The following is a 57671-nucleotide window of genomic DNA, read 5'->3' as shown; positions in this document are numbered from 1 at the left end:
ACGAGCTCACCGTTGTCGTCGGTGCAGATGTTCTTGGTGACGACGATGTCGGCGCCGAAACGCTCGTTGACCGACTCGATGTCCATCCGGCCCCACAACTTGTCGCCCGCCTGGATCGGCCGGTTGAAGACGAAACGCTGCTCGACCTGCACGATCACCAGGCTCTCCATGCCCAGGTCGACGTGGCGGAAGAAATCCAGCTGCACGTGCTTGGCGAAGATCGTGACGAAGGTCAGCGGCGCGAGGATCGAGTCGTAGCCCAGTTCGGCCGCCGCGGCCTCCTGATAGAACACCGGGTCGTCGTTTTTGATGGACCGGGCGAACTCGCGCACCTGCTCGCGGCCCACCACGAAGTAGTCCGGATACCGCCAGACCATGCCGCGGATATCGGTTTTGAGAGCCATCGGTTACGCCAACTTGGCCGATGCGATCGCCCGTCCGAAAATCTTCTTCCCGCCGGTGGTGGCGCTGATCGCGATGACCACGGACTTGCTCTCCGGATCGACCGACTTGACCCGACCGCTGAAAACCAGCTCGGCGCCCTTGCCGTCGTTGGGCACCGGCACCACCGCCGTGAACCGCACGTTGTACTCGGTGACCGCGCCGGGGTCCCCGACCCACGAGGTGACATAGCCGCCGCCGATGCCCATCGTCAGCATGCCGTGCGCGATCGCGGTGTCCAGCCCGACGACCTTGGCGATCTCGTCGTCCCAGTGGATCGGGTTCAGGTCGCCCGAGACGCCCGCGTAGTTCACCAGGTCCTGGCGGGTGAGCGGGTAGGTCTTCTCCGGCAGCTGGTCACCTACCTTCACCGAACTGAACTCACGCAGTGGCATCAGAAAATCCCTCTTTTCCGTTCTCACCGGCACGACCCGCCAGGGTCGTGTAGGTCTCCTGCACGATGTCACCGGCCTCGTCGGTGATGACGTTCTTGGTCACGACGATCTGGGTGCCGTGCGAAACGCGCATCGAGTCCACCGTCACGTCGCAGTAGAGCCGATCGCCAACCACGAGCGGCTTGAAGTACCTGAGCACCTGGTCGACCTGGACGATCTGCGCGTCGGTGACCGCGATGTTGGCGTGCTTGAAGAACGCCGATTGAGCCTGGTAACCGAAGACGCAGAGGAACGTCAGCGGGGCCACCAGGCCTTTGTAGCCGAGCTCGGCGGCGGCATCCTCCTGGTAGAACCAGGGGTCGTCGTTTCGCACGGCGGCCGCGTACTCGCGGATCTTCTCCCGCTCCACCTCGTAATAGTCGGGATAGCGGTAGTGCATCCCGACGATGTCTGTGGTCAACGGCACGGCTTCAAAACCTACCTAGTCAGTCTCGATAAATCACGCGTAGGTGCAGGTTAGCGTGTCTCGCGGTGGGCCTGGTGCTTGCCGCAATTCGGGCAGAACTTCTTCAGCTCCAACCGGTCCGGGTCGTTACGCCGGTTTTTCTTGGTGATGTAGTTGCGGTGTTTGCACACCTCGCAGGCCAAAGTGATCTTCGGCCGCACATCGGTACTGGAAGCCATTTCCGTTCTCTTTCACACGTCACATTGTTGTGTTGTAGCGATGGCCGGACTCGAACCGGCGACCTAACGATTATGAGTCGTTCGCTCTAACCGACTGAGCTACATCGCCTCTGGTACGCGCCGTCCGCCTGTTCGGCGTCCACCGAGCCCCCTAACGGAATCGAACCGTTGACCTTTTCCTTACCATGGAAACGCTCTACCGACTGAGCTAAGGGGGCCTGGAACCCGTCGCGACAGTCTTGCCTCGGGCCTAAAAGAGGGTACAGCGCGACGCGCGGCGGCACCAAACCACACCGCGGACGTTCAGCCCCCCTCGCTGGTGCGATTCGGATTCCATGCGCTGAGGTCGCTGAACTCGTCGTAGATATCGTCGTGGTCGCCATGTGCGTCGGTGTCGAGCAGGTTGCGCAGCGCCAGGTGGATGGCCTCGCGCGCGTCGGCCACGTGATAGCGACGTATTGCCTCTTGGACGAGATCGTCGTCAATCTCGATCTCGATCTTCCTGAGCATGGCCCAACAATACCCACGCCGCACCGGCCGGACCGTCCGCAGAAAAGCGCCCGCAATGCCAGATCGGTCGGCCGGGTCATAGTCTGATGCGGTGACAGATTCGTCAGCCGACCGACTGTATTTCCGCCAACTGCTCTCCGGTCGCGATTTTGCCGCCGGCGACATGATGGCAACACAAATGCGCAATTTCGCGTATCTGATCGGCGACCGTCAGACCGGTGACTGCGTCGTGGTCGATCCGGCGTATGCCGCCGGCGAACTGGTCAACGCGGCCGAAGCCGACGGTATGCGCCTGTCCGGGGTGCTGGTCACCCACCACCACCCCGACCATGTGGGTGGTTCGATGATGGGCTTCGAGCTCAACGGGCTGGCCGAGCTACTGGAGCGCACCAGTGTGCCGGTGCACGTGAATGCCCATGAGGCGCTTTGGGTTTCGCGGGTCACCGGGATCGGCGTCGACGACCTGACCGCCCATCAGCACGGCGACAAGATCAGCGTCGGCGCCGCCGAGATCGAGTTACTGCACACCCCGGGCCACACACCGGGCAGCCAGTGCTTTCTGCTCGACGGCCGTCTGGTTGCGGGTGACACGCTGTTCCTGGACGGCTGCGGGCGCACCGACTTTCCCGGCGGAGATTCCGACGAGATGTATCGCAGCCTGCAGCAACTGGCCGCGCTGCCGGGCGACCCGACCGTCTTTCCGGGGCATTGGTATTCCACCGAACCGAGCGCGCCGCTGGCCGAGGTCAAGCGTTCCAACTATGTGTATCGGGTCACCAACCTTGATCAGTGGCGAATGTTGATGGGCGGCTAAAGAATTCAGCGGGCGGTTGTCTCGCTCGATATTTGCGTGAGCGTGAGCAAGCACCGAATGATTGCGATTCGGCAGCCGGGCCAGCAGAATTTCGGGTGCACATCGCTGTGATATAGCGGAGGGATGGGTTCAATGGGGTGGATCCAGGGCGGCTGGCACGGGTTCACCGACGTTGATTCGGCCACCTGGTTGGCATGGGCGGCGTGGGCCGCGATTGCGCTCGGCGTGGTCGCGCTACTCTTCACCAACCACCAGCTCACCCGCAACCGCCGACTGGCCGCCGAACAGACGCGGCCCCACGTGAGCATGCTGATGGAACCGCATGCCGCCGATTGGCACGTGATCGAGTTGGTCGTCCGGAATTCGGCCGGATCGCCGCCTACGACATCCGGTTTTCATTTGCTAGTCCACCGACGGTCGCCGAATACGAAAATTCCACCGACGGCTACGCCGAAGTCGTGGAACTGCGCCTCCCCAGCGAACTGCCGGTACTCGCGCCCGGCCAGGAGTGGCGGATGGTCTGGGATTCGGCGCTCGACCGCGGCGAAATCGGCGGTGGTATCGAATCTCGGTTCACCGGCAAGGTGATCTACTACGACCGGCCCCAGATGCCGCGCGGCTGGCGGTTCTGGGAGCGTGAGCGCCGGCCGCTGGAAACCAATGTGGTGCTGGACTGGGACGCCTTGCCGCCCGTTCAGCGCATCGAGTTGATGACAACGCACGACCTGGCCAAGCGGGAAAAGCAGAAGCTGGAACTGATGCGCAGCCTGCTGACCTACTTCCATTACGCGAGCAAGGAAACGCGCGACGACGTGTTCCGCGCCGAGATCGACCGAATCAACAAGGCGGTGGCCGAAACTCAGGACCGCTGGCGCGCACGCCAACTCGACGCGCCAACCGATGTCGGCCTGCGCTGGGGCAGCTCCCAAAACGATCTCGGTAAACACCGGGGCGAGCACGTCTGAGCAGTCGCATCCCGCGCGGGGTGACGCAACGCCAATCTGGTTCAATCGATCTGCCTGTAGCGAAGGAGTTCCGATGAGCGGTCCGGTCACCTACAGCCGCAACGACAACGTCGCGGTGATCAGGATGGACGACGGCAAGGTCAACGCCCTGGGCCCGACCATGCAGGCCGCGATCAACGAGGCGATCGACCAGGCCGACAGCGACAACGTCGGCGCCCTGGTGCTCACCGGCAACGAGCGGGTGTTCAGCGGCGGATTCGACCTGAAGATCCTGACCTCCGGCGAGGTGCAGCCCGCGATCGACATGCTCAGGGGCGGCTTCGAACTGACGTATCGACTGTTGTCCTACCCGAAGCCGGTGGTGATCGCCTGCACCGGGCACGCGATCGCGATGGGGTCGTTCCTGTTGGCCTCCGGCGATCATCGGATCGCGGCCCACGCCTACAACATCCAGGCCAACGAGGTGGCGATCGGCATGACGATCCCGTACGCGGCCCTGGAGATCATGAAGCTGCGGCTGACGCGTTCGGCGTATCAGCAAGCCACCGGTCTGGCCAAGACCTTCTTCGGCGAAACCGCCCTTGCCGCGGGCTTTGTCGACGAGATCGTGTTGCCCGAGATGGTGGTCAGCCGGGCCGAGGAGGCCGCAACGGAATTCGCCGGCCTGCACCAGCACGCCCACGCCGCAACGAAATTGCGCGCCCGCGCCGACACACTCAAGGCGCTGCGCGCCGGAATCGACGGCATCGAGGCCGAATTCGGTCTGTAGGGAGGAGGCGATGCGGCTGCCCGGGCAACCGCCTCCCCTCCTGTCGCCTCCTCCACGCAGCAGTGTGGCACTTCGGCGGCCGAGCGTCACTTCACCCTGGACCCACTCAAACGGCCCAGCGGAACCGCTTCAGGTACGCCTCCCAGTCCCAGGTCAACAGGAATTCCTGCGCCGCCGCGTAGCCCCGCTGATACAGCGCCTCGAGCCGGTCCGTGGCGACGTCGAAGTCGAGGACACCGACATCGGTGGATTCGACGGCGATGGCGCGGGCCGCGACCCACGGCTGGTTGAGGTGGGTTTGGTCGTGACCCGCCAGCATCGTGGTGAGCAGGCTTTCCAGCAGCGCCGTCTGTTCGAATAAGCGCAGCGGTTTCAGCGCGGGCATCACCGCGCTGAAACCCTCGTTGAATCGCGGCAGCACCGTGACCCCAAAGGTGGGCCAGCGCGGCACTTTTCCGTCGAACCGGTCGAAGGTGTCGATCGGAAAGTTCGACAGCACACCACCGTCGACGAGGACGGACGTCGCCCCGCTGAGGCTGCGCAGCTTGACCGGTGGGTAGAAGAACGGGATCGCCATCGACGCCCGCACCGCGTCGGCGACCAACTGCTCGTCGGGGTCCAGCCCGTACAGCCGCCGGTAATCCCAGGGCAGTCTCACCAACTGCGCCGCGCTCAGGTCGGCGACGGTGACCACCAGCTTGTGTCGCCGTCCCTCGGGCAGCGTGTCCTTGTCGAGAAGCAGATCCCCGAAGTAGGTGACACCCAAATTCTTCAGCTCGCTGCGAATCCAGTCGTGGGCGGCATCGCCGCGAAACATGCTGGTGTCGCGGACAAGTCCCCACGCCACGCCGAGGATCGGCACCGGTCCCGCATCGCGCCATTTGCTCAGCGGCGCCGACAGCGCGAGCTCCTTGACCTGTTGGCTGGTCAGCTGGTCACCCTTGGACGCGGCGGCCAGGATCGCACCGACGACCGATCCCGCCGACACACCCGACACCCGTGGAAGGAATAGCCCGCGTCCATCAGGGCCACGATGGCACCCACCAGGCCGATGAACTTGACTCCCCCGCCGGAGAGCACCAGATCCGCGGACTTCGGCTGTGGGGTTGCCGCGCCCATCAGGCGTCCCGCGCCGAAACCCAGTCGTAGGCAAGGTATTTTCCGTCGAACGTCACGACGACGCGGTCGCCGGAGGGGTGCGGCTTTTTTGCACGTCGACGCTGAAGTTGATCGCGCTCATGATGCCGTCGCCGAACTGCTCGTGGATGAGCTCCTTGATGGCACCGCCGTACACCTGCAGCGCCTCGTAGAAGCGGTAGATGGTGGGGTCGGTCGGCACTCCCCCGGTCGGGAACGCGGGCGGGCCGCCAGTACCGGCAGGGCCGACTCCTCGAGACCCAGCATCTCGGCCAGCACCTTGGCCTGCTCCGGCGGAATCGGATGCTGGCCCAGCAACGCCGACGTGGTCCACACCACCGGCCGATCGATCGCGTCGGCCAGCGACTGCCACGTCAGGCCGCGCGTCAGGCGGTTGACGACGATCTGTTCGGTGAGCTCGTTTCTGTTCATCAACCCAGCATGCGGCACGCCGGTTAGCCCGGCTTCGTCGCGGTGACCAACCGCGTGGCGAACCAGGGACCGCCGTACCACATGCGCCAGCCGAGGTTGCGCCGCCGCACATCGCGCCAACCCAGCTGACCCAGATGCGCGGCGTGGCGGTTGGTTTCCCAGAGGTCGGCGATCGCGAGTCGACCGCCCGGGCGCAGCACCCGAATCGCTTCGTCGAGCGCCTTGCGCCGGCCCTCGTGGGTTCCGATGTTGTGGATGGCCAGACTGCTGACGATGACATCCACGCTCTCGTCGGGCAGCGGCAGCGCGGTCATGTCGGCGGTGTGCACTTCGACGCGGTCGGCGACGTTTTCCAGGTCCGCGTTGGACAGAGTCGACTGCTGTGAGTTCTTGGTCTGGTCGGCGCGCCATAGGTCGACGCCGATCGCGCGGCCGCGCGGCACCCGCTTGGCGGCGGCGAGCAGTACCGCGCCGCGGCCGCACCCGAGATCGAGCACGGTCTCGTCGCCTTGCAGCGAGAGTTCATCGAGGATGCGCCGCCACACCACGAACTTGCCATGCTTCGTCGCGTAGATGTACGAGGCGACCGTCGCCAGCACCTGGGCCGCCGACGCCGCACCGAGTACCGCCGCCAACCGGTTCCCGCGGCCCCAGGCGACGCCCGCGCCGCCGAACAGCAAGGCAGACACGACCGCCACGATCGACACCTGCCCGCCGGGCGAGACGGAATGAAAGGACCCGTCGTACCCGTACTCACCTTGGTGCTCGGTCACGCGCTGCGCCTCTGTCATGGTCCCAGCCCTCTACCAGCGTCCGCGGTGCACGACGTCGTCGAACGGGCGCCGGTCCGGTTTGCGGATCGGGGTCAGGGGCCGATCGGCCGGATAACCGACGCCGAGCATGAACGCCACCAGGTAGTCGTCCGGGACGCCCAGGATCGCCCGCGCCTTGTCCTGGTCACCCACCGACGAATGACCGGTGCCGATGCCCAGGTCGGTGGCCGCGATCATCATCGCCATCGTCGCCTGACCGACGTCGTAGTTGTCGGTCACCAGCCGGCGCTCGTCCGGCGGAACCGGGACCACCAACACGATCGCGGCCGGCGCCGACGCGATATGACCGGCGCCGCGCCACACCGTGGACAGCTCCCGCAGCTGGGCCGGGTCGGTGACGATGACAAAGTCCCAGGGCTGGCGGTTCTTCGCCGACGGCGCCCGCCAGCCCGCCTCGACGATGCGGTTCAGGTCGTCGTCCGACACCGGTCGCGGCTGGTACTGCCGGACATTGCGCCGAGCGCAGATCGCGTCCCAGGTTTCCATCTCTTCCTCTCGTCGCGCGCCGACGCCGCGAATTCCGGTCTGCCCTACCCGTTCTCAGGTTAGCCACACCGGATTCGTCAGGGCGACCATCGAGCCGAGCCGGCCTCGTCGCCGGTCGCGTACCTCGAGCCGGGCAAAGCGTGCGGACGCGGCGTCGAGCTCCCATTGCAGCCTGCTGTCCGCCGAGGCTACCGGTGTGCGGCCGGCGCAGCCCGCGTCGGTGATCAGGGAGGCGATGGTGCCGGGTGCTCCGCTGATGACCGCGGTGACCGTCACCGCCGCACCGGGCGGTACTAGCAGCCGCTGCCCGGGCCCGGCCACGTCGCCGCCCGGACAGGACGCGGTCAGCTCGCACGCGACATCGCGGGATCCGACGATATACGAGCGGCCGCGGCGCAGGGCGTCGACGATCGCGGGCACCGACAGCTCGTCCGCGTGCACGGCCGTCTGCGGCGCGCCGACCAGCTGTCGCCTGGCATGGGAGTCGCTGCCGCCGACCGCGACGATGCGCCGGCTCTGTCGCAGAAGCCGCTGCCAAATACGGAGCGACACTTCGTCGTCGACGTTCCAGTGACCGTTCCATACTTCCAGCGAGTCCACGTCGGAGAAACCGAATTCCCACGCCGAGCCCGGCAGCGGCGCGGCGGGATGGGCGGCGACCACCAAGCCCCCGGCTTGGCGAACCTCGGCGGCAAAGCGCGGGAAGACCCCGTCGCCGGGCCCGTAGCGCCAGTCCACCCAGCCGCCCGGGGGCAGGCCGACGGCGAGCCAGTGTCCGTGCCGTGTGGTGACCTCCACGCCCGGAATCACCAACAGCGATCCGGTGCGACAGGTGGGCCAGACCCGGTTGGCGGAGTTGGTGTTGTGCTCGGTGGAGACGATGAAGTCGAGCCCGCCGGCGTGCGCGTCCGAGACCAGTTCGGCGGGATCGCGTTCACCGTCGGAGTGCTCAGTATGCAGATGCAGATCGCCGCGGTACCAGCGCGCACCGCCGACCGAAGCGGGCGTGAACGCCGTCGGCGAATGCGGCGCGACCGGGGGCCCGCTGAGCGGCTCGTAGTCCAACGTGACCCGCGCCTGCCAGGCCATCCCCCACGGACTCAGCACCACCGGGCCCAGCGCCACCGCCCACACGCCCGGCTCGATCGGACCGGCCAGGTAGCCCGGCGTCGCGTGGGTGCGCGAGATCGTGAAGCCGTCACGGGCCCCACCGGACCAGCCCCGGAATCCGGCGGCATTGCCCAAGTCGTGGCCGGCTGCCCCAAACAGCCCGAGGTCCAACACATTTCGGGCCGGGCCGCCGATGCCGGAGTCGTGCGACGTGCTCACCCGAATTTGTTGCACACCGGGCGGCACCTGGAACGGCAGGTAGACCCACCGGTAGATACCAAAACCGAACCGCCCCGAAAACGCTATTTCGATTGCCTTGCCGACAGTGCTGGCACCGGGCGCGGCCTTGGCAATGCTCATGGCTTGTCTCCCGTCGGCGCTGCGCCATTTCGAGCCATTTCCGACGCCGGTGTCGGTTCCGCCCACAGCATTGGCCATGAAGGTTTAACCGGTCGTTACATCGACACGAACAGCCGCTGTAGGGCTGATGAGTTTGCGCTACGCCGACGAGCGCTGAGCGGCCACGAACAGGTTGCCGGGGACGTCGTTCTCGACCTCCTTCGCGGGCCGGCGGCCATAGCCAGCCATCAGGTCCAGCGACGGCGTCACCGTCACGTCCCAGCCGTGGCGACCGAACCAGGCACCCACGTCCTCGCGCTCCTCGAAGTACCACAATTCGTCGGTGCTGGGCACCTCGCGCTGCACGTCCGCCTTGGCGAACGCAGCCCGGACGCGATCCATTCGCGCCCGCCGGCGCGTGCGGGCCTCGGGGTCGAGGAACTTCGGGCCCAACGCCTCCACGCCGATCCGGCTGCCCGGGACCGTCAGCGCCTGCACGCGCTCGAACAGCAACTCCTGCGCCGCGGCCGGCAGATACGGCATCAGCCCCTCGGCCGACCAGACGCTGGGGGCCGAGGCGTCAAACCCTGCTTCTAGCAACGCTTTTGGCCAGTCCTGGCGTAGGTCCACCGGGACGGCGACCCGGTTGCAGGCGGGTTGGGCCCCGTGTTCGGCCAACGTCGATGCTTTGAAATCCAGCACCTTGGGCTGGTCGAGCTCGTAGACCGTGACGCCGTCCGGCCACGGCAGGACTGCGCGTCCAGCCCCGCGGCCAGGATCACCACCTGGGCGATGCCCGCCGTCGTCGCGTCGATGAAGAACGCGTCGAAAAACGCGGTCCGCGAGGCCATGTAGCCGACCATCGCCTGCATCTGCTGCGCCAGGTTGGGTTCGATTTCCAGCAGCTCGGCCGGCAGCTGGGGCGCGGAGTACCAGTTCCACACGCCGTCGCCGGCCGCGTCGAGGAAGACACGCGCGAACGGGTCGCGGATCAGCGGATTCTCGCTCTCGGTCTCGCCGCGCGGGATGCCGCGACGCCCAGCGCCGTCGCCCCCACGCTCTCGGTGATCTCCCAGCTGTCGTTGTCGGTTCTGGCCACGCCCACATCCTTTCGCGTTCACTTCCGCCTGCGAGGTTACGTGAGCAAGCTGTCCGCGGGCTGTGGCCATCCTCGGCGCCCGCTAGCGTTTACCCGCAAATGAACAAGCTGTCCGTCAAGTTCATGCACGCTTGACCGGAGGTATCCGGTTAAGTTGTCGGCGTGCGGCTAACGGCGTGGCCCCGGTCCGAAAGGTCCTGACATGCGAGTTGACGGACGCGACATCAGCGTCTCTGGGAGCTTGCTGCAACCGGTGAACCGGCGGACCAACGACATCCTGCGGCTGATCCTGGCCACCGCCTTTCTCGCGACGGTGATCACCGGTTCGCTGGTCACCCGCACCTGTTGGATCCAGCTGGAGAAGTCCGTCTCGCGGGTCGTCGGGGTGTTGTCTCCCACCCAAGCCGACGTGGTCTACCTGCTATACGGGTTCGCGATTCTGGCGCTACCGTTCATGATCTTGATCGGCCTGATCGTGGCCCGGCAATGGAAACTGTTGGGCGCCTATGGGGCGGCGGCGATTCTCGCGGCACCGCCCTTGTCGATCAGCAGCAACCGCTTCGCCGCACCGCGATGGCACTTCGACGTCTCCGACCGGCTCAGCACGCTGCCGTCGCAGTTCCTCGACGACCCGCGCTGGATCGCGATGCTGGCCGCGGTGCTGACGGTGTCCGGCCCCTGGCTACCCGCGCGCTGGCGGCGCTGGTGGTGGGCGCTGCTGCTCGCCTTCGTACCGATTCACCTGTTGATCAGCGCCATTGTCCCGGCCCGCTCCCTGGTGGGAGTGGCGGTGGGATGGTTCGTCGGCGCGCTGGTGGTGCTCGCCGTCGGCACGCCCGCACTGGAAGTGCCGCTGGCCGCGGCGGTGCGGGCGATTGGAAAGCGTGGATTCGTGGTGTCGCGGTTGATGGTGGTCCGGCCCGCCGGACCCGGGCCGTTGGTGCTGTCGACCGATTCCGGCGATGCCGATTCGACGGCGGCCATCGAGTTGTACGGCCCGCACCAGCGCAGCGGTGGCGCATTGCGCGAGCTATGGCGCAAGCTGCGGCTGCGCGACGCCGAGACCGCGCCCTTCCAGGCGTCGATGAGCCGCGCCGTGGAGCATCGTGCGTTGATGGCGATCGCGATCGGGGAGGCGGGCGTGGCGAACACGTCGACGATCGCCTTTGCGGCGCTGGACCGGGGTTGGACGCTGTACGCGCACCGGCCCGTTCGGGGGATCCCGCTCGACGAATGCACGAAAACCACACCCGTCGTGCGGGTGTGGGAGTCGCTGCGAAAGCTGCACGACTATCAGATCTCGCACGGCGACCTGCGCTGCCACGAGATCACCGTGGAGGACGGCACGGTGTTGTTCGGCGGGTTCGGCAATGCCGAATACGGCGCCACCGATGCCCAGCTGCAATCGGACCTGGCGCAGCTGCTGGTGACGACGACTGCGCTGTACGACGCGAAGTCGGCGGTGCGCGCGGCGATCGACACCTTTGGCAAGGACGCCATCTTGACCGCGTCTCGTCGGCTCACCAGATCGGCTGTGCCCAAACGGGTCCGGAAGTCGGTCGGCGACGCGGCCGACGTCATCTCGGCCGCCCGGGCCGAGGTCAAGTCGCAGACGGGTGCGGATCAGATCGAGAAGGAGACCATCACCCGGTTCACCCGCAGCCAGGTCATCCAGCTGGTGCTGCTAGGCGCACTGGTCTATGTCGCGTACCCCTTCATCAGCACCGTGCCGACGTTCTTTTCCGAACTGCGGTCGGCGAACTGGTGGTGGGCGCTGCTGGACGTGTTCATCTCGGCCTCGATATATGTGGGAGCGGCGGCGGCGTTGTGGGCGTGCACCGACGGCACGGTGAATTTCTGGAAGTTGTCAATAGCTCAGGTAGCCAACACCTTTGCCGCGACCACCACCCCGGCCGGCGTGGGCGGCCTGGCGCTGAGCACCCGGATCCTGCAAAAGGGCGGCCTGTCGGTCATGCGGGCCACCGCCGCGGTGGCGTTGCAGCAGTCGGTGCAGGTGATCATGCACCTGGTGTTGCTGATCTTGTTCAGCACCGTGGCCGGCGCGTCGATGGACCTTTCGCATTTCGTCCCGGACGCCACGGTGCTGTACCTGCTCGCGGGTGTGGCGCTGGGCATCGTCGGCGCCTTCCTGTTGGTGCCCAAGCTGCGGGGCTGGCTGGCGTCGGCGGTGCGCCCGCGGCTGCAGGAGGTGGCCAAGGATCTCGTCGAGCTCGTCCGTGAGCCCCGCCGGCTGTCGCTGATCGTGCTCGGGTGCAGTGGAACGACTCTCGGTGCGGCGCTGGCGCTTTGGGCCAGCGTCCAGGCCTTCGGCGGCAGCGCGACATTCGTCACGTGCACCGTCGTCACGATGGTCGGCGGCACCCTGGCCTCGCCCGCACCGACGCCGGGCGGGGTGGGCGCCGTCGAGGCGGCGTTGATCGGTGGGCTAGCCGCGTTCGGTGTGCCCGCCGCCGTCGGGGTGCCGTCGGTGCTGCTGTATCGGGTGCTGACCTGCTGGCTGCCGGTGTTCATCGGCTGGCCGGTGATGCGCTGGCTCGCCGAGAACGACATGGTTTAGCAAATACGTTCAGCGTCCGTCGCTTTCGGCGCGGGCCATGACGAGTACCGTTGCCCGCCGCACATACTCGCCGGTTTTCGCGGTGAGATAGACGAAGTAGTAACCGTCGGGCACCGACCGCTCCACGGTGATGGGGACGGTAACCGCGGACGACCCGTCGGAGGCGAACCGACCCGACACCGGTGTGGTCGTGATCCGGGCGGCGGGGGACACCCCGGCGAGGCTGTAGCCGCCGACATCGTCGGCCATTCGCTGGACGTCTACGTTCACACTGCCGGTGCTTCCGGGTGCAACCGCGACAATCGGTGGGGAAACATTCAGAGTCATCGCCGAACCACCCGCGACGAACGACGGTGGCGCCGAGGACTTATCGACACCCCAGCCGATGTCCGGATGGGCGGCCAACGAGAACGTGACTTCGCCGCCGGTGTCGATGATCGACTCGGGAAGAAAGGTGCGATCGGTGTGCTTGCCGTCGACGGTCAGGCTGCTGATGTACTTCGGATGGCTTGGCCCGAATGCGCCCGGCGCGGATATCCGGATGGACTTGCCCGCCGGAAGCCTGATCACGGCGCGATCGAAGAGCGGAGTGCTGACCGTGAGGATCGGCGTACCGGGAGTGCTGGGATACAGCCCGAGCGCCGCCCACACATACCAGCTGGAGAGCGCACCCAGGTCGTCGTTGCCCGGCGCGCCGTCGGGCGTCGGCCCGAACAACCTGCGCACCCGGTCGACCGTGAGCTGAGTCTTCCACGGCTGGCCGATGTAGTTGTACAGCCACGGCACCCCGAAGCCTGGCTCGTTGCCGGCCCGCAGGTACAGCTCGTTGGGACCCTCGTTGAGTTTCTTGGTGAAGCGGTCCAGGCGGCTGGCCACTGCATGACGGCCGCCGAGCGCGGTCACCAGACCGGCCACATTGTGCGGTACCCACCAAACGTATTGCTCGGCGTTGCCTTCGTCGTATCCGATCTGACCGAAAGTTGATGGAGAATCCACGAATCCGGGACCGTCGGGGAAGAATCCCATCAGGCTACGGGGAGATACGTAGCGGGTGGTTGGATTGAAAAGGTTCTGCCAGTACTGCGACCGGCTCTGGAATTGGGCAGCGATTGCGGTGTCCCCGAGCCAATTTGCGAGTCTGGAGATGGCGAAGTCGTCGACCGACCATTCGAGGGTGATAGACGCGTCGGCGATCCAACCATCTGTGCGGAACTCGTACAAGAACGGTGCGTAACCGAACTGCAAGTACGTATCGATGCCCGGTCGCTCCACATAACCGTTCAGGCCGATGCCTCCTTTCGTCGCCACGTTCACCATGTAGTGCAATGCCTTTCGCGCATCGAAGTTCCGGACTCCGTAGGCATACAGATTGACGATGAGCGGTACCACGTTGTCTCCACTCATCTCGCCGGTTGCCGCATTCGCGAAGGACCAGCGCGGAAGCGATCCGCTTTGCTCGGCGTCGCTGACGAGTGACTGCGCCATGTCGCCGGCCTGCCTCGGGAAGAGCAGTGCCTGTAGCGGCGCCAGGCTGCGGTAGGTGTCCCAGTCGGAAAAGTTCGCATACTGGGTATCTCCCTTGGCGACCTCGTGGATGAGGCCGTCGAATCCGACGTAACGTCCGTCCGCGTCGTTGAAGGTGTTGGGGTGCAACAGAGATCGATACATGGCGGTGTAGAACGTGTCGATATCGGCGACATTCCTGCCTGCCACGGCAATGCACGACAAGATCGAGTTCCACTCTGAGGACGCAGCGGCTCGAACCTCGTTGAAGCTCGCTGCGCCTTCGGCAGCCAGGTTGGCGCGCGCACCGTCGATGCCGACGTAGGAGATCGCCGTACGGACCTCCACCGCCGACCCTGCCGGAAACTCGACGTAGCCTCCGCTGAACGGCGAAACCACATCGCGGGAACCGGTGTAGACCGAATAGCCGTCCCAGACGCCGTAGGAGAGGAACGGTTGGCTGAACTTCATCGCGAAATACACTGTGTACGTGTTGTTCTTGCCGCAGAATCCACCGCTGGTCGCCCATCCGGTGATCGTCGTGTTGTCCGCACCTAGTTGCATGGCCGCGCGGAAGTTGCCCGCCGGCGAAACGCCGGAACGCACGTGCAACGCGGCGGGACGACCGTTGTGCGGGTAGCTGAATCGACCGACGCCGGTGCGGGTGGTGGCAGTGAGTTCCGCCGTCACTCCGGTATCGGGAAACCGCACCGCGTAGTAGCCTGGCTGGCCCTGCTCGGTGTCGTCGTGGGCGATCCGTTCCCAGGCATTCCACGGTTGTGAGTCGGCCAGGGTAGTAGTCGGCAACATCGAGATATCGCCGAATGCCGCACAGCTCACCGACGCATGCGTCATGCTGAACCCCGTCGAGCGTGGATTGTGGTAGTTGTAGCCGGCGTAGTTGCCCACCGTGTCCGGCGAGTACTGCACCATCCCGAATGGCACGGTGGCGCCCGGAAAGCCGTTAATTTCGCCCACCGTCTCGCCCCCACTGCCCGTTCCGATGAGTGTGTCGACATGCTCGACCGGATTCGCGACGAACTCCGGTTCGCCGTCGTAGGCCATGGGCGGGGCGGCGGCAACAAACGTCATGAAGACCGCCGTCACCGCAAGGAGTGCGACGGCGGCCCTGCGTGAGTTCATAGCTGTCTCTTACTGCAAAACCATGCCTTCGCGTCGATGTTTAACAAATGCGCTCCCGCGACGGGGCCGCATGGGACCTCCAGTTCCCCGGATAGCAAACATTGCCCACGGAACTCGGCTAGTCTCAGTCCGCGTGGCTGGCGCTGGTAGCGGCCCAATTTGGGAGAATCGATCGATGAAACAGTTAACCGCAGCAACCATTGCCGTGGCGCTGAGTCTGGCGCTGGACGGTTGCGGCTCGGGCAGCAAATCAGGCACCAAGACTTCGACATCGACCAGCACCTCGACGTCGACCTCGACGACCACGACGACCACCAGTGCGACGCCGAGCGGGCACGCGCACAAATCCATCGCCGACTACATCGTCGAGAACAAGATCACCGAGACCCCGGTGCACCGCGGCGACCCCGGACCGTCCGTCGATCTGCCGGTGCCCCCGGGCTGGCAGGTCGCCCAGCACAGCCCCACGTCCTACGGCGGCATCGTCCTTGCTCAGCCCGCGAACCGCGACGATCCGCCTACCATCGTGGCGATTTTCCCCAAGCTCACCGGCAACGTCGACCCGTCGCAGATCCTGCTATACGCGCCGGGAGAACTGCAGAACCTCCCCGACTACCAGGGTTCGGCCGGCAAGGCGACCACGCTCGGCGGGTTCCAGGCATGGCAGCTGGGTGGCACGTACACCAAGAACGGCCAGTCGCGTGCGATCGCGCAGAAGATAGTAGTGATTCCCAGCCAAGGCGCGGTGTACGTGTTGCAGTTCAACGCCGACTCGCTGCAGACCGATCACGGTCCGTTGATGGACGCCACCAACGTCATCGACGAGCAGACCACGATCACCCCGTGACAGCCATACCGTGAGGTGAGACCAGGAAGGCGGCTCGCCCAGCCGGTGCCCATCCTGCGCGGAAAGGGCTGCCCGGCGTACCGATTGGACTTACGGTGTGTGGATGGCAGAAGAGTCGTACGCGATCGACGTCGGGCACCCGCCCTCATTCCTGCTCAAACTCGTCAACCCGATGCTGGGTTTCCTGCTGCGCACCCCGCTGGCCGGACCGACCCGCAAGCAGCTGATGGTGCTGAGCTTCACCGGCCGAAAGACCGGACGCCCGTTCACACTTCCGGTGAGCGCCCACGTGATCGACAACGGTCTGTACGCGCTGACCGGCGCCCCGTGGAAGCAGAACTTCCGCGACGGCGCGCCCGCCCAGGTCCGCTACGACGGCAAGTCGACGGCGATGCGCGGCGAGCTGATCCGGGACCGCGCGATCGTGTCCGATCTGTACAAGCGCTGCGCCGAGACGTACGGCCCGCGGCGTGCGCAGACGATGATCGGGCTGAAGTTCCGCGATCAGGGCATCCCGACGCTCGAGGAGTTCGGCGAGGCGGTCGACCGCTTGCACCTCGGTGCGGTCCGGCTGACCCCGGTCTAGCCGGGCCCCGCGCCCGCCGCCGCGCGCGTTCGGGTGATCCCCGGCGGCTCGAATCCCGCGTCGGCCACCGCCCGTAGCACCGCCTGGCCGACCATCTCGGCACGCTCGGTTGGCGTTAAGGCGATCACGCAACCCCCGAAGCCGCCGCCGGTCATCCGGGCGCCCAGGGCACCCGCGCGCACCGCGGTGTCGGCGATCAGATCGATGTGCGCGGTGGTGATCTCGTAGTCGTCGCGCATGGATGCGTGCGAGGCGGTCATGATCTGCCCGGCCGTGGCGAAGTCCGAATCACGGAGCGCGGCAACGAAATCGACCACACGGCTGTTCTCGGTCAGCACGTGGCGGGCCCGACGCGCGTCGACCGGATCGGTCACCTGGCTCAAGATGGATAGGTCGCGGTCTTGAACCGCCCGCAGTGACGACACCGCGAGCTCGGCGGCCGCCCGTTCGCACGAGGCGCGCCGCGCCGCGTACTCACCACCGGCGTGCCGATGCCGGGCGCGCGAGTCGATCAGCAGCAGCGCGACGCCGCCGGCGTCGGGGTCGAAGGCCACCGGCTCGACGGTGAGGTCGCGGAAGTCGATCAGCAGCGCGGTCGACGGCGCTGCGAACAGTGCCGCCAACTGATCAAGCAAACCCGTTGGGGCACCGACGTATTCATTCTCCGCGCGCTGAGCCAGCCGCGCTTGTCCTTTTCTGTCGAGATGGACACCGGTAACCGAGGTGAGCGCGCCCAGCACCGCGCATTCCAGCGCCGCCGACGACGACAGGCCCGACCCCAGCTCCAGGTCGCTGGTGATCGACATCGCGCCACCGGGCACCGGGTGGCCGGCCTGTCGGAGCGTCCACATCACCCCGGCCACGTAGCTCGCCCACCCGTCCACGTCGCCGGGAACCGTGCCGAGCGGAATGCGCACCGTGCCGTCCGCGCGGTCGCTGCGCACGGTGATCGCTTCGTCGTGGTCGGGCGTGAAGGTCACAACGGTGCGTTGCGGCAGCGCGATCGGCAGCGCGAATCCGAGGTTGTAGTCGGTGTGTTCGCCGATCAGGTTGACCCGGCCCGGTGCCCCGTAGCGCACCGTCATGCGAGTTCGCGCAATCGCTGGGCCACGCTTTCGGGCAGGACGTCGCCGATGAACGCGCCCATCGCCGATTCGGAGGCCGCCAGGTACTTCAGCTTGGTGGCGCTGCGCCGGATCGACATCAACTCGACGTGAAAGTAGCCGTCGGCCTGGGCATCGGTGTCGGCGTACTGGTGCAGTGCCGAAATGTAGGGCAGCGGAACCGAATACATGCGGTCAAACCGTCCCAGTACGTCGAGGTAGAGCCGCGCGAACGCGTCGAGTTCGTCGTCGGTCAATTCGACGAGGTTGCGCACGAACCTGTTCGGGTAGATGTGCACCTCGACGGGCCAGCGCGCCGCGAACGGCACGAACGCCGTGAACAGCTCGGTGCGCGCCACGATGCGGCTGCCGTCGGCGACCTCGTGCGCCAGCAGGCTGGCAAAAAGGTTGTCGCCGTGCTGCTTTCGATGTTCGCGCACCTGCGCAAGCATCGCGGCGGTGCGGGGCGTCAGATACGGGTAGCCGTAGATCTGGCCATGCGGATGGGTCAGCGTGACTCCGATCTCCTCGCCACGATTCTCGAAGCAGAAGACCTGCTCGATGCCCGGCGCGGCCATCAGCTCGGCGGTGCGGTGCCGCCACGCCTCGACCACCAGCCGCGCGTGCGCGGCCGGCAACTGCGAAAACGAACCGGTGTGGTTGCTGGAGAAGCAGATCACCTCGGTCCGGCCATGACCGGGCGCCGAGACGAAGCCGTCACCGGCCGGCGCGCCCAACGGCCGACCGGGGCCGGCCAGGCTCGGGAACCGGTTCTCGAACACGACGACGTCGTAGTCCGGCGCGGGCACCTCGCTGGTCAGCCCGGTGGGGCCCGGGCACAACGGGCACTGGTCAGCGGGCGGCTTGTAGGTGCGGTCCTGTCGCAGCGCGGCGATGATCACCCACTGCCCCGTCGCCCGGTCGAAGCGCAACTGCGACTGGTCGGGGCGTTGTTCCGGCAGTGGCCTGCGATCGGCGACCGGCGCGGGACTGTGCCCCGGCAATGCGAAGAACAGCAGGTCACGGCCATCGGCCAGGTTCGCCCGCGTCGGCGCTGTCACGAGTTCGAAGACTAGCGTGACCGGCGGCGATCACGCCGACGTGCTCTGCTGCGCCCCGCTCGCGTGAGCGCGGAGGGAGGGCAAACCTACGAGCCAGGCACCATAGGGTGAGCAGAGGAGGGGCGGTAACGGGTGTCGGACGAGCGCGGAGTGCCCGAGCGCGGCCTTGGCGATACCAGCAAGCTCGACGCGAGCGCCGGTCTCCGCGAATCGGCGACGGCGCTCTACGAGCGGGCGCGAAATTGGTGGATCGGCTCCGATCCCGGGTTGCTGCGACTGCGGATGGCGGCACGGACGACGGCCGCGCTGGCCTGCTCGCTGGCGATGCTCTACGTGTTGACCCGGGCAACGGGGCAGCCGCTGACCGTGGCCGTGCTGGGCGTGGTCATCACGATGATCGCGGCCCGATCCGTCAACGAGCCGGATCCGCGCCAGCAGCGCATCACGATGACGCTGTTGCCCGCGCCCGCCGCGCTGTCCATCACCGCCGCCGCGCTGCTCGCGCCGCACCCGCTGGCCGCCGACGCCGTCTTCGTGACGGTCGTGTTCGCCGCGGTCTACGTCCGCCGTTTCGGGCCCCGCGGCAGAGCCCTCGGCATGGTCGCGTTCATGGCCTATTTCTTCACTTTGTATCTGCGAGCAAGCCTTTCGGAGTTGCCGTGGATGATCGGCGCCGTCGTGGTGGGCACGGTGTGCACGCACGTGATGAGCACCTACGTCATGCCCGATCGACCGGAACGCGTGTTGCGCGCCACGATTCGGGCGCTGCGGGCCCGGATGGCCATCCTGGTCGGCACCACGGCAGAGGCGGTTCGGACCGGCCGCCTCGACGAACGCCGCCAGCACCACATGCGGGCCCGCACCATTCGGCTCAACGAGACCGCGCTGCTGGTGCAGAGCCAGATCGAGGACAGGGCCGATCCCGCCGTCCTGTGGCCCGGTGTGACCAGCCAACAACTGGCTCCCTGGCTGTTCGACGCCGAACTCGCGATCGAATGGGTCGCCAACGCCGGGCGCACGGTGACAACCGTCGTCGCGGACGATCCCGGCGCCATCGCGATGGACACCCGCCTCGAACTGGTCGGGGCGCTGACCGAACTCGCCCGGGCGATCCGGATTCCGGCGCCCGGCGGTCTGCAGCAGGCCGCGGATCACGCCCAGCGGGTTCTCGACCGGCAGCCCGAGCCCACCGCCGACGACGACCCCGGTGCGGCCGCGGTGCGCCGCCTCGCGCTGGCGATCATCAACGCCGCCAACGCGACCGCCGAAGTCCGCGCGATCGTCGAGCACGCCACCAGCGCGGCCGCGGCGGGCCCCGGCAACACCGAACCACCCGACCTCGACGACGACCCGCCCGACAAGGACGCCGGCGCCGAGAAGACGAACGAGGGGCTATCGCAGAGCACCCGCCAAGCCATTCAGGTGACGATCGCCGCGTCGTTGGCCATCGTCATCGGTGAGCTGGCGTCGCCGGCCCGGTGGTTCTGGGCGGTGATCGCGGCGTTCGTGATCTTCGCCGGCACCAACTCCTGGGGTGAAACCCTGACCAAGGGCTGGCAGCGGCTGGTCGGCACCATGCTCGGCGTGCCCTGTGGCATGCTGGCCGCCACGCTGTTCGCCAACGACAAGACCGCATCGCTGGCCGCGATCTTCGTCTGCCTGTTCTGCGCCTTCTATTTCATGACCGTCACCTACAGCCTGATGACCTTCTGGATCACCACGATGCTGGCGCTGCTGTACGGATTGATGGGGCAATTCTCGTTCGGCGTATTGATGTTGCGGATCGAAGAGACCGCGATCGGCGCCGTGATCGGGGTGGCGGTGGCGATTTTGGTGTTGCCGACCAACACCCGAACCGCCATCCGCAACGACACCCGCGCCTTCTTGCAGGCGTTGACATCGCTGATCGAGATCTCGACGGCGACGATGTTCGGCGAGGACGAGGCCGTCAGCCCTACCGAGCAAGCCCGCCGGCTCGACCGAGACCTGCAGCAATTCCGGATTACCGCCAAGCCGCTGCTGGCGGGGGTGGCCGGCCTGGCGGGGCGCCGCAGCATCCGACGGGAGCTGCGCCTGTTCACCGCGTGCGACCGCTATGGGCGCCGCCTGGCCCGCAGCTGCGAGCGCTACCAGGATCCCGTCGGAGCACAACAGCTCGCGGACGCGTTCACCGCCGCGGCCGAGCAGACCCGCCGCAATATCGACGCGCTGATCGCCCTCGTCGACGGGGCCACGACAGTGACGGTCGACTTCAGGACCGATGCGCTCGACGCCGCCGAGGCCCTGGCCCGCCACCACGACGGCGCGGGCGCGCCGCACCCCGACACCCGGCGGTTCCTCACCGCGGTGCACGCGCTGCGCCAGATCGAACGGGCGGTCATCACCGCGGCGACCAATCTCGGCGCGCGTGACACCCCGAAGGTGGCCAGCGCGACAAGCTGACCCGGGGCTCGCGCGCTCCCCGCCGAGTTGGCAAGCTCCAGCTACCCCAGGAAAGGCGCGCATGAAATCTCCGGCAACACCATCTTCATTCCGGGCTCGACGAGTGGGATCGGATTAGGCCCGGCCTTGCGGCTGCAAGCCAAGGGCAACACCGTCATCGTCGGGGGCCGCCGGGCCGAGTTGCTCGAGCAGATCGCCGCCGCGCATGCCGGCCTCGACACGGTGCGGATCGACACCGCCGACGCGGCCAGCGTGCGCACCGCCGCCGCCGAGGTGCTGGCACGGCACCCCGACCTCAACGTCATCGTCACGATGGCCGGCATCATGAAGATCGAGGATTGGCATCACCCCGACACCTTCCTCGAGACCGCCGAGGCGACGATCACCACCAATGTGCTTGGCCCCATTCGTCTCATCGCGGCGTTTGTCGAACACCTGCAGAAGCAGCCGGCAGCAACGATCGTCACGGCCCGTCGGGCCTGGCCTTCGCGCCGCTGCGGGTAACCCCCAGCTACAACGCCTCCAAGGCCGCCATTCACATGCTCAGCGAATCGCTGCGGCTGCAGTTGGCCGACTCCACGGTGACGGTCAAAGAACTGGTGCCGCCGTCCGTGCAAACCGAATTGATGCCCGGGCAACGCGAAAACGCCGCCGCGATGCCGCTGGACGACTATCTCGACGAGGTCATGCGGGCTGCTGGAAGACGAACCCGACGCCAACGAGATCCAGGTGGAGCGGGTGAAGTTCTTGCGCTACGGCGAGGCCCGCGGCGACCAGGCCAAGGTGATCGCGGCGCTCAACGCCAGCGACCCGCACGGCAAATAGCCGACATTTCGTCGGATGTGTATGCCCAGCGGCGTCTGAGCGCTAGCATCTGGTCTCCGCGGGACAACCCCAGCGGTTGCGCTCGCCGTTCATCAACGGCATCAAACACTGGCAGGTCGACTACGGACGTTGAGGGCGTACGCCTCGATCGGCCGGTCGTAGCCGCGCAGATCCGACCACCGCCGCGGCGGCTTTGGGCCCGAAATTGCCGACAACCATGACGCAATGGTCGACCCGGCGCCACATCGGCGCATGAAGCATCCGTCCCAAATGTCGTTGACACTGGCAGCCCGTGGCCATACATTATCCGGAAGTTGTCCGCGTGGGCTGTATGCTCCGCGGATTCCGGGCTAAGGAGACCGCCATGGCCGTCGGTACCGCTCCCGCAAGTGTTTTCGACGCCGACCTGCCCGCGCTGACTTACGACGCCGCGGAGGTCTACCCGCGCATCGAAGCCGTGCAACGGCAGAGCCCCATCGCGATCGGCCCGTTCGGCCCCGAGGTGCTGTCCTACCGCCTGGTGCGCACCGTCCTTCGCGACACCCGGTTCCAGATCCCGCCCGGCATCAACCTGCTCGTGCAGGGCATCACCTCGGGTCCGTTGTGGGACAAGGTGGTCAACAGCTTGCTGTGCCTGGAAGGCGACGCACACCATCGGCTGCGCAGCCTGACGTCGAAGGCGTTCACCCCCAAAGCGACGCTGCGTCTGCATGACACGATGGCCGGCCTGATGAACGAGCTCGTCGACCAGGTCGCCGGCGCGGCGCGCTGCGACGTGGTCACCGACCTCGCCCGCCCCTACCCTGTGCCGATCATCTGCGCGCTGCTTGGGGCACCGCGCGAGGATTGGCAACGGTTTTCGCTGTGGGCCGACGAAATATTCAAGGCGTTCAGCTTCAACGTCGACATTCGCGAACTCGAACCCGGCGTGATGCGCGCGTGGGCCGAACTCGACGACCATGTCGACGACATGGTCGCGCGGCGCCGGCACTGTTTGACCGACGACCTGCTGTCCGACCTCATCCGTGCCGAGGACGACGGCGACCGGCTCAACGCCGCCGAACTGCGCATGCTCGCGGGAGGTTTGTTGTTGGCGGGGACGGATACCACCCGCAACCAGGTCGGTGCCTCGGTGCAGGTCCTCTGCGAGCACCCCGAGCAGTGGCAATTGCTGCGGCAGAATCCCAAACTGGCCATGCGCGCGGTCGAGGAAACCATGCGCCACTCGCCGATTGCGTGCGGAACGCTGCGCCTGGTGGTCGAGGATGCCGAACTCGACGGCTACCTCTTCCCCGCCGGCACCATGGTGTTGGTGAATACCGCTGCGGCCAACCGCGATCCCGATGTGTACGCCGACCCGCACCGCGTCGACATCACCCGCGAGGGAGCCCCGCCGATCCTCACCTTCGGCGGCGTGCACTACTGCCTGGGCGCCAACCTGGCCCGTCGCGAGCTGGCCGAAGCGCTGACGGTGCTGTGCCAACGGATGATCGACCCGCGCATCGTCGGCCCGGTCCCGTGGAAGCCGATGGTGAGCCTGAGCGGGCCGACGAGCGTGCCCATCGAGTTCGGCGTACGACGCTAGGACACCCACGAGTCGCGGTCCCAGGGCACCCGCTCTACGCTCGGTGGGTTACACGAAGTTAACGGGGGTTTGTCGATGCGCGGGTTCGCGGGCCTGATCGTGCCCGGACGGCGGCTTGCCCTGGTCGGGTCGGTGATCTGCCTGCTCCTTGCCTCCTGCTCGGAAGCCGTAGCGCCACCCGCCGCAACGCCGACGACCACGACGTCGACGTCCACCACCAGTTCGGCTCCGCCACCGCCGCCGATCACCGGCCCGCTGGAGAAGGACTGGAAAAGCTACGGCGGCACCGCCTATTTCGGTTGTCCCGAGGAATTCGCCGTCGGCAAAACCGCGCTGGACGACATTCACCCCAAAATCTTCGATCCGAAATCCGGACAGTACGTGGCGCCGTCGCTGCCGGCGATCCCCGCCGGCGAGACCGTCACCGGAGCCATGTGCGCGCTGTCGAGCTCGCCCAACGACATGAAGGTCGTCTACGTCGTGACGACCGTCAAACCCGGGCAAGCGCCCACCAAGACCACCGGCTACGCGTTCGACTTCAAGACGGGCAAGTCGACGGCGACGAAGGAACTGCAGCCGCCGACTCCTGACCTGAGATTGACCGAGCCAACGCAATGGCGGCTTGGTGCAACGACATCCGGCGCCGCCTGGCTCAACGCCTTCACCGACGGCCATGCGAGCGCGTCACCGCCGCATACCGTCCTGCTGTCCGGCGCCGACCTGTCGATGGCGTGGAACGACCCGCAACCCGGCCGAGTTTGGCCGGATGTCCTGTCGTTTCATCGAAACACGCAGCCGGGCAATAACTCTGGCGCGGAGCTGCGCCGCCCGTCGGGCGAGGCGATCTACCAGGACGACGAGGTAGTGAGCGTCGACGCCGAATTATCGGACGGGCCAGACAAATTGGTGAAGATCACCCGCCGCGACTCCCCCACCGCCGTGTCGACCATGTTCTTCGACCTGAACTCCAAGTCCGTCATCAAGGTCGGCGACTCCGACCGGATCTCCGGCGGTGGGCTGGCCGCGACGTTGTCGGACGGGAAGCTCTTCGTCGACGGCCGGGACTCGGCCGACTCGCAGTTCGGCTTCGGAGTGTGGAACCTGCGCACCCAGCACTGGGACCTGCTGAAGAATCGTGACGAGGCCAAGAACATGCCGATCGCCAAGAGGGCGTTCTTCAACGACCACCTCTACATCACGAACATCGGCGGAACATACTCGGTGCTCGCGTTGCCCGCTCCCGATCCGGTCGCGACGAATTGGTCCATCCGGCCCTTCGAGCGGATATCGGGTTGGACGCTGGTCTGCCGCGGTGAGACCACCGCCGGCGGCGAGTGCAAGGAAATCGTCATGGTGCAAGACCAGGACGGCCACTACCCGGGCCCCTGGTTCTAGCGCTGCGCATCGCGTGCGTTCGGGGCGCGTGACCTGTGCGTCCCCGGCATTGCGTGTGCGCCCGCGGTGGCGACACGCCGCGCGGGCTCACCACCGACGCACATTCGAAGCCGGGAACGCACACGTGCTAGGGAAACGCCATTATCGAAAAGGTGATAGTGCTTCTCCGGGCACGATGGTACGTTATCGATATATGAAAACCGTGCGCAGTTTTTGCCGCATCTGCACGTCGGTATGCGGCATCCTGGTCGACGTCGACGGTGACGAGGTGCTCCGCGTTCGCGGCGACCAGGACCACCCGTTTTCACAGGGTTACTGCTGCCCGAAGGGCCGGGCGCTGCCGCAGCTGCACCACCCATCCAGACCGGCTGGAACGGCCGCGGATGAGGATCGACGGCCGGCTGCAGGACACCACCTGGGACAGCTGTCTCGACGACCTGGGCGCAAAGCTGAAGGACCTCATCGACCGGCACGGCCCGGAATCGGTCGGCTTCTACTTCAGCACGATGGAAAGCGCCGGCTTCCGGATGGCCGAGGCCTTACACGCCGCGATCGGCACGCCGGCCAAGTTCAGCCCGCTGACCATCGACGGCACCGCCAAGCCGCTGATCTCCGATCTGGTCGGCGGATTCATGGGACTGTCCGGCCGCACCGATTTGGACCGCTGCGATTTCCTGCTGCTCGTCGGCGTCCAACCCGGTGGTCTCCCATGGCCATGCGATCTCGATGCCCAACCCGACCGGCACGGTACGAGAGATCGCCAGGCGCGGGCAAGTGTGGGTGATCGACCCGCGGCGCACCGAAACCGCGCGGCTGGCCACCGGCCATCTGGCGGCGCGACCGAGCACCGACCACGCCGTGTTGGCCTATCTGGTTCGTGAGATCCTGCGCGACGGCCGGAAAACCGATGTGCCCGTCCAGGGTGTCGAGGAGCTGACCGCCGCCGTCGAGCCGTTCACCCTCGAGTACGCCGCGTCCTATGCCGACGTTCCGGCGACGGAGTTGGCGCGGCTGGGTGCCGCGGTGCGGGCCGCCGCGGTGGAAACCGGCACCGGCGTCACGATGACGGCCGAGCGGGGCAACGTCACCCAGTGGCTGGCGTGGGTACTGATGATCCTGACCGGCGCGATGAACCGGCCCGGCGGCACCTGGTTTCATCCCGGATTCGCCTATCAGATGGAAACTTTCGGCGAATTCCTGCCGATCACGCCGATCGAGGGAAGCTTCGGGCCCGGTCCGCGCAGCCGCCCGGAGGCCCGGGCGTTCATCAACGAATGGCCGTGCGCGGTGCTGCCCGACGAGATCGCGGCCGGCCACATCCGCGCGCTGATCAACGTCGGCGGCAGCCTGGTCACCTCGTTTCCCGAAACCGGCGAACTGATCCCCGCGCTGCAAAACCTCGAGGTCTTCGCCACCACCGAGATCATCAACAACGAGACCACCGAGCTCGCCACCCACGTGCTGCCGACCAAGGATCCCCTGGAACGCCCCGACATCACCATTCACGACATCCTCAGCTCGCACGTGTCGGTGCAATACAGTTCCGCGGTCGTCGACCCGGTCGGTGAGCGCTCGATGTGGTGGGTGTTTGCCGAACTGGGCAAGCGACTCGGCTACGACCTGGGCAGTCTCAGCGACCCCGACAGCAGCACCGACGACGACGTGCTGGCCGTCCTGTTGGCCGGGGCCCGGGCCAAATACGACGAAGTGGCCGCCACCGGCTGGGCGGAAGTGCCCCGTGAGCTACCGGCGGCCTGGGTCGACGACCACATCGGACGGCTGGGTGGCTGGCGGCTGGCGCCGCCGCTACTCGTCGAGCAGCTCGCCGCTCTGCAACCACCCCCACCACTGGTGCTGGTGCCACGTCGGCAACGCCGAACACTGAACGGGCAGTTGGACTTTCTCGGCGAGGAACCCACATCCTGATCAGCCCCGAGGACGGCGCCGCCGCGGGCGTCATCAGCGGCGGGCGGGTGACGGTGCGCAGCGCCAGCGGAGAACTGACCGGCATCGTGAAGGTCGACGCGGCGATGCGGCCCGGAGCGGTGTCGATCCCGCATGGGCACCACCAGGCCAACGTCAATCGCCTGACCAACAAGGACGACATCGACGTCGTGACCGGCATGGTCCGCTATTCCGGCATCGCCGTCAGCCTGCACCCGGCCTGACGCAATCAACCGGCCGCCAACAGACCCAGATAGCGCTGCCGGGTCCCGGCCGGCACCGCCTTCCGGCGCTCCAGCAGCAGCACACAGCGCAGCGCCAGGTCGAACGACCGATAGCAATAGTGCGCGATCAGCGCCAGGTGCTTGAGTTGCTCGTGGCTCATCCGCTCCGCGTGGACGAAGTCGCGCACGTACACCATGTCGGCCTCCAGCAGCTGGTTGATGGGCCGGCGCGGATCCACGCACGGCGAAATCGGCCAGAGCTTGAGCTCGGGGAAGCCATGCGGGATGAACCCCTGGCCGCGGAGCTCGGAGTCGATATCGCCGAGCGTCGGTTGATCCTGGTACAGCGTTACAAACGGGATCTCGGTTTGGATCACGACCGCTTCGGCGAGTTTAACTGTCCCGCTTCGAAATACCGCGAGTTCGCCACCTTGGACGTCGATCTTCAGGAAGTCGATGTGCTCGATCTCGGAGATGTCGTCGAGCCTGTGCGCTCGCACGGGTACGCGTTCGACCACTTGCCCCGGCAGCTTGAGATACTCGAACACGTCCAGCGCCGCCGGGTCCAGTTCCAGCAGGCTCGTCATCCCGGATCCGCGACAGACGTTGAGCGTGTGGGTGTTTCCGTCGCCCACGGCGTACGGCAGATAGCGTTCGTGCTGACCCTTGCGCTCCTGCAGCGTGCGCAGCGCATCGGCCTGCGGCTCGAAGCCCGTCACACGGCACAGTACCGCGGCAAGCATCGGCGTGTACGGCGGCGCGGTATCTATCGGATTTACACCAACGTCGATGACTTCGGTAACGCGCTGTGGGACAACGAGTTTCCAGAAATCGCTGATGCCATCGGGAACCTCGGCCGCAACCACGAAGTCAAGTATTCGGCATTTGCCAGCCGGCGTCCAGGACGAGACGAGCGCCGAGTTCCCCAGCGGCCTTTCGCCGCGCTATGTATCAAACATGTTTCGATTGAGCTGCGATCGCGTCGCCTAGCGTATACGGTTGTAAAACTCTTGGCGCGGTGGAGCATTGCGGCAATGACGCTGCTGTAACTTCAGATTTAAGTCGCCCACCGTTGGACGATTCCCCCCGCTCCGCTGGATGGAGGACGCCAATGTACAAACGTGAAACCGAACAATGCCGCAACTGCCACGGACAGGCCGACGCGCTGGTCTGGTATCAGTATTCCTCGCGAGGGAACACGGTCGGACGAATCATCTACCGGATGCGCTGCCGCAGTGGTTGCACGGGTCTGGTGGTTACCGGGCCCGGTGCGCGCAGTTAGTCCGGCCACCCCGAGCGTCTCTCAAAGATAGGTGACCGGTCGGCTATAATTGCCGACATGCCACGGCCACCGAACCCCGACGTGCGCCGCCGCCTGCTGGAGGCGGGGCTCGAACTCGTGCACGCGCGCGGCTTTGCCGCCAGTGGGGTCAAGGACATCACCGATGCGGCCGGCGTTCCGAAAGGCTCCTTCTACGCCTACTTTCCCAGCAAAGAGGCGTTCGCCGCCGCGATCCTGGACCATTACTGGTCCGACATCGCAACGAGACTGCTGCCCCTGCTGGACAGGGGCGGACCGGCACGGCGTCGCATCGCACGGTTCTTCCATGCGCTCGCCGACGATCACGAATCGGGTGAGTTTTTGCTCGGTTGCCTGGTCGGCAACCTGTCGCTCGAGCTTGCCGGGTGTAGCGAACCGGTACGCGCCGAACTGGCCCGCATTCTTGGGCACTGGGATACGGCCCTGACGGCGTGCGTGCGCTCCGGCCAGAGTGGCGGCGACATCCGCGCGGACTTCGATGCGGGCGAACTCGCCTCCCTGCTCATCGAATCGTGGGAGGGTGCGGCGCTGCGCGGGAAGGTGACCCGCAGCCGCGCCCCGTATGAGCGTTTCGAAACGATCACCATGCCGGCGCTGCTGGGCTGATCTCGTCCCGTCCTGCAACCGGCCGCTCTTGATTATAGACGACTGGTCATCTATTATCGGGTACCGAGCGGAAGGACCACAGATGACCGATCTGACCATGTATGCCGAACCCCAGAACCCCGTGCTGCCGAGCTCCAACTTCGTGCTCGACCATTTGCACGCAGCACTCGTCATCACCGATCCACAGATCGATTTCCTTAGCCCCCAAGGAGTTTCGTGGTCGGTGTTCGGCGACAGCATCCGCGACAACAACACCGTCGCGCACATCGGCGAACTGCTCGACGCCGCGAAGCTGGCCGGCATCACCGTCGCGATATCACCGCATCACTTCTATCCGACCGACAGCCAGTGGCGCTTCGGTGATCCGCTCGAACAGTTCAGGGCGGGCGTCGGCATGTTCGAACGCCGGGGCGCGTACACGACCGACGGGTTCGCGGGCTCCGGAGCGGATTTCCTGCCGGAATACCAGCACCACATTCACGACGGTCAGACCGTGATCGCGGCGCCGCACAAGATCGTCGGCCCCGAGTCCAATGACCTCGTGCTGCAGTTGCGCAAGCGCGGCATCAAGGTCGTCCTGGCCGGGATGGCCACCAATCTCTGCGTCGAAGGCCACCTGCGCGAACTGATCGAGCAGGGCTTCGAAGTGGTCGTGGTCAAGGACGCCACCGCCGGCCCGCGCCTGCCCGAAGGCGACGGTTATCTGGCCGCCCTGGTGAACTTCCGATTCCTCGCCAGCGCGATATAGACGACCGCCCGGGCGGTCTTCGAGCTGAAGAACCCTGTTGGCACAAAGCACATTTCACGGGCATGACGGAAAGGCGAAACACCATGGAGACGATGCAGAAGTTGCATCAGCACACCTCCACCCTCAACAACGGCAGAAAGATCCCGGTGCTGGGATTCGGAACATCGCTGTCCGACAACAGCAAAACTCGCGAGACGGTCAAGACAGCCGTCGAAGTGGGTTTCCGGCACCTCGACGCCGCCGAACGGTACCGCAACGAAGCCGAGGTCGGCGGCGGCGCTCAAGGAGCTGTTCGCCGCGGGAACGGTACGCCGTGAGGACCTGTTCGTGACGACCAAGCTGTGGAACAACAACCATCGACCCGAACGGGTCAGGCCGGCGCTACAAGCCAGCCTGGACCGATTGGGTCTCGACGCGGTCGACCTGTATCTGGTGCACACGCCATACGCGTTCCAGCCGGGCGACGACCAGGATCCCCGCGACGCGCACGGAGCCGTGATCTACGATCACGGGGTAACGCTGCAAGAGACTTGGTCAGCGATGGAAAGCGTTGTCGACGAAGGACTTTCCCGAGCAATAGGGCTGTCCGACATCGACGTCGAAGGCACCCTGCGGGTCGTCGAGACGGCGCGAATCAAGCCGGCGGTCGTCGAGGTCGAGGCGCATCCCTACCATCCGCAATGGGAGCTGTACAACCTGTGCAAGACCCACGGCATCGTGCTGTTGGCCTTCGCGTCGCTGGGGCACGCCCTCGAGCCGCGCCTGCTCGACGACCCGTTGATCATTACGGTCGCCGAGCGTTACGGCAAGACTCCAGCGCAAGTGTTGCTGGCGTGGGGAATTCAGCGCGGCAGCGCGGTGCTGACGGGATCGGTTACTCCGTCCCGCATCCGGGAGAACTTCGACGTCACGGCGCTGCCGTCGGCCGCGATCGAGGAGATCAACGAGCACCTGCGGACGCGGATCCGATTCAATTCCGTTGCAGATACCTGGGTGCCGGGCTTTACGGAGGTTCCGACGGACCGCTGATGTACCGTGCCAGTTCATGAAGGCTTGGCAGGTTCACGCACCGGGTGAGCCCGCCGAGGTCTTACGCCAGGTGGATCGCGATCCGCCGGATCCGGACGCCGAGCAAGTGCGGATCCGCGTCGCGGCGGCGGGCCTCGGGCTGCCCGATGTGCTGATGTGTCGCGGCACCTATCCGCTGACGCCCCGCTGCCCTTCACGCCGGGGCAGGAGTTGGTCGGCACCGTCACCGCGGTCGGACCCGGCGTCGACATCGCGATCGGCACCCGCGTGCTGGGCGTCAGTGACTTCGTCAGCGGCAACGGATCGTTCGCCACCGAAGCACTTGCGCACGCCGGCAACGTCTTCCCGGCGCCTGTCGCCATGGCCGACGACGCCGCGGCGGGCTTCTGGATCCCCAACATGACGGCGTGGATCGGCTTCGTCGATCGCGGCGGGCTCACGGCGGGACAACGCCTGGCGGTGCTCGGCGCCGCGGGCGGCAGCGGGATCGCGGCGGTCCAACTCGGCAAGGCGCTGCGCGCGCAGGTGCTTGCCGTCGTCAGCGACCAGAAGCGGGTCGAATTCTGCCGGTCGCTGGGCGCCGTTCACGTCGTCGTCGCCAACGGCGAAACCGCCGCTGACGAAACACCACTGGCGCACGCGCTGCGCGAGGCGACCGACTGGGCCGGCGTCGACGTCATCTTCGACCCGGTCGGCGGCGCGCAGGGCACCGCGGCCATGGGCGCCCTGGCTCGCGACGGCCGGCACCTGGCCGTCGGTTTCGCCAGTGGCAGCTGGCCAACCCCCGACGTGGCCATGATGGTCATGACGAATACCACGCTGGTCGGTGTGCTCGCGGCCGGCTACAGCCGGGCGCATCTGGAAGGGATCCTGCGCGGCCTCTCGGAATTCGTCGGCAGCGGCGCTATCCAGCCCACCGTCGGCGAAAGGGTGTCGTTCGACGACATCCCCGACGCGCTCACGCGGTTGGGTGGACGAAAGTCCTGGGTAAGATCGTCGCCGAAATCGACGGCACCAAACCCGTTGCCAGCAACTGAAAATAGCCGCTGAACTGTGGTGGCAGGTACTGGATTCGAACCAGTGTAGGCGTAAGCCGACGGATTTACAGTCCGCTCCCATTGGCCACTCGGGCAACCTGCCGCCTAGCAGGGTACAACGAGCGGGTAGACATTTCACAAACGGCTAGGAGCAACCCGGAACCAACACGGAAGGGCGTTCGCATGGCGGACTCATCGTTCGACATCGTCAGCAAGTTCGATCGGCAAGAGGTCGACAACGCGCTTAACCAGGCCGCCAAGGAGTTGGCCACCCGCTTCGACTTCCGCGGCACCGACACCACGATCGCATGGAAGGGCGACGACGCCGTCGAGCTGACCTCCTCCACCGAGGAGCGCATCAAGGCCGCCATCGACGTGTTCAAGGAAAAGCTGATCCGTCGCGACATCTCGATGAAGGCCTTCGACGCCGGCGAACCGCAGGCCTCCGGCAAGACCTTCAAGGTCACCGGCACCCTCAAGCAGGGCATCGACAGCGAGAACGCCAAGAAGATCACCAAGCTGATCCGCGACGAAGGGCCCAAGGGCGTCAAGACCCAGATCCAGGGCGACGAGATCCGGGTGAGCAGCAAGAAGCGCGACGACTTGCAGGCGGTGCAGGCGCTGCTGCGCGGCGCCGACCTGGACGTGACGCTGCAGTTCGTCAACTACCGCTAACTTCTGGCTCGCGCCGGGCCGGGGCACCGGCAGCTCGCGAGCGTAGGCACACCGCGACTTCTCGCACTTGGATTTTTCGCACTGCGCTTACGCTCGCGGTTGCCGGGGCGGTTCGCGGGACGCCGAGCCGGGGCCGCGTAACACGCGCTGGTGAGGCCTGCTGGCCCCACCAACCGGTGGGTGCCTAAGGAAGTGACGAGTCCCACACCGCAAGCGAGGTTCACGATGACCGTGACTCCCCAGGAAGCCACCGGCCGGCCGCCGGCCGAGGCCGGCTACTTCGACGTCGTCATCATCGGTGCCGGGATCTCCGGCATCGGCGCGGCCTACCGGATCGCCGAGCGCAACCCGCAAATGACGTACGCGATCCTGGAGCGCCGCGAGCAGGTCGGCGGCACCTGGGACCTGTTCGGGTATCCCGGGGTGCGCTCGGACAGCAGCATCTTCACGCTGTCGTATCCCTTCGAGCCCTGGACCCGCAAAGAAGGCGTCGCCGACGGTGAGCACATCCGCGAGTACCTGGCGGCCACCGCGCACAAGTACGGCATCGATCGCCACATTCAATTCGGCAGCTATGTCCGATCCGCGGACTGGGACTCGTCCACCGACACCCGGACGCTCACCGTCGACCAGGGCGACTGCACCACGACGTACCGCAGTCGGTTCGTGTTCTTCGCCTCCGGTTACTACAACTACGACGAGGGCTACACCCCGGAGTTCCCCGACGTCGAGCGGTTCGGCGGCACCGTCGTCCATCCCCAGCACTGGCCAGAAGACCTCGACTACGCCGGAAAGAAGATCGTGGTGATCGGCAGCGGCGCCACCGCGGTGACCTTGCTCCCCTCGTTGGCGGACCAGGCCGCGAAGGTGACGATGCTGCAGCGCTCGCCGACGTATCTGGTCTCGGCGTCCAAGTACCGAACAATCGACGACGCCATTCGTGCCCTGTTGCCCCGCAAGGCTTCTCATTTGGCCATCCGGACGTACACCGCCTTGACCGAGGCCGTGTTCTTCTTCTTGTCCCGCAAGTTGCCCGGCTTGATCAAGTCGCTGCTGCGGCGCCAGGCGATCGACAACCTGCCCGACGGGTACGAGGTCGACGTCCACTTCAAACCGCGCTACAACCCGTGGGACCAGCGGATGTGCATGATCCCCGACGCCGACTTGTACAAGTCGATCTCCGCGGGCCGCGTCGACGTGGTGACCGATCAGATCGACCATTTCGACGCCACCGGTATCGCGCTGAAGTCCGGTGCGCACCTCGACGCCGACATCGTGGTCACCGCCACCGGCCTGCAGCTGCAGGCCCTCGGCGGAGCCACGATCAGCCTGGACGGCGAAAAGGTCGATCACCGTGAGCGTTTCGTCTACAAAGCGCACATGCTCGAAGACGTGCCCAACCTGTTCTGGTGCGTGGGATATACCAACGCGTCGTGGACACTGCGGGCCGACATCACGGCGCGTGCCACCGCGAAACTGATGGCGCACATGGCTTCTCACGGCTACACCCACGCCTTCCCGCACCTGGGCGACCGGCCGATGCGCGAGAAGCCATCGTGGGACATCAACGCCGGATACGTGAAACGCTCGGCGCATCAGCTACCTAAGTCGGGCACCAAGCGGCCGTGGAACGTGCGGCAGAACTACCTCGCCGACGCCCTCGACTACCGGTTCGACCGGATCGAGGAGGCGATGGAGTTCGGTCGGGTGCCCGACCGGGCGGCCGGTGGCGGGTTAGGCCGAGTCCTCGCTCAAGGGCTTGAGCGTCACGACATTTTGACCCGATTCCCCCGAGCGTCCCAGAAGCGCTATGTGCTTGCCGCAGTTGGGACAGAACTTTTCCGCGGGGTGGTGCTCCGCACCGCAATTGGCACAATAGTGCGGCTCGATCACCGCGCCAGCAGGTTCGGCGGCAACACCGCCGACGGGCTCCGGCAGGCCAGATGCCCCCGGCGGTCCGGAGATTTCAGCTGCAGCGACACGCTGCCGGCGATTCTTGAGCACCATGAACGCCACCCAACCGCCGACGACGAGCACCATCAGGCCACCACTTACGATGTACCACAACAGATTTGAGTCATGGAACACCGAGACGTCACCGTACTGCTGCCGCAAATTGGCAGCGCTCGTCTTCAGCTCGGCCAGTCCGGGATAGTCCGGCGACAACGCCGCCGCCTGGTCGAAGTTCTTGATCGCGTCGCTGTAGTGGCCGGAGTAGTAGCTGCCAAGCCCCTTGCGGTAGTACGAGTCGGCGGGACCCAGTGTCGGCTTCACGGCCTTGCCGACCAGCATCACCGCGAGACGATCCGCCGGAGTGATGAAGTTGACTGGCTGCGGTTCGCCGACGGGGGCGAAACTGTTCACGCCGATCACGTTGCCGTCCAGAGCAATCGTCGGGCCGCCGCTCATGCCTTCCGAAATCGCGGCATCGACCTCATACTCCGGCATGGTCCGGATGGTCGCCTTCTTGTTCACCTTGCCGCTCTTGTTCGTCGGATCCAACGAGGGACCGGTAACTCGCTGAGTGGCTTCCGGGAAGCCGACCGCGAGAACCGGCGGGCCAATGCTGACATCACCGTCGCCAGCCAGCACGGATGACGGCATGTTGTGCCTTTCCACCTTCAGCAGAGCGACGTCCCCACTGCTGAGGGGCCGGAAATCCACCACGTTGGCGGGCAGCTTGCCGGCGAGCTTTGTGCCCGTGCCGAAAAGCACCGTGAGGCCGACCTCGGGACCCCGATCGGGGCTGTTGCTCTCGATCCGCGCATTCTTCCGGAGATACTCCGCCGTTGCGACGGGGTCCTGGCCGGCGGACGCTTCCGGAAACTGATCGATATAGGCCCCCGCGGCGCTTTTGGCGATGGCATCTTTCGCGGTCTCCGGATCGACACAGTGGCCCGCGGTCGCGACCCAACCATCCGGGTTGACCACGAAACCGGTGCACGACCAGGTGGCGTCGAAGGGAAGATCCAGGCCCGGCCCGAATTCAGACAGCAGCTGTCCGTCGGGCAGCCGCACATGGCCTGATGTTTCGGCGGCGAGATAGACCACGGCGGGCCGTATCAACGCCGCCGCCCTCTCCTCTGGGTTGGCTTGGGGCCTGGCCGCCATCGGCGACCGCGGCGCCCGGCGCGCCAACCAACACCGCCACACCGACCGTCAACGCCACCGCGAACGCTCGGCCGCCGCGAGGGACAGACCTATTTCTCGGCCGGCTCGCACGTCGGGACATGATTCCTCCTCGATAGCGCTGACCTTGACGATCCGGTGCCGAGGGCGCCATCGGGTAGGGACCGAAGTCCCCTGCTCGGAGGTCGTTGGTTTGAACTTTACCCGGGACAGCCGTAGGTCGGCAAGCCGTCATCCCGTTCCCGGCTAAGCACACTCCGAGTGAACTGCTACTAAATGTGAGGTTTCGGCAATACGCTGAGCTTCATGGCAGCCGAGATGCGCGAACCCAAAGTCGTTATCCTTGGCGGTGGTTCCTGGGGAACCACCGTGGCGTCGAACTGCGCACGCCGAGGTCCGACGCTGCAATGGGTGCGCTCGCAAGAGACCGCCAACGACATCAACGAGCATCACCGCAATACGCGGTACCTGGGCAACGACGTGGTCCTCAGCGAGACCTTGCGCGCCACCAACGATTTCGCCGAGGCCGCCAACTGCGCCGACGTTCTGGTGATGGGCGTGCCCTCGCACGTGATGGGCGTGCCCTCGCACGGGTTCCGCGGCGTGCGGACCGAACTGAGCAAGGAACTGCGGCCCTGGGTGCCAGTGGTGTCGTTGGTCAAGGGGCTCGAGCAGGGCACCAATATGCGGATGTCGCAGATCATCGAGGAGGTGCTGCCGGGCCATCCCGCAGGCATCCTGGCCGGCCCGAACATCGCGCGCGAGGTGGGCGAGGGCTATGCCGCCGCGGCCGTGTTGGCGATGCCCGACCAGCATCTGGCGACCCTGCTGGCGGCGTTGTTCCGCACCCGGCGCTTCCGCGTGTACACCAGCGACGACGTCGTCGGTGGAGATGGCCGGTGCGCTGAAGAACGTCTACGCCATTGCCGTCGGGATGGGCTACTCGCTGGGCATCGGCGAGAACACCCGCGCACTCGTCATCGCGCGGGCATTGCGCGAAATGACCAAGCTGGGCGTGGCACTGGGCGGCGACCCGGACACCTTTCCCGGGCTGGCCGGCCTGGGTGATCTGATCGTCACCTGTACCAGCCAGCGCAGCCGCAACCGCCACGTCGGCGAACAACTCGGCGCGGGCAAACCCATCGACGAGATCATCGCGTCGATGAACCAGGTCGCCGAGGGCGTGAAGGCCGCCAGCGTGATCATGGAGTTCGCCAACGAGTTCGGGCTGAGCATGCCGATCGCGCGCGAAGTCGACGGCGTGATCAACCACGACTCGACGGTCGAGCAGGCCTACAGCGGACTGATCGCCGAGGTTCCGGGACACGAGGTGCACGGCTCCGGATTCTAGTCGATCCCGAAAAGGCTTAAGCCGCTGGGCAATTGACGGCCGCTGAGCTTTTGCACCGCCAGCTGGTTCATCGAAACGCGTTGCTCGATGGCCTCGGTCCAGGCCGGGCGGGCAGCGCCCGCGAAGTCCTGACCACGAATGTGCCGCTGTACTTGCGTTCGCTCAGGGGTGACGGAACCGGCTGTTCGAACTCCCACTGTTTTCAAACGCGATAACGCATGCGATACCGCAAACGAGAACGCACGCATGGTTCGGACAGCTCCGGCGGCACGCCTCAGCCGCGCGCCATTGCTTCCAGGCGGCGGATGCGGTCCTCGATCGGCGGGTGCGTCGAGAACATCGAGCCGATGCGCTCGCCGGCACGGAACGGGTTGGCGATCATCAGGTGGGCCTGGCTGGCCAGTTGCGGCTCGGGTGGCAGCGGAGCCGCCTGCACGCCGCCGGAAATCTTGCGCAGGGCCGACGCCAAGGCCAGCGGGTCGCCGGTCAACACCGCACCCGACTCGTCGGCCTGGTACTCCCGCAATCGTGACACGGCCAGCTTGACCACTGTGGCCGCGATCGGGCCCAGCAGCGAAACCAGCAGCAGCGCAAAGGGATTCTCGCCATCGCGGTTGCCGCCGAACAGGCCGGCCCACATGGCCATGTTGCCCAGGGCGGTGATGACGCCCGCCATCGCGCCGGCCACACAAGAGATCAGGATGTCGCGGTTGTAGACATGCGAGAGCTCGTGGCCCAGCACGGCGCGCAACTCGCGCTCGTTGAGGATGTCCAGAATGCCGGTGGTGCAACAGACCGCGGCATTGCGCGGGTTGCGTCCGGTGGCGAAAGCGTTGGGAGCGTTGGTGTCGCTGATGTACAGCCGGGGCATCGGCTGGTGTGCGGCAGTGGCCAGCTCGCGCACGATCCGGTAGATCACCGGCGCCTGAAGTTCGGAAACCGGCTGGGCGTGCATCGCGCGCAACGCCAGATTGTCGCTGTTGTAGTAGGTGTAGACGTTCATGCCGATGGCGAACATCAACGCCAAAAACATCGCCGTCCGGCCGAACAGCGAGCCCACAAACACGATCATCGCGGACATACCGGCCAACAGCAGGAAGGTCTTCAGCCTGTTGGCGTGCGGATGCCAGGTCATCGGTTGTCCTCCTCCAAAGGACGTGAATGCATTGCTTGACTGTTGTCAATTGAACGCCCGGGACGACCGTCCGAGTTCCGCAACCCGCTAACCGTGCCGGCTGATCGTGTAGTCAACCAACGTCTCCAGCGCGCGACGGCCGGCAACATCGGGCAAAAGGCCCAGCTCATGATGGGCCTTGGCGGCGTACTGCGCCAGAAACTCCTTGGCCTGGGCCATGCCCGGCGATGCCCGTAACAGCCCCAGCGCCTCGGCCACGGCGGCGTCGTCCTCGACCGGACCGGCCAGCAGCTCGCGCAGGCGATCGCCGTCGGGGCCGGGTTGTCGCAGCGCGAAGACCATCGGCAGGGTGTGCACGCCCTCGCGGATGTCGGTCCCGGGCAGCTTGCCCGACTCGTGCGAGTCGCTGTCTATGTCGATGATGTCGTCGGAGATCTGGAACGCGGTGCCCACGATGCCGCCGAGTCGACTGAGCCGGGCGACCTGATCGTCGTCGGCCCCGGAGAACATCGCACCGAACTGGCCGGCCGCGGAGATCAGGCAGGCCGTCTTCTCGTACACCACCTTCAGGTAGTGCTCGATCGAATCCGTCCCCTCGGCCACGCCGCGGGTCTCGCGCATCTGCCCGGTCACCAGCTGAGCGAACATCTCGGCGATCAGCCGCACCGCGTCCGGCCCCAGCCTCGACACCAGCCGCGACGCGGTCGCGAACAGGTAGTCGCCGGCCAGGATCGCGACGTTGTTGCTCCAGCGCACATTGGCGGTCTGGGCACCCCGGCGCAGCTCGGCCTCGTCCATCACGTCGTCGTGGTACAGCGTGGCCAGGTGCACCAGCTCGATGACCGAGCCGGCGATCGTCACCTCCTGCGCATCCGGGTTCGGCCCGAGCTGCGCCGCCAGCACCGTGAACAACGGCCGGAACCGCTTGCCGCCGGCCTTGAACAGATGCGTCAGCGAATCGGTCATGATCTCGTCGGCGCTGCGCAACTCGACGTCCATGAGCTGCTCGATCTTCGCGACGCCGTCGCGCACCGTGGTGGCGAACTCGGCGTCGCCAAAATCGATGCCTGCCACCACCGTCGCGGGGGTCTTCACCTGACCAGCCCTGTTCGCCGGAGTACTCACGCGACCAACATACTGGTGGGCGTGGACGCAAAGGCCCCCGGAGCCGACGTGGTGGTCGTCGGTGCCGGACCCGCCGGTTCGGCGGCGGCCGCCTGGGCCGCTCGCGCCGGCCGCGACATCCTCGTCGTGGACTCGGCCAGCTTTCCGCGCGACAAGCCCTGCGGCGACGGGTTGACCCCGCGCGCGGTGGCGGAGTGCGAGCGCCTCGGCCTTAGCGACTGGCTGGACACCCGCATCCGGCATCGCGGCCTGCGGATGAGCGGGTTCGGCGGCGAGGTCGAAGTGGATTGGCCGGGCCCGTCGTTCCCGTCGACCGGCAGCGCGGTGGCCCGCATGGAGCTGGACGACCGGATCCGCAAAGTGGCCGAGGAGTCCGGGGCCCGCATGCTGCTCGGCACCAAAGCCGTTGGTGTGCACCATGACTCGTCACGGAGAGTGACATCGCTGATATTGGCCGACGGCACCGAGGTCGGCTGCCGCCGGTTGATCGTCGCCGACGGCGCCCGCTCCACGCTGGGCCGCAAGTTGGGCCGACGCTGGCACCAGGAGACGGTGTACGGCGTCGCGGCGCGCGGGTATCTGGCCACCCCTCGCAGCGAGGACCCTTGGCTGACATCGCATCTCGAGCTCCGCTCCCCCGACGGGGCGGTACTGCCCGGCTATGGCTGGATCTTCCCGTTGGGCAACGGCGAGGTGAATATCGGCGTCGGAGCGCTGTCGACGTCGAAGCGGCCGGCCGACCTGTCGCTGCGGCCACTGATCTCCTACTACACCGACCTGCGCCGCGACGAGTGGGGTTTTACCGGCGAGCCGCGGGCGGTCTCGTCGGCGCTGCTGCCGATGGGCGGCGCGGTCTCCGGGGTGGCCGGGCCGAACTGGATGCTGATCGGCGACGCCGCCGCCTGCGTGAACCCGCTCAACGGCGAGGGCATCGACTACGGGCTGGAGACCGGGCGGCTGGCCGCCGAGCTGCTGGATTCGAACGACGTGTCGAGGGCGTGGCCGTCACTGTTGTCCGACCACTACGGCCGCGGCTTCTCGGTCGCGCGCCGGCTGGCGTTGCTGCTGACCTTCCAGCGGGTCCTGCCCGCGACCGGCCCCGTCGCGATGCGCTCGACCAGGCTGATGACCATCGCCGTGCGGGTGATGGCCAACCTGGTCACCGATGACGACGCCGACTGGGTGGCCCGCGCGTGGCGCGGCGGCGGGCGGCTTTCCCGGCTCATCGATCGTCGAACACCGTTCAGCTGAACCAACTTTTCCGCGTGGCGCCCGATCGTCCGCTCAATATCAACTTCGCTGACATATATCAGCGCGCTTGATATATCTGGAGGCATGACACAGCCAACTGATTTCGAATTCGAAACGGCCTACCGCGGCGAATCCACCACGTTCGGCCAGGGCGTGCGTCCGCCGTGGAGCATCGGCGCCCCGCAACCTGAACTGGCCGCCCTGATCGAGCAGGGCAAGTTCCACGGCGACGTCCTCGACGTGGGTTGCGGCGAGGCGGCGATCTCGATGGCGCTGGCCGAACGGGGCCACAACACGGTGGGTCTGGACCTGTCGCCCACGGCCATCGACCTGGCCCGCCGCGAGGCCGCCCGACGCGGACTGACCAACGCCACCTTCGAGGTCGCCGACATCAGCAACTTCACCGGATACGACAGACGGTTCGGCACCATCGTCGACAGCACCCTGTTCCACTCCATCCCGGTCGAGTCGCGCGAGGGCTACCAGCAGTCGATCCACCGTGCCGCCGCCCCCGGCGCCTCCTACTTCGCCCTGGTCTTCGACAAGGCCGCGGTGCCCGGCGGCCCGATCAACGCCGTGACCGCCGACGAACTGCGCGACGCGGTGTCCGAGTACTGGGTCGTCGACGAGATCCGCCCGGCCCGCCTGCACGCCCGGGTGCCCGACGATTCAGTCGGGATGCCCAGGATCGTCGACATTCGCGACGAACCCACCGGGCTGAAGTCGGTCGGCGGCTGGCTGTTGACCGCCCATCTTGGCTGATCGGCCGTGAGCAAGCCGTTGTCGCGGTGTATAGTCCAGCTAATGAGGGGTACCAAGCTGCTTGCAAGCGTCGCCGTGGCGGCGGCCGCCGTATCGCTGGGCGCATCGCTGAACGCGCCGGCACTGGCCGACCCGACGACGCCGCCGCTGCCGCCTCCGGCTCCGACGCCGCTGCGGACACCGTCGCCGCCCAGTGACTACGACGCCCCGTTCAAGCAGATCGTCAACGGCTTCGGCATCTATCAGCCGCAGGACCAGTTGGCATGGCTGGGCAAGATTGCCTGCGATCGGTTGGGTCGGGGCGTGGACCACGACGCGTATCAGTCCGCCAACTTCATCCTGCACACCCTGCCGCGGGGCACCAGCCAGGGACAGGCGTTCCAGTTCCTCGGCGCGGCCGTCGACCACTACTGCCCGGACCAGGTGGGCGTGGTGCAGGCGGCCGGCCAACAATAGGAGCGGGATCTCAGCGTAGCGGCTTATGCCCCGCGTGTAGGGCCACGATTCCGCCGGTCAAGTTGCGCCACCGCACTCCTGCCCAGCCCGCTTGCGTCAGCTGCTCTGCCAGTGCGGCCTGATCGGGCCAGGCCCTGATCGACTCCGCGAGATACACGTAGGCATCGGGCTTGCTGGACACCGCCCGCGCCACCAGCGGCAGCGCCCGCATCAGGTATTCCTTGTAGACGGTGGCAAACAGCTCGTTGGTGGGGGTGGAGAATTCACACACCACCAGGCGTCCGCCGGGCCGGGTGACCCGGGCCATCTCCCGCAGTCCCGCCTGCGGGTCGGCGACGTTTCGCAACCCGAAACTGATTGTCACAGCATCGAATACGCCGTCGCCGAACGGCAGCTTGGTGGCGTCGCCGGCGACCTTGGGCACGTTGCGCGCACCCCCGGCCGCGAGCATCCCGACCGAAAAGTCGGCCGCCACGCACCAGGCCCCGGACTTGTTCAGCTCCACCGTGGACACCGCGGTGCCCGCGGCCAGGTCGAGCACCTTGTGGCCGGGCCCGATCCGCAGCGCCGAGCGGGTGGCCCGCCGCCAATACCGGTCCTGCCCCAGCGACAGCACGGCGTTGGTCAGGTCATAACGACGGGCGACGCCGTCGAACATCGACGCGACCTCCCGGGGATCCTTGTCCAGGGCCGCACGACTCACGACGAAGACGCTACCCGGACCGGATCCGGCGGCTCGGGAATGGTGTGCCGACGCACGCGTTACACAACGGCGTGAGCGAAAAGGTTTGGTTTATCACCGGTACATCACGTGGATTCGGGCGGGAGTGGACGATCGCCGCGCTCGAGCGGGGCGACAAGGTTGCCGCCACCGCACGCAACACCGCATCGCTGGACGACCTGGTCACCAAGTACGGCGACGCGCTGCTGCCCATCGCGCTGGACGTCACCGACCGCGACGCGGATTTCGCCGCGGTCAAACGGGCCGACGACCACTTCGGGCGGCTGGACATCGTGATCAACAACGCCGGATACGGCCAGTTCGGGTTCGTCGAGGAGCTGTCCGAGCGGGACGCACGCGATCAGATCGAGACGAATCTGTTCGGCGCCCTGTGGATCACCCAGGCCGCGCTGCCCTACCTGCGCGATCAACGCAGCGGCCACATCATCCAGGTGTCGTCGATCGGGGGCATCACCGCGTTTCCGCTCGTGGGCATGTACCACGCGTCGAAGTGGGCGCTGGAAGGCGTTTCACAGGCGCTGGCCCAGGAGGTCGCGCCGTTCGGCGTGCACGTCACGCTGATCGAACCGGGCGGCTTCGACACCGACTGGTCCGGCCCGTCGGCCAAGCACGCCGACCCGCTGCCCGCCTACGCCGAGCTGCGCGCCGCCGTGCAAGAGGTACGCCGCCGGCGCTGGGCCGCTCCCGGCAGCCCGAAGGCCTCGGCGGCCGCGCTGCTGAAGGTGGTGGACGCCGAGCAGCCGCCGCTGCGGGTGTTCTTCGGCACTTCGCCGCTGCAGACGGCAAAGGCCGACTACGAGAACGGGTTACGCACCTGGGAGCAGTGGCAGCCGGTCGCCGAGCTGGCGCAGGGCTAGCCGCGAAACCTCACTCGCCTTGCGCGAGTTTGCGTTGCGCGTTGCGGGCGCGCGCCCTGGCAATCGGCGACTGCACGGCCGCGTAGTGGCCGAGCAACTCGTCGCAGATGGCGGGCCAGGTGCGGGCCAGCACGCTCTTGCGGGCGGCGTGCGAATAGCGCGGACGTTCGGCCAGCAGATGCCCCACCGCCTCGGGCAGCCGCTGCTCGAATTCGTCGACTCCCAACAGCAATCCGGTGCGCCACGGGGTGACGAGGTCACGCGGTCCGCCGGCGTCCGGGGCGATCACCGGCAACCCCGAGGCCAGCGCTTCCTGCACGACCTGGCAGAACGTCTCGTGCTCGCCGGTGTGGACGAAGACGTCCATGCTGGCGTACGCCGCGGCGAGTTCGGCGCCGTACATGGCACCGGTGAAAAGTGCTGTGGGCATTGCCGATTGGAGCTTCTGCTGGTCGACGCCGTCGCCGACGATGACGAGTTGCACGTCACCGGAGGCGGCGAGCCCGGCGAGGCGTTCGACGTGCTTCTCCGGCGCCAGGCGGCCGACGAAGCCGACGATCGGCTTGCCCTCCGGCGACCAGTGCCGGCGCAGCGCCTCGTCGCGTGCCGACGGCGCGTATCCCATGATGTCGACGCCGCGCGCCCAGTGATGGACCCGCGGAATTCGTTGGGCCACAAGCGATTCCATCGTCGCAGTGGAGGGCGCCAGGGTGCGGTCGGCGAGCCGGTGCAGATGGCGGAACCACGCCCACGCCGCCCGCGTCGTGATGCCGATGCCGTAGCTCTCGGCGAAACCCGGTACGTTCGTTTGGTACACGGCGACCGTCGGCACCCCTAGGTAGCGCGCGGCGCGCAGGCCGCCATAGCCCAGCAGCGCCGGCGATGCGAGGTGCATCACATCGGGGGCGAATCCGCGTAGCACCTTGAGCAATCGCGGCCGCGGCACACCCAGCGGCAACGTGGTGACCTTCGGAAACATTCGCGACGGCACCCGGTGCACCCGGATGCCGTCGTGAATGCGCTCGGCGGGAGGTTCGCTGGGCGGGGTGTCGGGGGCGATCACCAGGGCCTCGTGACCCGTTCGACGCAGATGCTCCAGCACCCGAATTACCGAATTACTGACACCGTTGACATGCGGCAGAAACGATTCTGCGACGATTGCAACGCGCACACCACCATCCTGTCAGCACTGCCTGTCGCTCAGGTTGCCGACGGGCATATGGGGCGCGAAATCTGCTGCTTAATGCGTTATGCCTCTTTGCTATCCACACTTTTGGCGGCGTCGCGGCGGTCAAATCGCCTGTCTATCAGCGCCAGGCCTACCAGCACAGCCAGTGTGACGAGCCAGCTGACGACCGCGATCGAGCCCGCCGGGATTATCGCCAGGCCGGCGTTGCGGTGCTGCACCCGCACCAGGTTCGGGTCATTCTTGTTGTATTCGACGTATATCCGCATGCCTTTGGCCAATTCGGACGGATACAGCACACCGAGCTCGGGCCGGTAGGTGACCCGCTCGGGAGTGACGAATTCGATCGTGGACCGGCGCGGTCCGGCACTGAGCACCTCCGCCTGCGCCACCCCCATGGCGTGCTGGATCGCGAGGTCGTTGCGCCAAGCACCGGCGACCAGCAACACTGACTGCAGCGTGACCAGACCGGCGACGATCAGCACCGCAATCCGGGTCAGCCGCAACGCAATCCGCGCGGGCGTGGTCGGCGGGTCGTCGCTGCGGCCGTGGATCAGCTTGCGCAGCAATGTTTTTGGCGACATCACAAGGAGGCCTTGATGGCCGCGTGAAGTCCTCGCAGCGACGAGCGGTCCGCCTTGACCTCCAGCACCCGCATGCCCGCGTTGGATTCGCCCAGCGCCGCGTCCAGCTCGGCCACCTCGATCTGGCGGCTCTCGACGTGATACGCGCGGCAGAGCGCGCCGACGTCGACGTCGTGGGGGGTGCCGAAGATTCGCGTGGACACGTCGGAGAATCTCGGGTCGCCCTGCTCCAGCAATTCGAAGATGCCGCCGCCGTTGTCGTTGGACACCACGATGGTCAGGTGCCGCGGCGTGGGCTCGGTCGGGCCGATCAGCAGCCCGGAGCTGTCGTGGACGAACGTCAGGTCGCCGATCAGCGCGACGGTGCGGGCGGGGTTGTCGGCCGTCCCGCTGCGTTCGTGAGCGAGGGCGGCACCGATCGCGGTGGACACCGTGCCGTCGATGCCGGCGACGCCGCGATTGGACCGAACCCGCATGCCGTGGGTGTCCAGCCCCACCAGCGCGGCGTCACGGACCGGGTTGGACGCCCCGAGCACGAGCTGATCGCCCGGCCGCAGCGCATCGGCCACGGCGGCCGCGACGTGCAGGCCGGTGGTCAACGGGTGCGCGGCGAGCTGGTCGCGGACCGCCGCGATCGCGTGCCGGTTCATCTGAGCGCAGCGGTCCAGCCACGCCGGATTCGGCGTCCCGGTGGTGACCGCCCGGGTGCCGGTGGCCTGCGAGTTTCCCGAGACGTCCGGCCAGCGCGGGCCGGTGGTCAACGCGTAGACCGGCACCTGCGGATCGGCCAGCAACGCCGAGACCGGACGATGCAGGGTGGGGCGGCCGAGCATGATCACCTGCTTCGGGCGCAGCAGCGACAGCGCCAGCGGGTGCAGCGGGTTGTCCGCCGGCGGGGCGGTCGGTTCGGCCACGGTCGGCAGCGCTGCCAGCGCGGGCTGCACGCCGGCGCCATGCCCGGCGATCACCACGGTGTCGGGCGTCAGGTCGATGTCCAGCGGCTGGTCGAAGGAGACCGGCGGCGTGTAGGTCCACGGTTTACCGTCCGGGCGGCCCTGCGGCGTCACCGCGCCATGCGGTTCCGGATCCGGCACCAGGGGCTCGCGCAGCGGGATGTCGAACTGCACCGGGCCGGCGTTGGCGGTGCGCGAACCGGTGGCGGCCGCCAGCACCCGGCAGGTGGCCGATCGCCAGGTCGCGTTCAGCGAATCCAGCCGTTCCGGGGCGTCCTCGGCCAGACCGAGGCTGATCGTGGCGCGCACCTGGGTGCCGAAGTAGCCCAGCTGTTCCATGGTCTGGTTGGCCCCGGTGCCCAGCAGTTCGTAGGGCCGGTTGGCCGACAGCACGATCAGCGGCACCCGCGCGTAGTTCGCCTCGACGACGGCCGGGCCGAGGTTGGCGACGGCGGTGCCCGAGGTCATCGCGACGCAGACCGGCGCACCGGCGGCGATCGCCAGGCCGATCGCCAGATAGCCGGCGGTGCGTTCGTCGATGCGTACGTGCAACCGGATGCGGCCGGCGCGATCGGCGTCGGCCAACGCGAACGCCAGCGGCGCGTTGCGCGAGCCGGGGCATAACACCACGTCGCGAACGCCCCCGCGGATCAGCTCGTCAACGACGACGCGAGCCTGTGTCGTCGAGGGATTCACTTCTACAGGGTGTCACAGGCCTCTCACCGCGCGTCGCGCGTGGAGCAACTGGGCCGAATCCGCGTGGGCACCGGGGTCGGCGCGGACCGCGAAGCAATCAGGCCCCGCCGACCTCATCGTCGGTCGGCGGACTCTTGACGACGCTGATCTTGTCGCGCCGAACAGCCGTCTCGATCCTGGCCTGAATCTCGTTCAGCCCCGACAGCACCTCGCCGCGCACCTTGAACAACTCCCTGACTTCGGCCTCGGCGCGCTCCTTGAGCACCTTCGCCTCGCGCTCGGCGGCGGTGAGCAGACCGGCCGCCCGGAGCCGGCTTTCCTTCTCGTACTCCGCAACCTGGGCCTCGACCTGCTCCCAACTGGACTTGATGTGCTGGTCGAGACGCTGCTGCGTCTCGCGACGGCGCCGCTCCTCCTCGGCGAGCTGGCGTTGAACCTCCCGACGATGCCGTTCGGCCTCGTCGGCGAGCCGGGCCCGCTCGTTGTACGCGATCCGCAGCACCTCTTCGGCCTCCGCCTTGGCGGCGGCCAGAATTTCCTCGCGCTGGGCGGCGGCGGAAGCCTGGAGATCGTCCAGCGCGACGCCGGCGGCGGCGCGTTCCTGACGCGCCAGCTCGACCTGCTCGTGCAGCTCACGGGTCAGCGCCTCGGCCTCTTCCCGGGCCATCTCCTTGACGCGGCGCGCCTCCTTCGGAGGCGACCCGCATCATCCTGGCGATGCGGTCCGACATGCCCTCCACCGACTCGATCGGGCCGGACAGGCGTTCGATGTCACCGCCTAATGCGGCGATCTCGGCGGTGAGCCGTCCGTGCTCGGTCTGCGCGTCGGAAACCTCGCGCCGGAGCTTATGGACGTAGTCCTGCAGAGACCCGATCTCGCCATGAATGCGCTGAATGTAGCCGGTCACTTGAGCGCGATTGAAACCGCGCATTTGCACCTGGAACGTCGGGAATTCTTTTGGCGTTTGCATTTCTGCGGCCGCCGAAGAAATTGCTTGCTCAGCGGGTTTTGTTTCGTCCTGGTAAACGTGGGTGGTCACAGTTCTCTCCTGCGGCTGGTCGAGCTACCCGACATCGTCCAGTGGCTCGCGAGTGACCTCCACCGGACGGCCAGTGGCGGCAACGTCGAACGGAGGGGACGCCAGCGAAGAGGCCAAGGATATCGACGGAATTCGATCTTCGACAGCGCCCTCCAGGGTATTGAACTTGTCGTAGAAGTGCTTCAGCTGGGCGACGATCTTCTCGCGCACTTCAACGAGTTCCTCCAGCTTGGCCTGCGCCGCCGCGCACTGGGCGTCGACATCGGGCTGCACCTGGGCCAACATCTCTTCGGCCTGATTCTCGGCGTCGGCCAGACGCTGCGCGGCACTCACGGATGCCTGCTCCCGCAGACGTGAGATGTCAGCCCGCAGTTGCTTACTCCGCGCTTCCATGTCGGCCCGCAGCTCGGCCGCCTGCTGGTGCTCCAACTGGGCTTCGGCGACGATTCGGGCGGCGCGATCCTCGGCCTCGGCCCGAATGGTCGTGGCGAATCGTTGCGCCTCGGCGCGAATCTCTTCGGCCTCCCCCATCGCGGCGTTGAGAATTCCGGAGAGTCGGTCTCCCAGGTTCCTTATGTCGACGGGAATCGTATGTCGACGGGAATCGTATGTCGACGGGAATCGTCCCGGCCAATTCGGTAAAGCGCGCCGACGTCGACTCCAGCTCCGCGTGGGACCTGTTCAGCTGGTCGCGAAGCGCGGTGATCCGCGAATCGCTTCGTCCGGTCGACGCCAGCAGATCGGGCAGCAACTCGCCTTGACTTTCGGCGTGCCAAGACAATTGTTCCAATCCGATACTCAGCCGCATCCGCTTTGGTTCCGGATATACATCGCTCGCGCCCACGGGACGCACTTTAACTGATCGGCCCAGTTCCGGTACCGGCGAAAAGATATCAACTCGATGTGAATAAATCCGCCAAGACAAACTCTTGAATTGCGTTTGCTAACCACTTAGGCTCGCGAAGTTTGTACTTTGAGTGACTAACTGTCGATGCTCAAGTCTTGACGTCGGAGAAGAACTTCAGCGCCACGCTGTTGACCGCCTCGGGCCGCTCCAGGAACCCGAGATGACCCGCGTCGGGGATCTGCACGTAGCGGCCGTTGGGCAATGCGTCGGCGACCTCGCGCCCGAGGTGCGGCGGCGTGATCACGTCGTCGGCGAAACCCATCACCAGCACCGGGGCGGTGATGGCGCGGTACGCCGCGAGCCGGCTGGTCTGCGGAGACACGTTCAACTGGGTGCGCAGCCCGGGGGTGCGCTTGACCGGCCAGGCGCGAAACATCGTGATCCAGTCGGCGACCAGCACGTCGTCGTTGATCGTCTTGCGCGAAAAGTTTTCCAGCACACGGACTTTCGCCTCGTAAGCGGGCGGCAGCTCGATGTTCGACGCGTAGAGTTCCTGCTCGCCCTCGTGAAAACCCTGACGGGCGCGGTCCAGGCGGCCACGGGTGGCCATCAGCACCGCGGCGGTGACCAGCTCGGGGCGGGCCACCATCAACTCCTGGGCGATGAAGGCACCCATCGACACCCCGACGATGCGCGCCGGGGCGGCGCCCAGCGACTCGATCAGGGACACGGTGTCGGCGACCATGGTTTCCGTCGTGAACCCCTCGGCGTTCTCGGTGGCGCCGATCCCGCGATTGTCGAAGGTGATCACGCGATAGCCGGCCGACATGAACGTCGGGACCTGATGCGGTAACCAGGTGCGCCCGGGGCCGCCGCTGCCCGAGATGAAAACCACGGGCTCACCGCTGCCGCGGTCGTCGTACGCCAGGTTGATCACTCGACCGACGGTACAAGGAGCGGATAGCAGGCCTTGACCCGGTCGATCCACCACTGCCGCCGGTCCGGCGGTGCCTGCAGCGCGGCCAACCGTTGCGGGTCGGGCCTGACCGGCCCGACCGGGAGGGCGCCGTCGACGGGCGCGGCGACGTCGGCCACGTCTTGTTGGAACAGCCCGCCGGTGCCCAGTCCGCAGGCGTGCCGCAGCTGCGGTAACGCCGCCGCGGCGGTCAGCCCGGCGCCGATGCCGACCGCCGAATCCAGCGCGCTGGAGACCACGACCGGGATGTCGATCTGCGCGGCGATGTCCAGCAGGGCCGAAATCCCGCCCAGCGGAGCGACTTTGAGCACCGCAATATCTGCGGCGCCGGCGCGGACCACGGCCAGCGGGTCATCGGCCTTGCGGATGCTTTCGTCGGCGGCGATCGGCACGTCGATGCGCCGCCGCAGCTCGGCCAGCTCGTCGACGGTGGCGCAGGGCTGTTCGAGGTATTCCAGCGGACCGTGGATGGTCAGCACGGCCGCGGCCAGCACCGCCTGCTCGACCGTCCAGCCGCCGTTGGCGTCCACCCGCACGGTCGGCACCATCTCGCGCACCGCGTTGACCCGGGCGACGTCGTCGGCCAACGTCTGCCCGGGCTCGGCGACCTTCACCTTGGCCGTCGAGGCGCCGGGAAAGCGAGCCAGCACCTCACCCACCTCGGCGGCGGGCACGGCCGGCACGGTGGCGTTGATCGGAATGCGGTCGCGCTGCAGCGGCGGCGACTGCCGGTAGGCGCCCTCGATGCCCGACGCCAGCCAGGCCGCCGCCTCGGCGGGCCCGTACTCGACGAACGCCCCGAATTCGCCCCACCCCGCGGGGCCTTCGATCAGCGCGACCTCGCGGGTGGTGATGCCGCGGAACCGCACCCGCATCGGCAGCGCCACCACGTGCAGGCCGTCGAGCAGCTCCGGCAGGCTCGGCGTCACCGGCTGTAGACCCGGCGGCCCGCCAGATAGGTCGCGCGCACGTCGAGATCGGCGATCTGTTCGGGCGGCACCGTGCGGGGGTCGGCCGACAGCACCACCAGGTCGGCGTACTTGCCGACCTCGAGCGAGCCGACGACGTTGTCGGCGAACAGCTGGTAGGCGGCGTCGATGATCTGGGCGCGGATGGCCTGCTCGACCGTCAGCCGCTCCTCGGGTGCCAGCACCCGGCCGCTGGGTGCGATGCGGGTCACCGCCACGCTGATGTTGCGCAGCGGCTCCTCCGGCGTGACCGGCGGATCGTTGTGCAGCGAGATGCGCATCCCGCTCGTGACCGCGGATCCTGCTGGCATCCAACGGGATCCGCGCTCCTCGCCGAACAGGCCGTCGACGATGACGTCGCCCCAGTAGTGAATCTGGTCGACGAAGATGCTGCAGGTCACCCCGAGGTCGGCGGCGCGGCGCAGCTGCTCGGGCCGGATGGCGCCGACGTGCTCGAGGCGCAGCCGATGGTCGTCGCGCGGATGGTTGCGCAGCGCCTCTTCGTAGACGTCGAGGATGGTGTCGACGCCGGCGTCGCCCTGCACGTGGCAGGCCATCTGCCAGCCCAGCGGGTAGTAGGCGCCGACGATCTCGCGCAGCTGCTCGGCGGTGTAGTTGGCGCAGCCGCACGAGCCCTTAGGGATGCCCATCGTCCGGGTGGCCTCGGTGTCCAGGTACGGAAAGGACAGCGCGATGTTGCCGATCCATGGCGACCCGTCCACCCAGATCTTGATGCCGACCTGACGCAGCATGTCGTCGCCCTGGCCGGGTGAGGCGGCGGTGGCCATCCGCGGGTTGGACACCTCGTAGGTGCGCAGCCGCACCGTCAACCGGTCATGCAACTGGGCCACCAGCGGCCCGAAGTTCGGGTCGAATGCCATCTCCGAGCAGGTGGTCAGGCCGGCCCGGTTGAGACGTTCACACTCGGCGAGCAGCATCGCCGGGTAGCTGTCGGCCGTGATGGCCCCGCCGAGCAGCGGGAACACCGCGGCGATCTCCTCGGCGGTGCCGTCGAGGTCGCCGTTGGCGTCGCGGCCGTATTTGGCGCCTTTGGGGTCCGGGGTGTCGCGGGTCAGCCCGTTTTGCTGGGCGGCGTGCGAGTTGAAGTAGGCCTTGTGCCTCGAGTTGTGGATGATCACCAGCGGGCCGTCCGGCGCGATCTCGTCGAGCCAGGCCAGCGTCGGGTCGGGCAGACCGGATTGCAGCAGCGCGTCCCAGCCATTGAGGTAGACGCCCGTCGACCCGCGTCGCGCGACCTCCCGACGGATCGCGGCGACGACGTCGTCGGCGCCGGGAACGGTGACCGGGCGGATGTCCACGATCCGGTCCGATCAGCGACGGCCTCCATCAGCGGATGCCCGTGCGCCTCGACGAATCCCGGCAGCACGCACCCGTTACCGACGTCGACGGTCTGGGTGTCGGCGCCGATGAACTCGGCGACCTCGTGGCGAGTGCCGACGGCGATGATGCGGCCGTCGGCGATGGCCAGTGCCTCTGCGGTGGGTCTGGCGTCGTCGACGGTCAGGATGGTTCCGGTAACGACGAGATCTGCCAGCGCCATGGGTAGCGATCCTAATGATCCCCGGCGTCTGCGAGGGTGCGGCTGACCCGAATTGCAACACGTTCTAGTCTTGCCCACATGAGTGACGATTTGTTGCGCCATCCGACGCATAACGGCCATCTGTTGGTGGGCGCGCTCAAGCGCCACAAGAACCGGCCGGTGCTGTTTCTCGGCGACACCACGCTGACCGGGGGCAAACTGGCCGAGCGGATCAGCCAGTACACCCAGGCGTTCGAGGCGCTCGGCGCCGGAACCGGTGCCACGGTCGGGTTGCTGGCGTTGAACCGCCCCGAGGTGCTGATGATCCTGGGCGCCAGCCAGACCCAGGGCTACCGGCGCACCGCGCTGCACCCGCTCGGCTCGCTGGACGACCATGCCTACGTGCTGTCCGACTGCGGTGCCAGCTCGCTGATCGTCGACCCCAACCCGGCGTTCGTCGAGCGGGCGCTGGGGCTGCTGGAAAAGGTCGAGACGCTCAAGCAGATCCTGACCATCGGCCCGGTCCCCCGGGCGCTGGACGGGGTGGCGGTGGACCTGTCGGCCGAGGCCGCCAAGTACGAGCCCAAGCCACTGGTGGTCGCCGAGTTGCCGCCGGACCACATCGGCGGCATGGCCTACACCGGCGGCACCACCGGCAAGCCTAAGGGCGTGCTGGGCACCACGGGCAACATCGCCGCGATGACCCAGATCCAGCTCTCCGAATGGGAGTGGCCCGAGTATCCGAAGTTCCTGATGTGCACGCCGCTGTCGCACGCCGGTGCGGCGTTTACACACCAACCCTGGTCAAGGGCGGCGAGATGGTGGTGCTGGGCAAGTTCGATCCCGCCGAGGTGTTGAAAACCATTGAGAGCAACGCATTACGGCCACCATGCTGGTGCCGTCGATGCTGTACGCCCTGATGGACCATCCGGATTCGCACACCCGCGACCTGTCGTCGCTGCAGACCGTCTACTACGGCGCCTCCGCGATGAACCCGGTGCAGCTGGCCGAGGCGATCCGGCGGTTCGGCCCGATCTTCGCCCAAGTACTCCGATCTTCGCCCAGAACTACGGCCAGTCCGAGGCGCCGATGGCGATCACCTATCTGGCCAAAGCCGAACACGACGAGAAGCGGCTGACGTCGTGCGGACGCCCGACGCTGTTCGCCCGGGTGGCGCTGTTGGGCGAGGACGGCAATCCGGTGCCGCAGGGTGAGCCGGGCGAAATCTGTGTCAGCGGACCGCTTTTGGCGGGCGGCTACTGGAATCTGCTCGAGGCCACGGCCGAGACGTTTAAGGACGGCTGGCTGCACACCGGCGACATGGCCCGCGAGGACGAGGACGGCTTCTAACTCATCGTCGACCGGGTCAAGGACATGATCGTCACTGGCGGCTTCAACGTCTTTCCCCGCGAGGTCGAGGACGTCATCGCCGAGCATCCGTCGGTCGCGCAGGTGTGCGTGGTCGGGGCGCCCGACGACAAGTGGGGCGAGGCCGTCACCGCCGTGGTGGTGCTGCGCTCCGACGCGCCGACGGACGACGCGTCGATCGAGAAGATGACCGCCGAGATTCAGGCCGCGGTCAAGGAGCGCAAGGGTTCGGTGCAGTCGCTCAAGCGGGTCGAGATCGTCGACGCGCTGCCGTTGACCGGGCTGGGCAAGCCGGACAAGAAGGCCGTCCGGGCGCGGTTCTGGGAAGGCGCCGCCCGCTCGGTCGGCTGAGTCGACGGCGACGGGACGGCCGCCTTCCCCTGCCGTCAAGCCGTCCCCCATCGGGCGATTACCTGGCCGGCGAAGTCGAGCATCTCGCCCAGGCTGGCGAACATGGCGAAGGCAGCCACGATCGCCTCGTCGGCACCGGATGCGGCGAGGCGCTCCAGCCTGCCGACGACCGACTCGACCGACGTGCCCGGTTCGAGGTTGACCCGCATGGCCGTCTTCAGCGTGTCCGGATCGCGGCCGGCGTCCTGCGCCGCCCGGCGCGCGATCGACCACAACCGGTCGGTGACCTCTGCCTGCAACCCTTCCACCCCGAGCCAGCCGGTCCCGCTGCGGCCCACCCGGCGCACCGCGGCCGCACTGGCACCGCCGATCCAGATCGGCGGACCGCCGGGCTGGACGGGACGCAGGTCGGCGTGGATGGGCGACAGTGAGAAGAACTCGCTGTGCCAGGACACCGGGGTGGTCGTCCACCATTCGTGCAGAAACGCCAGCAGGTCGTCGAGGATCCGCCCGCGCCGGCGCCAGTCCGCGCTGCGGGCGATGTCGTGCTCGTCCTTCATCCACCCGATTCCGACGCCGACGTCGAGGCGGCCCTGGCTCAGCACGTCGAGTGTGGTCAGCAACCGGGCCAGGTGGACCGGCTCGTAGTAGAACGTGCTGAGCGTGCTGGCGTTGAGCCGAACCCGGCTGGTCGCCGTCGCGGCGACCGTCCACAGCAGCACCGGATCGAGGTAGCGGGTCATCTGCGGCGGGTACGGCTGCTCCTTGCCCGGATAAATGCTGTGCATGTCTACCGGGGTGACCAGGCGATCGCCGACCCACAGGCTGTCGTAGCCGAGGTCTTCGAGTCCCCGGCAAAACTCGCTCAGACCGGCGGCGCTGGTGATAGCGGGGCCGACGATGGGAAGTGCGAAACCAAGCTTCAAGGCGAGAGTCCTCTCGTAACGTTCGTTCAGCTGCTCGGGCCGCGCCCCGGCTCAGGCGGGCACAGCGGCGCCGAGGGCGAAGTCGAAGTTGCCCATCCCGTGGCGGGCGAGGCCCATGACGACCAGGCCGGTTGCTTCCAGCCAGTGCGCCATGTGCAAGTCGCCCACGTCCAACGGGCGCAGCCCGAGGCTGTCGATGAACTCCGCCACCGCGGCCTTGGCGCGCGCGTCGTCGCCGGCCATGAAGACGTCGAGCGGCCGGCCTTTTTCCAGGACCACACCGAAGATCGTGTTGAACGCCTTCACCACGCTGGCGCTGGCCGGGGCGGCCTTGGCGACTTCTTGCGCGACCGACGTGTCGGCGGGGATGGCCAGCCCGTCGGCCGCCGCATTGAAGGGGTTGCTGATGTCGACGATGACCCTGCCCGCGAGGGCGTCCCCGTACTGGGTGACGACCGGAACGACGCTGGCATACAGCAGGGACACGATCACGATGTTGCCGGCCGGGACGGCACCGAACTCCCCCGTCGTGGCGCGGCCGCCCAGGGTCTCGGCCAGGGCGGCGGCCTTCGCCTGATCGCGGCCGATGATCTCGACGGTATTGCCGCCGGCTACCGCCAGTGCGCCAATGGCCCGCGCCATGTTGCCGGTGCCGATGATGCTGATGCTGCTCATTGAGAGCCCTCCCTTGCTGATACCGAAAAAGGTTGACTCGTCTACCTTAAGCAGATTTTTATTGATGCGTCAACCAGTCGCCCGGGCGCACTGTGTCGAACCCTTTCTGGAGACGCGGCGAAGCTGACTACTGTGGCTGTCATGGCGCGTGCTGGTGACCCCAAACCGCCCTGGTGGCTGAAACCGGCGAACAACGTCTTCATCCGGATGTCGCGGCTGGGCCTGAGCTTTGGCGGCGAGAGCCCCGTCGTGCTGACGGTGCCTGGTCGTAAATCGGGACTCCCGCGGTCGACACCGGTGACCCCGATGACGGTGGACGGCCGCGAGTACGTCGTCGCCGGTTTTCCCGGTGCCGACTGGGTTGCCAACGTGCGGGCCGCAGAAGAGGTCACGGTGGCTCGTGGCCGCAAGGTCCGGCGCGTGCGGATGGTCGAGTTTTCCGCCGAGGACGCCCGCCCGCTGTTGCGGGCGTTCCCCGAAGCAGTGCCACCGGGGTGGGCTTCATGAAGCGGGCCGGCCTGGTCGACGAGGGACGCCCGGAGGAGTTCGAAGCGCTGGCCGGCCGCTGCGCAGTATTTCGACTGGACGGAATTCAATAGCCTTGAGCGACAATCCTTTTCACGCCCACTCCTGGAAGCCGGTGGACGGGTTCGGTGATCTGACCGACATCACGTATCACCGGCACGTCACCAACGCCACGGTGCGGGTGGCGTTCGACCGTCCCGAGGTGCGCAACGCGTTTCGGCCGCACACGGTCGACGAGCTGTACCGGGTGCTCGACCATGCCCGGATGTCCCCCGACGTCGGCGTGGTGTTGCTGACCGGCAACGGCCCCTCGCCCAAGGACGGCGGCTGGGCGTTCTGCTCCGGCGGTGACCAACGAATCCGCGGCCGCAGCGGCTATCAATACGCCTCGGGCGAGACCGCGGATACCGTCGACGCGGCACGCGCCGGCAGGCTGCACATCCTCGAGGTGCAGCGGCTGATCCGCTTCATGCCCAAGGTGGTCATCTGCCTGGTCAACGGCTGGGCGGCCGGCGGCGGGCACAGCCTGCACGTGGTGTGCGACCTCACCCTGGCCAGTCGCGAGCATGCCCGCTTCAAGCAGACCGACGCCGACGTCGGCAGCTTCGACGGCGGCTACGGCAGCGCGTACCTGGCCCGTCAGATCGGCCAGAAGTACGCCCGCGAGGTCTTCTTCCTGGGCCGCACGTACACCGCCGAGCAGATGCACCACATGGGCGCGGTCAACGCGGTCATCGACCACGGCGAGCTGGAAAAGGCGGGTGTGGAGTGGGCCGCCGAGATCAACGCCAAATCCCCGCAGGCACAACGGATGCTGAAGTTCGCGTTCAACCTGATCGACGACGGCTTGGTGGGCCAGCAGCTGTTCGCCGGAGAGGCCACCCGGCTGGCCTACATGACCGACGAGGCCGTCGAGGGCCGCGACGCGTTTCTGCAGAAGCGCGACCCGGACTACAGCTCCTTCCCGCGTTACTTCTGAGGTCGCGCCCGTCGAGCCAGGCTCGGCGAAACTAGACTCCGGGCCTGGGAGCAAGAGTCCCCTGCGCCGGTTCGCCGACCAGATCGTGCTGGCCAGCATGCGGCCGCCGATGTCACCGCAAGTGCTGGTCAACCGGCCCGCAATCAAACCGATCGACCTGGACGGCAAACGGATCGTGCTGACTGGGGCGTCGTCGGGCATCGGCGAAGCCGGCGCCGAACGGCTCGCCGAGCACGGCGCCACCGTGGTGCTCGTCGCCCGCCGCCAGGATCGCCTCGACGCGCTGGCGGACCGGATCACCGCCGCCGGCGGCACGGCGCTGTCGATGCCCTGCGACGTCTCCGACATGGCCGCCGTGGACGCGTTGGTCGCCGACGTCGACAAGCGTCTCGGCGGCGTCGACATCTTGATCAACAACGCCGGCCGGTCCATCCGACGGCCGCTGGTCGAGTCGCTTCAGCGTTGGCACGACGTCGAGCGGACCATGGTGCTCAACTACTACGCGCCGCCGCTGCGGCTGATCCGCGGGTTCGCGCCGGGCATGCTGGATCGCGGCGACGGTCACATCATCAACGTGTCGACC

The 57671-nt window shown here is 67.0% G+C and carries 50 protein-coding genes, 3 tRNA genes and 11 pseudogenes (2 of these 64 running past the window's edge); 31 read left to right on the top strand and 33 right to left on the bottom strand.

Going from position 1 to position 57671, the window contains the following annotated elements:
- The 7 genes from hadC to T428_RS30160 form a co-directional block, all read right to left on the bottom strand.
- Positions 1 to 404, bottom strand: the 5' portion of a protein-coding gene (gene hadC / locus T428_RS0121885; protein ID WP_025738147.1) for a (3R)-hydroxyacyl-ACP dehydratase subunit HadC. Its footprint begins 118 nt before the window's first position; the window shows 404 of its 522 coding nt (coding positions 1-404); it begins with the start codon at positions 402 to 404; the stop codon falls past the left edge of the window.
- Between the two features lie 3 nt (positions 405 to 407).
- Positions 408 to 836, bottom strand: coding sequence for a (3R)-hydroxyacyl-ACP dehydratase subunit HadB (hadB, locus tag T428_RS0121880; protein WP_025738146.1), 429 nt, complete (start codon positions 834 to 836; stop codon positions 408 to 410).
- Positions 823 to 1302 (bottom strand): (3R)-hydroxyacyl-ACP dehydratase subunit HadA, encoded by a 480-nt coding sequence (gene hadA, locus T428_RS0121875; protein ID WP_025738145.1) that lies wholly within the window; start codon positions 1300 to 1302, stop codon positions 823 to 825. The genes hadB and hadA overlap by 14 nt, the downstream gene beginning before the upstream one ends.
- A gap of 50 nt (positions 1303 to 1352) precedes the next feature.
- Positions 1353 to 1520 (bottom strand): 50S ribosomal protein L33, encoded by a 168-nt coding sequence (gene rpmG / locus T428_RS0121870; RefSeq protein ID WP_003898538.1) that lies wholly within the window; start codon positions 1518 to 1520, stop codon positions 1353 to 1355.
- A gap of 35 nt (positions 1521 to 1555) precedes the next feature.
- A tRNA-Met gene (locus T428_RS0121865) sits at positions 1556 to 1629 on the bottom strand.
- Positions 1630 to 1665: 36 nt separating this feature from the next.
- Positions 1666 to 1738: transfer RNA gene (locus T428_RS0121860), tRNA-Thr, on the bottom strand.
- 85 nt (positions 1739 to 1823) lie between these two features.
- Positions 1824 to 2030 carry a type II toxin-antitoxin system VapB family antitoxin gene (locus T428_RS30160; protein ID WP_036468648.1) on the bottom strand — a complete coding sequence of 69 codons (207 nt, stop codon included), beginning with the start codon at positions 2028 to 2030 and terminating at the stop codon, positions 1824 to 1826.
- Between the two features lie 91 nt (positions 2031 to 2121).
- Between T428_RS30160 and T428_RS0121850 the strand changes: the two genes are divergently transcribed.
- The 3 genes and pseudogenes from T428_RS0121850 to T428_RS0121840 all read left to right on the top strand — a co-directional run bounded on the left by T428_RS0121850 (position 2122) and on the right by T428_RS0121840 (position 4578).
- Entirely contained in the window at positions 2122 to 2844 is a 723-nt protein-coding gene (locus T428_RS0121850) for an MBL fold metallo-hydrolase (RefSeq protein WP_025738144.1), read from the top strand.
- 123 nt (positions 2845 to 2967) lie between these two features.
- Positions 2968 to 3809, top strand: a pseudogene (locus T428_RS30155) (hypothetical protein).
- A 73-nt stretch (positions 3810 to 3882) separates the two neighbouring features.
- Positions 3883 to 4578: a crotonase/enoyl-CoA hydratase family protein gene (locus T428_RS0121840; protein WP_025738143.1), complete on the top strand. Its 696-nt coding sequence runs from the start codon at positions 3883 to 3885 to the stop codon at positions 4576 to 4578.
- 106 nt (positions 4579 to 4684) lie between these two features.
- On the opposite strand, the pseudogene T428_RS30150 reads toward T428_RS0121840, so the two are convergent.
- From T428_RS30150 to T428_RS35035, 6 genes and pseudogenes are all read right to left on the bottom strand, one after another.
- Positions 4685 to 5697, bottom strand: a pseudogene (locus T428_RS30150) (patatin-like phospholipase family protein).
- Positions 5697 to 6147: pseudogene (cynS, locus tag T428_RS30145) on the bottom strand (cyanase). The pseudogenes T428_RS30150 and cynS overlap by 1 nt, the downstream one beginning before the upstream one ends.
- Before the next feature lie 23 nt (positions 6148 to 6170).
- On the bottom strand, positions 6171 to 6920 hold the full coding sequence (locus tag T428_RS0121825) for a class I SAM-dependent methyltransferase (protein ID WP_025738142.1): 750 nt from the start codon (positions 6918 to 6920) through the stop codon (positions 6171 to 6173).
- A 30-nt stretch (positions 6921 to 6950) separates the two neighbouring features.
- A complete protein-coding gene (locus T428_RS0121820; RefSeq protein ID WP_025738141.1) occupies positions 6951 to 7466 on the bottom strand; it encodes a nitroreductase family protein in 516 nt (171 codons plus the stop codon).
- A 54-nt stretch (positions 7467 to 7520) separates the two neighbouring features.
- Positions 7521 to 8936: a CehA/McbA family metallohydrolase gene (locus T428_RS0121815; protein ID WP_036468672.1), complete on the bottom strand. Its 1416-nt coding sequence runs from the start codon at positions 8934 to 8936 to the stop codon at positions 7521 to 7523.
- 138 nt (positions 8937 to 9074) lie between these two features.
- Positions 9075 to 10014: pseudogene (locus T428_RS35035) on the bottom strand (class I SAM-dependent methyltransferase).
- Between the two features lie 202 nt (positions 10015 to 10216).
- On the opposite strand from T428_RS35035, the gene T428_RS0121805 reads away from it, so the two are divergent.
- Entirely contained in the window at positions 10217 to 12592 is a 2376-nt protein-coding gene (locus T428_RS0121805) for a lysylphosphatidylglycerol synthase transmembrane domain-containing protein (protein ID WP_025738139.1), read from the top strand.
- A 9-nt stretch (positions 12593 to 12601) separates the two neighbouring features.
- Here T428_RS0121805 and T428_RS0121800 read toward each other — a convergent pair whose 3' ends face one another.
- Positions 12602 to 15238 (bottom strand): GH92 family glycosyl hydrolase, encoded by a 2637-nt coding sequence (locus T428_RS0121800; protein ID WP_025738138.1) that lies wholly within the window; start codon positions 15236 to 15238, stop codon positions 12602 to 12604.
- A 175-nt stretch (positions 15239 to 15413) separates the two neighbouring features.
- Between T428_RS0121800 and lpqN the strand changes: the two genes are divergently transcribed.
- Positions 15414 to 16085 carry an envelope biogenesis lipoprotein LpqN gene (lpqN, locus tag T428_RS0121795; RefSeq protein ID WP_025738137.1) on the top strand — a complete coding sequence of 224 codons (672 nt, stop codon included), beginning with the start codon at positions 15414 to 15416 and terminating at the stop codon, positions 16083 to 16085.
- A gap of 103 nt (positions 16086 to 16188) precedes the next feature.
- Positions 16189 to 16671: a hypothetical protein gene (locus T428_RS0121790; protein ID WP_025738136.1), complete on the top strand. Its 483-nt coding sequence runs from the start codon at positions 16189 to 16191 to the stop codon at positions 16669 to 16671.
- On the opposite strand, the gene T428_RS0121785 is transcribed toward T428_RS0121790, so the two are convergent.
- Both T428_RS0121785 and galT read right to left on the bottom strand, forming a co-directional pair.
- Positions 16668 to 17756, bottom strand: coding sequence for a galactokinase (locus T428_RS0121785; RefSeq protein WP_025738135.1), 1089 nt, complete (start codon positions 17754 to 17756; stop codon positions 16668 to 16670). The genes T428_RS0121790 and T428_RS0121785 overlap by 4 nt on opposite strands.
- Positions 17753 to 18835 carry a galactose-1-phosphate uridylyltransferase gene (gene galT, locus T428_RS0121780; protein WP_025738134.1) on the bottom strand — a complete coding sequence of 361 codons (1083 nt, stop codon included), beginning with the start codon at positions 18833 to 18835 and terminating at the stop codon, positions 17753 to 17755. The genes T428_RS0121785 and galT overlap by 4 nt, the downstream gene beginning before the upstream one ends.
- Before the next feature lie 282 nt (positions 18836 to 19117).
- Between galT and T428_RS0121775 the strand changes: the two genes are divergently transcribed.
- From T428_RS0121775 to T428_RS35015, 8 genes and pseudogenes are all read left to right on the top strand, one after another.
- Entirely contained in the window at positions 19118 to 21277 is a 2160-nt protein-coding gene (locus T428_RS0121775; RefSeq protein ID WP_051465324.1) for an FUSC family protein, read from the top strand.
- A 27-nt stretch (positions 21278 to 21304) separates the two neighbouring features.
- Positions 21305 to 22102, top strand: a pseudogene (locus T428_RS30135) (SDR family oxidoreductase).
- A gap of 364 nt (positions 22103 to 22466) precedes the next feature.
- A complete protein-coding gene (locus T428_RS0121765; RefSeq protein ID WP_025738132.1) occupies positions 22467 to 23687 on the top strand; it encodes a cytochrome P450 in 1221 nt (406 codons plus the stop codon).
- Between the two features lie 75 nt (positions 23688 to 23762).
- A complete protein-coding gene (locus T428_RS0121755; protein WP_051465321.1) occupies positions 23763 to 25082 on the top strand; it encodes a hypothetical protein in 1320 nt (439 codons plus the stop codon).
- Positions 25083 to 25257: 175 nt separating this feature from the next.
- Positions 25258 to 25368: pseudogene (locus tag T428_RS35030) on the top strand (hypothetical protein); the annotation flags it as partial.
- Between the two features lie 97 nt (positions 25369 to 25465).
- The gene (locus tag T428_RS35025; RefSeq protein WP_245605028.1) at positions 25466 to 25963 is read left to right on the top strand and encodes a molybdopterin-binding domain-containing protein; all 498 of its coding nucleotides are present in this window, start codon (positions 25466 to 25468) and stop codon (positions 25961 to 25963) included.
- A complete protein-coding gene (locus tag T428_RS35020) occupies positions 25857 to 27008 on the top strand; it encodes a molybdopterin-dependent oxidoreductase (RefSeq protein WP_245605027.1) in 1152 nt (383 codons plus the stop codon). The genes T428_RS35025 and T428_RS35020 overlap by 107 nt, the downstream gene beginning before the upstream one ends.
- Positions 27002 to 27250 (top strand): molybdopterin dinucleotide binding domain-containing protein, encoded by a 249-nt coding sequence (locus T428_RS35015; RefSeq protein WP_342666363.1) that lies wholly within the window; start codon positions 27002 to 27004, stop codon positions 27248 to 27250. The genes T428_RS35020 and T428_RS35015 overlap by 7 nt, the downstream gene beginning before the upstream one ends.
- A 5-nt stretch (positions 27251 to 27255) precedes the next feature.
- On the opposite strand, the gene T428_RS0121745 is transcribed toward T428_RS35015, so the two are convergent.
- Entirely contained in the window at positions 27256 to 28116 is an 861-nt protein-coding gene (locus T428_RS0121745) for an FkbM family methyltransferase (protein ID WP_245605026.1), read from the bottom strand.
- A 473-nt stretch (positions 28117 to 28589) separates the two neighbouring features.
- Between T428_RS0121745 and T428_RS0121740 the strand changes: the two genes are divergently transcribed.
- From T428_RS0121740 to T428_RS30115, 5 genes are all read left to right on the top strand, one after another.
- Positions 28590 to 29177 carry a TetR/AcrR family transcriptional regulator gene (locus tag T428_RS0121740; protein ID WP_025738129.1) on the top strand — a complete coding sequence of 196 codons (588 nt, stop codon included), beginning with the start codon at positions 28590 to 28592 and terminating at the stop codon, positions 29175 to 29177.
- Between the two features lie 82 nt (positions 29178 to 29259).
- The gene (locus T428_RS30125) at positions 29260 to 29925 is read left to right on the top strand and encodes a cysteine hydrolase family protein (RefSeq protein ID WP_051465320.1); all 666 of its coding nucleotides are present in this window, start codon (positions 29260 to 29262) and stop codon (positions 29923 to 29925) included.
- 83 nt (positions 29926 to 30008) lie between these two features.
- Positions 30009 to 30242 (top strand): hypothetical protein, encoded by a 234-nt coding sequence (locus tag T428_RS33765; RefSeq protein WP_211243995.1) that lies wholly within the window; start codon positions 30009 to 30011, stop codon positions 30240 to 30242.
- A 10-nt stretch (positions 30243 to 30252) separates the two neighbouring features.
- Positions 30253 to 30954: an aldo/keto reductase gene (locus tag T428_RS30120; protein ID WP_211243994.1), complete on the top strand. Its 702-nt coding sequence runs from the start codon at positions 30253 to 30255 to the stop codon at positions 30952 to 30954.
- A 156-nt stretch (positions 30955 to 31110) separates the two neighbouring features.
- Entirely contained in the window at positions 31111 to 32004 is an 894-nt protein-coding gene (locus T428_RS30115; protein ID WP_051465319.1) for a zinc-binding dehydrogenase, read from the top strand.
- A 4-nt stretch (positions 32005 to 32008) separates the two neighbouring features.
- On the opposite strand, the gene T428_RS0121720 is transcribed toward T428_RS30115, so the two are convergent.
- A tRNA-Tyr gene (locus T428_RS0121720) sits at positions 32009 to 32094 on the bottom strand.
- A gap of 80 nt (positions 32095 to 32174) precedes the next feature.
- On the opposite strand from T428_RS0121720, the gene T428_RS0121715 reads away from it, so the two are divergent.
- Positions 32175 to 32666: a YajQ family cyclic di-GMP-binding protein gene (locus tag T428_RS0121715; RefSeq protein WP_025738128.1), complete on the top strand. Its 492-nt coding sequence runs from the start codon at positions 32175 to 32177 to the stop codon at positions 32664 to 32666.
- 225 nt (positions 32667 to 32891) lie between these two features.
- A pseudogene (locus T428_RS0121710) lies at positions 32892 to 34376 on the top strand (flavin-containing monooxygenase); the annotation flags it as partial.
- A 24-nt stretch (positions 34377 to 34400) separates the two neighbouring features.
- Here the strand turns inward: T428_RS0121710 and T428_RS32375 are convergent.
- A complete protein-coding gene (locus T428_RS32375; RefSeq protein ID WP_245605025.1) occupies positions 34401 to 35717 on the bottom strand; it encodes a trypsin-like peptidase domain-containing protein in 1317 nt (438 codons plus the stop codon).
- Positions 35718 to 36101: 384 nt separating this feature from the next.
- Here T428_RS32375 and T428_RS30110 point away from each other — a divergent pair.
- Positions 36102 to 37146 (top strand): annotated as a pseudogene (locus T428_RS30110) (NAD(P)H-dependent glycerol-3-phosphate dehydrogenase).
- 274 nt (positions 37147 to 37420) lie between these two features.
- Here the strand turns inward: T428_RS30110 and htpX are convergent.
- Together htpX and grcC1 are read right to left on the bottom strand one after the other, a co-directional pair.
- A complete protein-coding gene (htpX, locus tag T428_RS0121690) occupies positions 37421 to 38281 on the bottom strand; it encodes a zinc metalloprotease HtpX (protein WP_025738124.1) in 861 nt (286 codons plus the stop codon).
- Positions 38282 to 38368: 87 nt separating this feature from the next.
- Positions 38369 to 39376, bottom strand: coding sequence for a nonaprenyl/(2E,6E)-farnesyl/geranylgeranyl diphosphat synthase (gene grcC1 / locus T428_RS0121685; protein WP_036468645.1), 1008 nt, complete (start codon positions 39374 to 39376; stop codon positions 38369 to 38371).
- A 51-nt stretch (positions 39377 to 39427) separates the two neighbouring features.
- On the opposite strand from grcC1, the gene menJ reads away from it, so the two are divergent.
- From menJ to T428_RS0121670, 3 genes are all read left to right on the top strand, one after another.
- On the top strand, positions 39428 to 40657 hold the full coding sequence (gene menJ, locus T428_RS0121680) for a menaquinone reductase (RefSeq protein WP_025738122.1): 1230 nt from the start codon (positions 39428 to 39430) through the stop codon (positions 40655 to 40657).
- An 84-nt stretch (positions 40658 to 40741) separates the two neighbouring features.
- On the top strand, positions 40742 to 41419 hold the full coding sequence (locus T428_RS0121675) for a class I SAM-dependent methyltransferase (RefSeq protein ID WP_036468643.1): 678 nt from the start codon (positions 40742 to 40744) through the stop codon (positions 41417 to 41419).
- 42 nt (positions 41420 to 41461) lie between these two features.
- Positions 41462 to 41875 carry a DUF732 domain-containing protein gene (locus tag T428_RS0121670; RefSeq protein WP_025738120.1) on the top strand — a complete coding sequence of 138 codons (414 nt, stop codon included), beginning with the start codon at positions 41462 to 41464 and terminating at the stop codon, positions 41873 to 41875.
- 10 nt (positions 41876 to 41885) lie between these two features.
- On the opposite strand, the gene T428_RS0121665 is transcribed toward T428_RS0121670, so the two are convergent.
- Complete coding sequence (locus tag T428_RS0121665; protein WP_025738119.1) at positions 41886 to 42578, bottom strand: demethylmenaquinone methyltransferase; 693 nt, start codon at positions 42576 to 42578, stop codon at positions 41886 to 41888.
- A gap of 71 nt (positions 42579 to 42649) precedes the next feature.
- Here T428_RS0121665 and T428_RS0121660 point away from each other — a divergent pair, with 71 nt between their 5' ends.
- Positions 42650 to 43474 carry an SDR family oxidoreductase gene (locus T428_RS0121660; protein WP_025738118.1) on the top strand — a complete coding sequence of 275 codons (825 nt, stop codon included), beginning with the start codon at positions 42650 to 42652 and terminating at the stop codon, positions 43472 to 43474.
- Positions 43475 to 43484: 10 nt separating this feature from the next.
- Here T428_RS0121660 and T428_RS0121655 read toward each other — a convergent pair whose 3' ends face one another.
- The 6 genes from T428_RS0121655 to T428_RS0121635 all read right to left on the bottom strand — a co-directional run bounded on the left by T428_RS0121655 (position 43485) and on the right by T428_RS0121635 (position 48464).
- Positions 43485 to 44645 (bottom strand): glycosyltransferase family 4 protein, encoded by a 1161-nt coding sequence (locus tag T428_RS0121655; RefSeq protein ID WP_025738117.1) that lies wholly within the window; start codon positions 44643 to 44645, stop codon positions 43485 to 43487.
- A 77-nt stretch (positions 44646 to 44722) separates the two neighbouring features.
- Positions 44723 to 45247, bottom strand: coding sequence for a DUF3592 domain-containing protein (locus T428_RS0121650; protein WP_025738116.1), 525 nt, complete (start codon positions 45245 to 45247; stop codon positions 44723 to 44725).
- Positions 45244 to 46893, bottom strand: coding sequence for a 2-succinyl-5-enolpyruvyl-6-hydroxy-3-cyclohexene-1-carboxylic-acid synthase (gene menD / locus T428_RS0121645; RefSeq protein WP_025738115.1), 1650 nt, complete (start codon positions 46891 to 46893; stop codon positions 45244 to 45246). The genes T428_RS0121650 and menD overlap by 4 nt, the downstream gene beginning before the upstream one ends.
- Positions 46894 to 46990: 97 nt before the next feature.
- Positions 46991 to 47560 (bottom strand): hypothetical protein, encoded by a 570-nt coding sequence (locus tag T428_RS31415; RefSeq protein WP_051465318.1) that lies wholly within the window; start codon positions 47558 to 47560, stop codon positions 46991 to 46993.
- A complete protein-coding gene (locus tag T428_RS31410) occupies positions 47526 to 47933 on the bottom strand; it encodes a hypothetical protein (RefSeq protein WP_156943024.1) in 408 nt (135 codons plus the stop codon). The genes T428_RS31415 and T428_RS31410 overlap by 35 nt, the downstream gene beginning before the upstream one ends.
- A 24-nt stretch (positions 47934 to 47957) precedes the next feature.
- Complete coding sequence (locus T428_RS0121635; protein WP_025738114.1) at positions 47958 to 48464, bottom strand: V-type ATP synthase subunit E family protein; 507 nt, start codon at positions 48462 to 48464, stop codon at positions 47958 to 47960.
- Between the two features lie 77 nt (positions 48465 to 48541).
- Between T428_RS0121635 and T428_RS33760 the strand changes: the two genes are divergently transcribed.
- On the top strand, positions 48542 to 48694 hold the full coding sequence (locus T428_RS33760) for a hypothetical protein (protein ID WP_211243993.1): 153 nt from the start codon (positions 48542 to 48544) through the stop codon (positions 48692 to 48694).
- Positions 48695 to 48928: 234 nt separating this feature from the next.
- On the opposite strand, the gene T428_RS0121625 is transcribed toward T428_RS33760, so the two are convergent.
- The 3 genes and pseudogenes from T428_RS0121625 to T428_RS30100 form a co-directional block, all read right to left on the bottom strand.
- Positions 48929 to 49717, bottom strand: a complete 789-nt coding sequence (locus tag T428_RS0121625; RefSeq protein WP_025738113.1) for an alpha/beta fold hydrolase — start codon at positions 49715 to 49717, stop codon at positions 48929 to 48931.
- Positions 49714 to 50631: an o-succinylbenzoate synthase gene (locus tag T428_RS0121620; RefSeq protein ID WP_425412068.1), complete on the bottom strand. Its 918-nt coding sequence runs from the start codon at positions 50629 to 50631 to the stop codon at positions 49714 to 49716. Before T428_RS0121620 ends, T428_RS0121625 begins: the two co-directional genes overlap by 4 nt.
- A 50-nt stretch (positions 50632 to 50681) precedes the next feature.
- Positions 50682 to 52285, bottom strand: a pseudogene (locus tag T428_RS30100) (amidohydrolase).
- Positions 52286 to 52363: 78 nt separating this feature from the next.
- Between T428_RS30100 and fadD8 the strand changes: the two are divergent.
- Positions 52364 to 53983 (top strand): annotated as a pseudogene (gene fadD8, locus T428_RS30095) (fatty-acid--CoA ligase FadD8).
- 35 nt (positions 53984 to 54018) lie between these two features.
- Here fadD8 and T428_RS0121605 read toward each other — a convergent pair.
- Complete coding sequence (locus T428_RS0121605) at positions 54019 to 54909, bottom strand: TIGR03619 family F420-dependent LLM class oxidoreductase (RefSeq protein ID WP_025738111.1); 891 nt, start codon at positions 54907 to 54909, stop codon at positions 54019 to 54021.
- 51 nt (positions 54910 to 54960) lie between these two features.
- Positions 54961 to 55584, bottom strand: coding sequence for an NADPH-dependent F420 reductase (locus T428_RS0121600; RefSeq protein WP_025738110.1), 624 nt, complete (start codon positions 55582 to 55584; stop codon positions 54961 to 54963).
- Between the two features lie 141 nt (positions 55585 to 55725).
- On the opposite strand from T428_RS0121600, the pseudogene T428_RS30090 reads away from it, so the two are divergent.
- The 3 genes and pseudogenes from T428_RS30090 to T428_RS0121585 form a co-directional block, all read left to right on the top strand.
- Positions 55726 to 56183 (top strand): annotated as a pseudogene (locus T428_RS30090) (nitroreductase family deazaflavin-dependent oxidoreductase).
- A 2-nt stretch (positions 56184 to 56185) separates the two neighbouring features.
- The gene (locus T428_RS0121590) at positions 56186 to 57088 is read left to right on the top strand and encodes a 1,4-dihydroxy-2-naphthoyl-CoA synthase (protein ID WP_025738109.1); all 903 of its coding nucleotides are present in this window, start codon (positions 56186 to 56188) and stop codon (positions 57086 to 57088) included.
- 61 nt (positions 57089 to 57149) lie between these two features.
- Positions 57150 to 57671, top strand: the 5' portion of a protein-coding gene (locus tag T428_RS0121585; RefSeq protein WP_036468640.1) for an SDR family oxidoreductase. Its footprint extends 363 nt past the window's final position; 522 of the gene's 885 nt are visible here — the first part of the coding sequence; its start codon is at positions 57150 to 57152; its stop codon lies beyond the right edge, outside the window.

The sequence above is a fragment of the Mycobacterium genavense ATCC 51234 genome, assembly GCF_000526915.1.
Taxonomy (GTDB): Bacteria; Actinomycetota; Actinomycetes; order Mycobacteriales; family Mycobacteriaceae; genus Mycobacterium; species Mycobacterium genavense.
This window is presented reverse-complemented; position numbering and strand designations above follow the sequence as displayed.

Bases quoted from the DNA above. Each gene is read 5' to 3' on its own strand.
- hadB (WP_025738146.1), bottom strand. From the start codon at position 836: ATGCCACTGCGTGAGTTCAGTTCGGTGAAGGTAGGTGACCAGCTGCCG.
- rpmG (WP_003898538.1), bottom strand. From the start codon at position 1,520: ATGGCTTCCAGTACCGATGTGCGGCCGAAGATCACTTTGGCCTGCGAG.
- T428_RS30160 (WP_036468648.1), bottom strand. From the start codon at position 2,030: ATGCTCAGGAAGATCGAGATCGAGATTGACGACGATCTCGTCCAAGAG.
- T428_RS0121840 (WP_025738143.1), top strand. From the start codon at position 3,883: ATGAGCGGTCCGGTCACCTACAGCCGCAACGACAACGTCGCGGTGATC.
- T428_RS0121820 (WP_025738141.1), bottom strand. From the start codon at position 7,466: ATGGAAACCTGGGACGCGATCTGCGCTCGGCGCAATGTCCGGCAGTAC.
- T428_RS0121815 (WP_036468672.1), bottom strand. From the start codon at position 8,936: ATGAGCATTGCCAAGGCCGCGCCCGGTGCCAGCACTGTCGGCAAGGCA.
- T428_RS0121805 (WP_025738139.1), top strand. From the start codon at position 10,217: ATGCGAGTTGACGGACGCGACATCAGCGTCTCTGGGAGCTTGCTGCAA.
- T428_RS0121800 (WP_025738138.1), bottom strand. From the start codon at position 15,238: ATGAACTCACGCAGGGCCGCCGTCGCACTCCTTGCGGTGACGGCGGTC.
- lpqN (WP_025738137.1), top strand. From the start codon at position 15,414: ATGAAACAGTTAACCGCAGCAACCATTGCCGTGGCGCTGAGTCTGGCG.
- T428_RS0121790 (WP_025738136.1), top strand. From the start codon at position 16,189: ATGGCAGAAGAGTCGTACGCGATCGACGTCGGGCACCCGCCCTCATTC.
- T428_RS0121785 (WP_025738135.1), bottom strand. From the start codon at position 17,756: ATGACGGTGCGCTACGGGGCACCGGGCCGGGTCAACCTGATCGGCGAA.
- T428_RS0121775 (WP_051465324.1), top strand. From the start codon at position 19,118: ATGGCGGCACGGACGACGGCCGCGCTGGCCTGCTCGCTGGCGATGCTC.
- T428_RS0121765 (WP_025738132.1), top strand. From the start codon at position 22,467: ATGGCCGTCGGTACCGCTCCCGCAAGTGTTTTCGACGCCGACCTGCCC.
- T428_RS0121755 (WP_051465321.1), top strand. From the start codon at position 23,763: ATGCGCGGGTTCGCGGGCCTGATCGTGCCCGGACGGCGGCTTGCCCTG.
- T428_RS35025 (WP_245605028.1), top strand. From the start codon at position 25,466: ATGAGGATCGACGGCCGGCTGCAGGACACCACCTGGGACAGCTGTCTC.
- T428_RS0121740 (WP_025738129.1), top strand. From the start codon at position 28,590: ATGCCACGGCCACCGAACCCCGACGTGCGCCGCCGCCTGCTGGAGGCG.
- T428_RS30125 (WP_051465320.1), top strand. From the start codon at position 29,260: ATGACCGATCTGACCATGTATGCCGAACCCCAGAACCCCGTGCTGCCG.
- T428_RS33765 (WP_211243995.1), top strand. From the start codon at position 30,009: ATGGAGACGATGCAGAAGTTGCATCAGCACACCTCCACCCTCAACAAC.
- T428_RS0121715 (WP_025738128.1), top strand. From the start codon at position 32,175: ATGGCGGACTCATCGTTCGACATCGTCAGCAAGTTCGATCGGCAAGAG.
- htpX (WP_025738124.1), bottom strand. From the start codon at position 38,281: ATGACCTGGCATCCGCACGCCAACAGGCTGAAGACCTTCCTGCTGTTG.
- T428_RS0121675 (WP_036468643.1), top strand. From the start codon at position 40,742: ATGACACAGCCAACTGATTTCGAATTCGAAACGGCCTACCGCGGCGAA.
- T428_RS0121670 (WP_025738120.1), top strand. From the start codon at position 41,462: ATGAGGGGTACCAAGCTGCTTGCAAGCGTCGCCGTGGCGGCGGCCGCC.
- T428_RS31415 (WP_051465318.1), bottom strand. From the start codon at position 47,560: ATGGCCCGGGAAGAGGCCGAGGCGCTGACCCGTGAGCTGCACGAGCAG.
- T428_RS0121635 (WP_025738114.1), bottom strand. From the start codon at position 48,464: ATGGGGGAGGCCGAAGAGATTCGCGCCGAGGCGCAACGATTCGCCACG.
- T428_RS33760 (WP_211243993.1), top strand. From the start codon at position 48,542: ATGTCGACGGGAATCGTCCCGGCCAATTCGGTAAAGCGCGCCGACGTC.
- T428_RS0121620 (WP_425412068.1), bottom strand. From the start codon at position 50,631: ATGCGGGTGCGGTTCCGCGGCATCACCACCCGCGAGGTCGCGCTGATC.
- T428_RS0121600 (WP_025738110.1), bottom strand. From the start codon at position 55,584: ATGAGCAGCATCAGCATCATCGGCACCGGCAACATGGCGCGGGCCATT.